The following is a 57671-nucleotide window of genomic DNA, read 5'->3' on the forward strand; positions in this document are numbered from 1 at the left end:
ATAAAAGCACCTACCTTTCTTATTAACTTATCATAGAAGATCTTAATTTACAGAAATTATTTCACACACTCCATTAAATTTATTCGTACCTTTTTTAGACAAGCACTATAAAGATAAGTATAGAATTCAAGGCAGGTCAATAAGTTTGAAATTTCTTCAGATAATACATTTCTGATTTCAGCATCCCCCAGAACGCTTCCATTGGCCCGTTATCAATGCATCTGGATACTCTTGTCATGCTTTGCGTCATTCCTGCTTTGTTAAGCTTTTTGCAGAAGGATTTTGAGGTGTATTGGTATCCGCGGTCTCTGTGGAATAAAGGCTTTGCATCTGGATGGTTTTCATGGGCAATGTCAAAGGTTTCAAAAACAAGGGCATTATTATTGGAATGTCCAATGACAAAGGAAACAATACTTTTATCTGCTAAGTCCAGAATGGCGCTTAGGTATGCCTTCCCACTGGCTCCATATTTCATTTCTGTTACATCCGTCAGCCATTTTTCTCCAAAACGCTCCGCATGGAACTCCCGGTTTAAGATGTTTTCGGCAGTAACCTCTGGCGTTGATTTTACATAGTTTCTTCTCCTGCGCCGACACACGGATTTCAGATGTAAAATCCGCATAAGGCGCAGGATTCTCTTTGCGTTGACTAGAAATTCATTTTCACGGTTCAATTTAACCGTCATCTGCCTGTAACCCATAATCCTGCTTTTTTCCTCGTACGCATCCCTGATAAGGATGCATAATTTCTGGTTGAATTTCTCATTTTCACTTGGTTTCCAGTTCAGCCATTTATAATAAGCAGAACGCGAAATTCCCGCAAATCTGCAGAGTTCCGATATAGGGCATCCCTGCTCGTCATATATTTCCTGTATTGCCAGATAAAGCGTCTCATTTTGTGTCTGACTTAAAACCGTCTCCTTTCGATCTCATCGAGTTTTTTAAGAAAGCAGCCTCCAGCTGGGCTCTGCGCTTTTCCGCTTGAAGAAGCTTATTTTCCACACGCTGCTTCTCCAGTTACGACATTTCCGTTTCAGATTTTCTTTTCCCTCTTTTGTCAATAAGCCCTTCTGCGCCGTTTGACTGGTATTTCCTTGTCCATTGGTAAATCTGTTGGTAGGATACCTGGTATTTTTCTGCTGCCTGGGCATAATCCATCCCATGCTCTATACAGTATGTTACAATTTCCATCCGTTCCTCATATGAGGTTTTTCTTCCTTTGGCCATGATACTGTTTCCTCCTGTGAAAGAAGTTTTTTGATTTTCATGACCATTATACTTCATAATCCAGTTGCGAAGCTGTTTATCTGAGCGGATTCCATACTTTTTCTGGATTTCCCTTAATGTCCCTTTGCCGGAAAGGTAATCACAGACGGCATTGTGTTTTGTTTCGGCAGAATAGGCGCTGAGTTTGGGGGATGTTTTTAACCCATCTGCTCCCAGTGCCTGATACAAGGTCACCCACTCGATGATGCGTGTCCCATTTGTTCCCAGGCTTCGGGCAATACTTTCTGTTGAACAGCTTCCCTCCAGATACTTTGTGACAGCAGCCAGTTTCATCTCAAAAGAGTATTTTGAATGTTGTCCCATGAAATATGCTCCTCCTTACAGTGACAGTTTTATTATTTTGTCTGTCTACTATAAGGGGAGCATATCATAGTTTGAAATCACAAATCGTTGGCTCTGTTTTGTATTCCGCAATTTTTTACAATTCAAATAACAAGCCTGTTGGTATGATGTAAGCAGGCAAGAGAATTGTCAAAAAATTGAAAGGAAGTGTTGAAAATGGATTACAAAAATCTGTTTGAAAAATTCAATGAGGGAGGAAAGCTGCTGTTACCAGATGCCACAGTTACATTTGATGCTATCCCGTGGTCGAAACATCCTGCTTCCCCGGGTGTGGAGCTGAAGCACATTATCACATCCGAAAGGACAGACGGAGAATTTAGTTACCATCTTGTGAGGATAGCCCCTAATAAAAAGATTGGCAATCATATCCACGAGAATCAACTGGAAACGCATGAAGTAATCTCTGGCACAGGCGTGTGCGTTAATGACGGTGTGGAATTGCCCTATGAAGCGGGTATAATATCCATATTTCCCGTAGGCGTACCGCATGAAGTGATTGCAGGGGATGACGGGCTTTGCCTGTTCGCAAAGTTTATGCCCGCCCTCTGCTAATAGCTCTATCTGGTTATATCTCTTTCGTATCGCTGAATGACACGAGTGTCCCAGAGGGTATAGAGGTATTTTGGGGGATAATTCCAGAAGAATATTTATAAGTTAAAGGCGGCAAGCCTACCTGTTTTTCAAATTGCTTTATGAAGTGGCTTTGGTCGCAGAAACCCGTGGTCAAAGCTACTTCGGTTATTGTATCGGTTTCATGGATTAGGCGTTGCGCCTTGCGGATGCGGTTCTGGATTTGGAACTGGTGCGGTGCAAGCCCTACCTCTGCCTTGAAGCTTCTGATAAAGTGGTATTTGCTTAGAAAAGCGTTTTGTGCCATTTCCTCGACAGAAAGTTTGCATTCTGGGTATAACTCCAACTGTCTTTTTAAGTCATGGATATACGGGGGATGGATTTTAAGCTGCCAGTTGGAAGAATCCGAGGTTTTGTCCAGACAGTTTAATAGCTGTAATATCTGATAGTGACTAATTTTTCCCATATTCAGAGCCTGCATCAGAAGAAGTCCGATATGTTTTTGTATGGTGATAACATCTGTGTTGTTTACAGCATTCTTATCAATGCACAGGGTAAGCATGGAATAGCTGTCATGTGCCGAAATGCTATGCGGTTCATACGGAAATATTGTAAATGTTTCGTTTTGCTTATAAGTCCTTGCTTCCTTATTCGTTGTAAGGACTACGGAGCCGTCCAGTATGATACCGATTGTCAGTACGGAAACGTGGTTATGTAGCGGGTAGGATATAGTTGAATTTTTGCAGAAAATCAGCTCAATGCCTGTTTCTGCATGATATAAATATCGGATATTGTTTGTAGTCATAGGTTTTCCTCACGGTCTGTTATCCATTTCATGGACTTGTGTTATATGTTGGCATTGCAGCTTTCAAGTAAACGGTTTGTCCCTGTTATTTCAGCATCTACGAGGTCAATCATTCTTTTTACATTTGCAGAATGGGCAGAAGAAACTTCATTTTCCCATAACGGATTGATTTGTTTTTCAATCCCGGCACGGTACTTTTGCAGAATATTAAGCCGCTCCTGCAAAAGTTCCTGCTGTTCATCAGGGGTAAATGTACTTAGAAAAAAAGCGGCAATAGAAAAGATGTTTGTATCGTAGTTGAATTGCAGGATGGATGCTTTTAAAGTGTTTACAAATTCGCTTTTCCCCTTATCAGAAAGTTTGTAAACGGTGCGGTCTGGCATATTTCCGACTTTCTCGGTAGTGCCAGATATAAATTCCTTTTTCTCAAGGGTTTTTAAGGTCGAATATACCGTTGAATCAGCGATATTAAACCACCATTTCACATTCATGTAGTTTAAGAGTTTTATTATCTCGTATGCGTTAAGCGGTTTTTCGTATATGAAACCTAAAAGCATTGTGGCAGGTTTGGACAGCATATTTTTTCCTCCTTTATTGCCCGTTCTTTGGCATACAGGTATACCCGGAGGGTATTTCCTCCTTGACATTGGGTTGTATTCGCATTACTTTATATATAAAGTGGTTTTTATAGATATTACTATTATAACATATCAATGTAGAAAAAGGAATACTGGAAAAGGAGGTTTTTTATGCCGCAGCTCAATAAAGGGGGTAAATTTGTATTTGGTCTTTCCATTATAAACCCCGATTTAACAATATACATCCCGCCACAGGCATTGTTGGAATATGATGCACTGCGGGATGGAAAAGTGATAATTTTTACGGGAAGCAAAATAACAGGCGGCTTTTGCGTGACGACATATCCGCTGCTGTCAAATTCAAAACTCCGTCATATCTTGAGAGAATGTCCTGCATTAAGGGATTGTCAGCTTTCCGAGGGTGAGTTTACCCGATATAAAGGGCGCAAATATGCGTGGATTAACATTGATAAGGACGGAGCTGTTAAATTGCCGCAAAATACGTTGGACGTTTTAGAATTACAGTCTGGAATGGAGCTGTTGTCAATCCGCAGCAGTGATATTGCCTTTACAATGGGAGCAAAAGGACCGCTACTTGAAAAAGCACATAATTTTCATGGAGAAATTAAGAGATATTAGGAGTGATTGGAAAATGGGAAATATAATAAACAGTAAGTTGTTTCATTCAATTTTACTCTTTACAGTCATTGGCGAGTTTTTCCTTCCGTGGATATTGTGTCGGTATTATGATGGGTACAACAGTAAGACAATGGCTATGAGTGCGTTGGGAAGTCTGCAAAGCCCCGTTCGTGTTATTTATAATGCATGGTTAATATGGCTTGGATGTTTTCTGGCATTTGCAGCGATTGCATATTTTTTTGCTACGAAAAAAGATTTTCCAATCCTATCGGTTTTACTTTTGTTTTCACTGGGGACATTTGCTGTCGGAGCAGGATTGGTTTCGGGAATATTCCATGTGAATGAAAACAAAGACATTGTCTCTGCGGCTTCAAAAGTACACGGAATAAGTGCAGCAATCGGATTTATGGCATTATTGTTTTTTCCATTGATAAATGGGATTTTAGCATTCAAACAGAACAATGTTATTTTCGGCATTATATGTGTTATTTCTTTTATCCTGGCATTAATTTTTTTTGTCTGTTTTATCATGGGAGATAAAGAGCAGTTTCAAAATACCATGTTGAAATATGAGGGATTGTGGGAACGGTTGTCTTTACTTTGTATGTATATTCCTCTTACTTACAAGGCAGTCCATAATCTGCTGTCCTAAAGATAGCGGTTAAATGGAAAAGGTTTATTTAAAATGTTTGCCAAATCACATATGAGCAAAAAGTACCCAACAGAGGGGTTTACGGTAGAATGGAAAAGACATGATAATAGAGAAATTCATTTTGATATAGTCCGTTGCCTTTACAAAGAAATGTGTGAGAAATATTCCTGCCCAGAACTTTGTACGGTTTTCTGCCAAAGTGATATAATTGCTTTTTCGGGATATGAACCTAAGATTAGATTTGAACGCATGGGAACAATAGGAGGAGGTGCTAATTGTTGTGATTTTCATTTTATTCATGGAAAATAGATATTCAAGTAAAATCATTGAATGTGAGGAAACGGTATCGGTATAGTTGATTTAGAATACGTTGACTGGAAAGTGGGGGTATTATCATTTAGTGATTTAAAAACATAGCAAGAATGATGAAAAGATAAAAAACTCCTTGTGCTACAATATTTTATTGGAATACCGTACAGGCATATCATAATGCTTAAAAGTGCGGGAAAAAGGAAAGGAGGGAGCAAAATGCAAGGTCAGGCAGTACGCATTGTTTCACAGGCTATCCGCTATATCGAAGAACATCTGCATGAAAAGATGGATTTAGATATGGTGGCATCGGCACTGCACTATTCCAAATACCATCTGCATCGGATTTTTACAAAGACCATCAGCTTGACTATCCATGACTACGCAAAACGGCGGCAGCTTACAGAAGCAGCAAAAATTCTGGTGTTTTCTGCAAAACCGATTATCGAGATTGCCCTTATGAGCGGGTATGAAAGCCAGCAGGCATTTACGGATATTTTTAAGGCGATGTATAAGACTTCCCCTGCCCAATTTCGGGAAACGGAAAACTTCTACCCGTTACAGCTTGAAATTTATCTGAAGGAGGAACTTATAAAAATGGATTTGACAAAAGACAATATAAAATTTGCCACGCCCGAGGATGCGGATGACTGGATGGAACTGGTAAGCCTCACGATTGACGGCTATCCATGTCTGGATACGGGAGATTACACCGCAAACCTACATCAGTATATTGCGGATAAAAAGGCTCTGATATTGCGGGATGACGATATGGCTATTGGAGTGATGGGATTTTCGCCCGACACAGGCAGCATAGACTTTCTGGCTGTCCATCCGCAGTATCGGCATCTCGGCATTACAAAGCTGTTCCTTGATAAGTTGGCAGACGAGTTGCTTTATGGGAAAGAGATTACGTTGACGACATACCGTGCAGGCGATAAGGCAGATACGGGCTGGCGGGAAGAATACCGCCGTCTTGGATTTGCAGAACGGGAACTGCTTGTGGAATATGGCTATCCGACACAGCGTTTCGTGCTTCCACCGAAAAACAAGGAGGAAACAAGGAATGACCGAAACACAGAAAAACCCGTTAGCAGAGAGCTTTAACGCCCTATCCCTTGTCAGATTTGCTTTCCCAAGCATGGTGATGATGCTGTTTATGGGATTATACACCATTGTAGACACGATTTTCATCGCACGGTTTGTAGACACGAACGCTTTGTCGTCCATCAATATCGTCTGCCCCGTCATCAATCTGATTGTCGGGCTGGGGACGATGCTTGCGACAGGAGGAAGTGCGGTCGTTGCGAAGAAAATGGGGAATGGAAACACAGAAGAAGCCCGAAGCAATTTCACATTGATTGTTGTGGCAGGAGCGGTTATCGGTCTGCTGATTACAGCGGCAGGGCTTCTTTTTTTGGATAAAATCATCTGGGGATTGGGGGCGAATGAAATATTGTTCCCATATTGCAGGGATTATCTGACGATACAGCTCATTTTCATCGCTTTTAACATGATGCAGGTGCTATATCAGAATCTTTTTGTGACGGCGGGGAAACCAACATTAGGCTTAGTGCTTGCTGTTTTGTCGGGGATTGCCAATATTGTTTTTGATTATGTCTTTATCGTTTTACTGCAAATGGGAATCAAGGGAGCAGCTATTGGGACAGGCATCGGATATATGATACCGTCAATTATCGGTACAATATTTTTTCTGATGAAAAGAAGTGAGCTGCACTTTTGCAAGCCTAATATGGACGCATCTGTTCTGCTGAAAAGCTGTTCCAACGGTGCATCGGAAATGGTAAGTCAGTGTTCGACTGCCGTAACGACATTTCTGTTTAATGTAACGATGATGAAGCTATTAGGCGAGGACGGCGTGGCGGCGATTACAGTTATTATATATTCGCAGTTCCTCTTAACAACGCTTTATATTGGCTTTTCTATGGGAACAGCCCCCGTTGTAAGCTATAACTATGGGAGCGGAAATGTAAAACAGCTAAAAAAGACCGTCCGTATCTGTTTTAGATTTATAGCGGGGATTTCCATATTTGCATTTTTATTTTCCATGTTTGGCGGGGAAAGCATTGCAAAGGTATTTGCTGAAAATAACAGGAATGTTTTTGAGATTACAAAGAATGGATTTAGCATTTTTTCATTCAGCTTTCTGTTCTCTGGATGCAATATTTTTTCATCCGCTTTATTTACGGCGTTATCGAATGGAAAGGCATCGGCAACCATATCTTTCCTGCGGACATTTGGATTTATTACGGTGTCCCTTTTGGTATTGCCGAGATTTTTAGAGGTAACGGGCGTATGGCTTGCAGTACCGTTTGCGGAACTCTTCACGCTTATGCTGACAGTATATCTGCTATGCAGGCATCGGAAACAATACAATTATTTTTGAAAGAAAGGCAGGCAGGAAATTGAAACAGACAGAATGGATATTATGCCCTGTCTACGGGAGCAAAACCCGCAGCAGAATTAGGGAGGATACTATTCTGATAAATTATCCTCTCTACTGCCCGAAATGCAGGCAGGAAAGATTGATAGAAGTGAAAAATCTGCATGTGACAGTGGTTGGGAATGAATGGAAAAACGATATTTAGGAGAAAGAAATGATACGACCATTAGGAGAAAAGGACTTTGATACGGTATGTGGTATTGTAAATGAGAACTGGAAAAATGTTTATTCTGGATATGTCAATCCGCTGCTGCTAAATTCAGATGGATGTGCAGCAAGGACACGCCGATTAAAGACAGATTTTGTTGCTGGCAGACTGTCAGAGTATGTGTGGGAGGAAGAAAACCGAGTGTCGGCAATGTTGTCTTTTGGAGATACGGCAGATGCGGATATGGCAGGGGCATTTGAAATCTGGCGTATTTATGTTGCTTCCCAATTTCAAGGGAAAGGAATTGGGAAAATGTTGATGGATTTTGCCGAGCAAGAGGCGGAGGAACAAGGGTATAAAGAAATTGTGATATGGGCGTTTAAAAATAACCATCATGCGGTTTCCTTTTATAAAAAAAGAGGATACAGCATCGACAAAGAAGAATATTTAAGTGAGCCGTATTTTTCAATGGGAATACGGTTAAAGAAGAATATAGGATAGAGCCAGACACATAGATGCAGAGCCAATGAACGTGTGGAAAACCATAGTCTGTTGGCTCTGTTTTTATACAAGCGTAACATCTAATTTAATTATGCAATACCTCTTATATAAGATATAAAATTTCCTATTATGAGAGATAAAAACTGAAAATTTCATAAAAATAGGATTTGACAAACTGCTGGTTTTCATGCTAAAATAATTTGAACTAATTTTAAAGGAGAATAGTTTCATGAGCTTTTACATTACAAACGAACTTCCGCCTAAAAAGAAAATCAGCTCTGTACAATCAAATCCGATGAAACATTGTACAGAGTATAGCGTAATATAACACGTTAGGATTTCATCGGGAAATACAGCAGTACATGAGAGGGATTTTATATCTTTTTCATATATTGTTTCTTTTCCCGTACAAATTTGTGTTCAGCAGGCTATGGACAGTGTTTTGTCCGTAGCCTTTTGTTGTATATGGGCTGTTTCCTAAAAGCGGTTTGTGATGGAACGGATATAGCAGAAGGCATGATACCAAGAGTATCTGACTTCTGCTATTTTTTTGCCCATTTTGGAAAATCAGACAGGCAAAAGAGAGGACAATGATTATGAGTTTATTAGAAGTTACGGGATTAACACATTCTTTTGGAGAAAATTATCTGTTTAAAAATGCGGATTTTACATTGAACAAAGGGGAGCATATCGGAATTGTCGGTCAGAACGGGGCGGGAAAAAGCACGTTCATAAAGATTTGCACAGAGCAGCTTATCCCCGACTCTGGCAGGATAGTATGGCAGCCGAACACAAAAATAGGGTATCTCGACCAATACGCCCAAATTGAAAAAAGCGTGGCGATGAGGGAGTTCCTGCAATCCGCATTTTCTGGGCTGTATGAGATAGAAAACAGGATGAATGAGCTGTACTGCCAGTCTGCGGATGGGGATATGGCGAAGCTAAGCACGGCGGCAAGGTATCAGGAAGAATTGGAGCGTAAGGAGTTTTATTTGATTGACACAAAGATAGAACAGGTGGCAACAGGTCTGGGCTTGACGGCAGTCGGGTTAGACAGACCGATTGAACAGATGAGCGGCGGGCAGAGGGCAAAGGTCATACTGGCAAAATTACTGCTTGAGAAGCCAGATATTTTGCTTTTGGACGAGCCGACAAACTTCTTGGACAAGGAACATGTTACATGGCTTGCCGAATATCTTTCCAGCCTGCCAAACGCTTTTCTGGTAGTATCGCATGACTATGACTTTTTAGAGAAAATATCCACAAGAATATGCGATATTGACAACGAGAAAATCACGAAATATTTTGGCACTTATTCAGAGTTCACGAGAAAAAAGGCACTGCTCCGTGAGGATTATATCAGACAGTATGCCGCACAGCAGAAAACAATCAAAAAGACGGAAGAATTTATCCGCAGGAATATTGCAGGGAGAAAGTCAAAAATGGCTCGTGGCAGACACAAACAGCTTGACCGAATGGATAAGATGGAAGCTCTGGAACAGAAAGAAATCAAGCCGCATTTTCGGTTTGCAGCTCTCCCGCTGACTACGACAGAGCATCTAAAAGTAAAACATCTGGATGTAGGCTACCACTATCCTGTTTTGTCAGATATCAGTTTTTCCATAAAAGGGGGAGAAAAAATTATTATGACGGGATTTAACGGCATCGGCAAATCCACCCTGCTAAAAACACTTATCAGCCAAATACCCTCATTAAGTGGGAGTTTCCGTTTTTCGGAGCAGGTAAAGATTGGGTATTTTGAGCAGGAGCTGGCATGGGCAGATATAGAAAAAACGCCCATTCAGATTGTTTCCGATACTTACCCGTTGCTTACGATAAAAGACGTGAGAAAGCGTCTTGCAGGCTGCGGCATCTCAAGCAAACACGCCATGCAGGAAATCGGGACTTTGAGCGGAGGAGAACAGGCAAAGGTTAAAATGTGCCTGCTTATGATGAAGCCGTGCAATTTCCTTATCATGGATGAGCCGACAAACCACCTTGATGCGCTTGCGAAAGAATCGTTGAAAACCGCATTGGAGGAATTTGAGGGAACAGTGCTATTGGTGTCACATGAAGAAGCGTTTTACTGTGAGTGGACGCAGAAAGTGATAAATATAGAGAAGAAAATATAGGTCAAAAGCACATTTTGTAAATAGTGCCAGAGGTAAGGGGAAGCCCGCCAAATAAAAAACAGCGTTTGGTGGGCTGCTTTGCCATGCCAAAAATAAAAGTCCTTCCAAACCTGCCTTAGTTTGGAGGGATTTTTATTGGTGTGCCCACCGGGCACACCAAACAGGTGAAGGGGTTTAAAAATCCTTTCACCTGTTTTCCTTTATGGCAAAAATGGGACGGCTCTTTGACAACCGAATAGTCATTCACCAAATACATTCTCTTTGTGGTTTGAACAAAGCGTGTGCAGCGGTACGCCATGACCCGCCGAAAGACGGCAAACGGAAAATACCGACTGAAAATATCGGGCAGCTCCCGATTTCGCCAAGACCCACAAAGAAGATAATGATACTCCTGTCCAGCCACAGTCCGAGCGGTAACCAGTCCGCCGCAGGCAATGGGGACGGCTCTGTCAGACCGACAGTTGGGGGTGCAACTTCCGTGGCGTCAGTTCGCTGCTGACCGTTTGGTGATTTTCCTTGCGTAATCACGCATCAGCATTTTCGGGATGTCGGGGACAAATAGAAAATGCTTTTTATCATAAAGCCAGATGCAGGGCGGTCATTGAAAATAGGGCTTGTTTTATGCTCTCCCGGCCTTAAATACTTCCTTGCGTCTGGCTGTTACATAGGCAGGGTATTCCTGCCTAAATCCAGATAGGAGGTTCTAAAGAATATGGAAAGAACAATTAGACGTGGCGACATCTACTACGCAGAGCTTAATCCCGTTGTCGGTTCGGAGCAGGGCGGCATACGACCCGTACTTATCATTTCTAATGATATAGGAAATAGCCACAGCCCAACAGTCATTATCGCTGCCATAACAGGTAAAACACAGACAAAGGCAAAATTACCGACACATATCGAAGTAAAGGATGTTGAGGGGCTTGACAGGGACTCTATCATCCTGCTTGAACAGATACGGACGATTGATAAACGATGTTTGCGGGAGTATATGGGAACTCTTGACAAGCGTTTTCTTCCTGCAATGGACAAAGCATTGGCAATCAGTATTGGATTAAACGGATATTTGCACTGCCCGATGAAGCAGGGCAGACTCTCGGATTCTTTGCCTGCTCATGAATGTTGTCCGCTGCATGATGACAGCGTTCAAAAAAAGGATTAGCCCCTCGTTATATGGTACAATCATTCGCTCATATATTGAGAATGAGGGAGGTGCTGCCTATTGAAGCATAGAGAATTTAGGTATGTTGGCGAGCCTGTTCCAGAATTGAATGAGCAGGAACATGCAGTATTTCTTATGAATTTTCAAAGGTCAATCCTTTTATCATTAGAAAAACGGAATCTGTTGACCGCATCACAGCGGGAACGCTGTTTGCTTGAGCTTGAAAAACAATATCGTCTAAATTAGAAAAAAGCAACGTCAGGCATAACCGCTTGACGTTTTTACATAGTCAAGTGTGAGAAAACAGAGGATATTCGCAATGCCCGATAAAGCGGGGCAGGCTCTCCACTTTCGTTACTTGCTCATGAATACAGTTGTAATTTATGTTCTGTATTCAAATTTGCACATTCGACATACTATTTTCAATTAACTATACTGAAAATACGGCAAGGGATTGTCGGGAAAGGAGATATTCTTATGTCAATAGATAAATACGAAACACTAAATCAAGAAAGGAAGATACAGCACACAAAGAGAAAGGTTGCCGCATACTGCCGTGTATCTACGGACAACGAAGACCAGGCAAATTCATTTGAAAGCCAGCAGCGTTATTTCAGACAGTATATAGAGCGTAATCCCGATTGGGAGCTTTATGAAGTGTTCGCAGATGAAGGAATCTCTGGTACGAATACGAAAAAACGGAAAGAATTTAACCGCATGATTGCGTGTGCAAAGAACGGTGATTTTGATTTGATTGTAACAAAAGAAATCTCCCGTTTTGCGAGAAATACCCTTGATAGTATATTCTATACCCGTGACCTCAAAAAGCACGGCGTGGGTGTTATCTTTATGAATGATAACATCAACACTTTAGACGGCGATGCAGAGCTTCGCCTTGCCATTATGTCCTCGATTGCACAGGAGGAAAGCCGTAAGACTTCCGAGCGTGTGAAATGGGGGCAGAAACGCCAGATGGAGCAGGGAGTTGTGTTTGGGCGGAGTATGCTTGGCTACGATGTGAAAGATGGCAAAATGTATATTAATGAGGATGGGGCAAAAGTTGTCCGTCTTATCTTCCATAAGTTTGTAAATGAGGGGAAAGGAACTCATGTGATTGCCCGTGAGCTTCGGGAGGATGGCATTAAGCCCATGCGTGTAAAGGAATGGCAGAACACAGTCATTCTCCGAGTTATCCGCAATGAAAAATACTGCGGTGATTTGGTGCAGAAGAAAACCTATACGCCAGACTTTTTATCCCATGAAAAGAAGTATAACCGAGGGCAAGAGGAATTTGTGATTATCAAAGACCATCATGAGCCGATTATCTCCCGTGAGCTTTTCGATAAGGCAAACCGCATTTTGGATGAAAAGTCGCTTTCACAGGAGGGCAAAGCGAAACACAGCAACCGTTATCCATTTTCTGGGAAAATCAAATGCGGATGCTGCGGTTCAAGTTATGTGGCGAGATATAAAACCCGAAAAAATGGAAACCGCTATAAGGCGTGGCGGTGTCTTGAAGCTGCAAGACATGGAAGCCCTCATGTGGACAAAGCAGGGAATCAAGTTGGATGCAGTGGACTTAGCATACGCAACGAAGATGCAACCCACATCATGTACCTTGTCACGAGCTGCTTAAAGTATAATAAGGAGAAAATCACTAATAATTTGCTTGCTATTATCAAGTCTATTATCGCAATGGATACCGCAGGTACAGACAGTGAGAAACTAAAATCACAGATAAAAGCCATTGAACAAAAACGCACAAACCTCATTGACCTTTATACATCTGGCGATATTACCAGAGATGAATTTTCAGCAGCAAGAGCAAAGTGCGAGAATGAGATTGCCGAACTGCAATCCGTGATAGATAGCATGCCTAAGTATCCAGGCAAATGCTCCGGTGGAGCATTTGATCGGATAGACAAACAAAGGGAGATGATAGAAAAACAGCAAGAGCTTGTTGCTGAAATTACAGAAGCCATGAATGGGCTTATAAATGGTGTGGAATATGAAGATGATTTTTACAAAGAAATCTTAGATAAAATGGTTGTGAATGACAAAGACCATATTGATGTGTATTTGAACCTGCTCCCCCTCAAATGGAGCTACACGGTTGCAAAAAGCGTAAACTGTCCGCAGGGTAGACCGCTAAAATAAGCGCAAGCCTCTGAGATGGAACATTTCAGGGGCTTCTCTACCGATATCAGTCAAAATAGCAGCTACTTCATTATAAGGCATGGAATAACGCTGTGAGATATAGCGCATAGATGCCCCAAGCTCCCCATCAGGCCCGCCATACTGCGACATAATAACCTGCGCAATTTTAGCGTTGGGTTCCTTGATATTAACGGGATACTGTAATCTTTTCTCATAACTCCACATAAATTAGCATCCTCCTTCCCAAGGCCAGGGCTGTGTAGCCCATTTCCATTCATTCTGCTTACAGCCGTGTGCATCGGAAATCCTAAGGGGGCCGTATTTTACGGCATATTCCCGCATAGCCTGATTTTGCATGTGTACATAGTGGCTTAGATATTCCATTGCATCTCTGTCGGTGGGATGCGTATCCAGATATTCATTCATCTCTACAACTACAAAGCTGATTACACCGATATCATGAAGAAGTCTGCTTCTTTCACTGTTATTGTTGTTTTCGCTCATCATTTTTCACATCTCCTTCCTGTAAAGGGTTTTTCCAGTTCAGGGAAAATGGTGCCTGTATTGTAGGCTTCATCTAAATTTTCAAAAACATTTGTTAAATGCTGCCAAGGAACATATGCCATTGCCAGTGGAAAACGGTCAAAATATTCATTAAAACTGTAATCCTGCATAATTCTCCTCTCATAAAATCTAAAGTAATTTAATACTATAGTATGATGGGGAAAATCTCTGGTTCCAAAAAACTCATATTTTCACTATTGATTACTATTCACGGCCTGGGAGTCGCTCATAGTAATATTCGGGGCGATATTCCAAGTTTCGCTTCGCAAAAATCGCCCCTCACACCTGAATCACGTTCTCACGGAATGCGCAGTAAATGTGCATTCCTGACCCGTGAAAAGTAACCACTATTTTCTTCAACCCATCCAAAGATTGAATATTACTTGCAAACAAAGGGTGGTTATGCTTTAATGTTACTGGAAATATTTTTTGGCAAAAGAGGGAAAAGAGATGTCATTATTTGAGGGCATAAAAGGAAAGATATATGAAATCAAGGGCCTGTACGTGGAGGAGGGAATCACCCGCCGCCTACAGGCTCTTGGTCTGAATGACGGGACAGTCGTTACCGTCCTTAATAGAAAGAAAGATGGGGCATTAATTATAAGGGTGCGTGGGACAAGGCTTGCCATTGGCAGGCATATCAGTCAGGGGATTGACGTGGAGGAAAGAGCGCTATGAGAATGAAAGAAACTGTCCATGTGGCATTTGTAGGCAATCCTAATTGCGGTAAGACCACCCTGTTTAATGCAATTACAGGCGCCCGGCTTAAGGTGGCTAATTGGCCCGGTGTTACAGTGGAAAAAATTGAAGGAGAAGCGGAATATGAGGATGTCCATATGACGCTTGTAGATACGCCGGGAATTTATTCTCTTACCTGTTATACCATAGAAGAAAAGGTGACAAGAAATTGTGTAATGGATGATGATATTGAGGTAATTGTCAATGTGGTTGACGCATCTTCGCTTGAGAGAAATTTATATTTGACGTTACAACTTTTAGAGCTGGGAAAGCCCGTAGTTCTTGCACTGAATATGATGGATATGGTGGAGGAGAGGGGGATGGAAATCGACCTGCACAGGCTGCCGGAGCTTTTAGGGGATATCCCGGTGGTGCCGGTTTCCGCCGCCAAGCGAAAGGGATTGGATATTTTGCTTCATGCTGTGATACATCACTATGAGGAAGATTCAAAACGGGAAGTCTTGCATTACAGCCAGGAAATAGAAGAAAAGATAGACAAGCTCTCCCAGCGGATGGAGACCTTTTATCCTACCCATTCCTCTATCCGGTGGCATGCCATTAAGCTTCTTGAATATGATGGGGATGTAAGGAAAGAGCATCCCATCGAAACCGCAGATGTGATTACCCACAGCTATGAAAAGGAAATCATTCAAACAAAATATGCATATATTGAAGGGATTATAAAAGAAGTCCTGTTTTATAAGGCGAAAAAGACAGATCGTACGGACCGCATAGACAGGCTGCTGACCCATCCTGTGTGGGGCGTTCCCATCTTTTTGAGTATTATGGCCTTTGTATTTTTTCTTACATTTACGATAGGAGACTGGCTGAAAGGCTATTTTGAGGTTTTTCTGGATTTGTTTTCCGGAAGAATGTCAGAATTACTGATGCATATAGGTACGGCTGATTGGCTTACGTCCTTAATTGTAGATGGCATTATTGCAGGAGTAGGCGGGATTCTCACTTTTATCCCCAATATTGCAATCTTGTTTTTGGCGCTGGCAATTTTGGAAGACAGCGGTTATATGTCCAGAGTGGCCTATGTGATGGATGGCATTATGGGGAAAGCAGGGCTTTCCGGCAAGGCATTCCTTCCCATGGTACTTGGTTTTGGATGCACGGTTCCGGCGATTATGGCCTCCCGTGCCCTTGAAACGGAAAAAGACCGCAGAAGGACCATGATTATTACGCCGTTTATGTCCTGTTCGGCGCGGCTTCCGGTTTATGTGCTTTTTTCAGGAATGTTTTTTGGTAAATATGCCCATGTGGCCGCTTTTTCTATGTATGTGATTGGTATGCTGTGCGCAATCCTTGTGGCAAGGGCGCTCCATGTCTGTGAAAAGGAAAAGGAAAACGATAGTCTTTTGATCGAATTGCCGGAATACAAAAGACCAAACGGAAGAACCATTCGCATCTATGTATGGAACAAGCTCAAGGATTATCTTTCTAAGGCGGGAACTACTATTTTTATTGCATCTATTATCATTTGGGCGGTACTTAATTTTGGGTTTTCCGGTATGGTAACGGATCCGGCAGACAGCTTTGGTGCAGCAATCGGCAGAGGGTTAGAGCCGGTTATGCGTCCAGCAGGTCTTGGTATGTGGCAGATTGTTGTTTCATTGATTGCCGGAATATCCGCAAAAGAAGTGGTGGTTTCAAGCTTTTCCGTCCTTTTTGGCGTGGGAAATGCCCAAACAGCGGCAGGACTTAGCACAGTGGCTACAAATTTAAAAAATATTGACCCTTCTTTTGGACCTTTGAACGCTTACTGTATGATGCTGTTTGTACTTTTGTACGTTCCCTGCGCGGCAGCGGTGGCAACCATTCGAAAAGAAAGTGGTTCCACATCCTTTACCGTAAAGCTCTCTATTTTTCAGATTGTTTTTGCCTGGCTTATGGCCACGATTGTTTTTCAAGTGGGCAGCTTTCTATTATAATTTATGGGAATGTTAGTTGTTGACTTCCTTCAAGGTATGTGCAAAAATAAATAGGAAAATATAGTTTACAAAATATTTACGGTATGCGAAGGGAATAGATTGAGAAAGCGAAGGTTTTTCAATCTGGTTGTCGGAAGGCGGAGGTAATTATGAGAGGAATAGATACACAGGTTCGTAAAATCAGGAGACGAATTTTTAAAGAAGTGGCAAATCTTGCCTACACATCCACAAATTTAAAAGATGATGTGGAAGCGTTACCTTATAAGATTGTTAATTACGAAGAATCGGAATATGAAAATGTATATCGGGAGCGTGCTATTGTGAGAGAACGGATACGGCTTGCAATGGGATTATCCCTGCGTCCTGAAAATGCGCCTGTCCATGTGACTCAGGGGTTGGAGGAGAGTAATATTGATGAAAAATATTATGAGCCTCCTTTGATGCAGGTGATTCCTTCCGCCTGCAATGCATGTCCTGAAAATAAATATGAAGTGACGGATAAATGTATGGGCTGCGTGGCGCACCCCTGCCGGGAAGTATGCCCGAAGGGCGCTATCAGCATGAAAAACGGAAAATCCGTCATTGACCAGGAAAAATGTATCAGATGCGGAAAGTGTAAGTCAATTTGTCCCTACGATGCCATTTCCCACCAGGTCCGCCCCTGTCTTGGACACTGTGGCGTCAATGCAATCAAAAATGACAAAAAAGGCCGCGCCTATATAGATACGGATTTATGCGTATCCTGCGGACAGTGTATGGTAAGCTGTCCTTTTGGGGCAATTGCGGATAAATCCCAGATTTTCCAGTTGATTCGTGCCATGCAGTCGGGCCGGAAGATCATAGCCCAGGTGGCGCCGGCTTTTGTAGGACAGTTTGGGAAGGATGCCACACCGGATAAGATCAAGTCAGCTCTCAAGGAATTGGGCTTTTATGATGTATATGAGACGGCAATCGGCGCGGATATGGGCGCCATGACAGAAGCGGAGCACTATGTGGAGGAGGTTGTTACAGGCAAACTGCCCTTCCTTCTTACTTCCTGCTGTCCCTCCTGGTCTATGCTTGCCAAGAAGTTTTTCCCGGAAACCATAGACAAGATTTCCAATGCACTAACGCCTATGGTAGCCACCGCCCGCAAAATCAAAGAAGACCATCCGGACGCCAGCGTGGTATTTATCGGGCCATGCGCTTCTAAAAAGTTAGAGGCTTCCCGCCGGACGATCCGCTCTGATGTGGATTTTGTCATTACCTTTGAGGAACTGGCCGGAATGTTTGAAGCAAAGGGGCTTTTGCCCGCACAGGAGGAAAAAGTTGAGCCTATGAATGACGCCACGGGAGCAGGCAGGGGTTATGGTGTGGCCGGCGGTGTGGCAAGTGCAATCGAAGAATGTATCCGGGAATACCATCCTGATGTGGAAGTAAATATAGAACATGCGGAGAGCCTTACGGAATGTAAAAAAATGCTGATGCTTGCCAAGGCAGGGAAAAAGAACGGCTGTCTCATTGAGGGGATGGCATGCCCCGGAGGCTGCGTTGCAGGGGCAGGTACCAATATTGCAATTCCACAGGCAATGAAAGAGGTAGCCGGCTTTAAGGCCCAGGCTAAGAAAAAGATTCCCACCAGGGGATAACAAACGCCGTCATGCTTCGCAAGCCGGCTTATTGTAACAAACGCTGCCATGTTTTGCAAGGTGGATTATTGTAACAACGGATACCGCACTTCGCCAGATAGTTTATTGTAATGAAAGTCTGCCGCGCTTCGCAGGCCAGCTTATGGATCAGGAAAACCAACCGGAAAGAAAGGAACGGCCAGATAATGACAAAGATAAGAACAAGATATGCACCAAGTCCAACAGGAAGGATGCATGTGGGCAATTTAAGGACAGCTCTTTACGCTTATTTGATTGCAAAGCATGAGAATGGAGATTTTATTTTAAGAATTGAAGATACCGACCAGGAACGCTTTGTGGAGGGGGCGGTGGATATTATTTACCGTACGCTGGAAAAAACAGGTCTTATCCATGACGAAGGACCTGATAAGGACGGCGGCGTTGGCCCCTATGTACAGTCCGACAGGCACAGGACAGGGATTTATTTAACATACGCAAAAAAGTTGATTGAAAAAGGGGAGGCTTATTATTGCTTTTGCGATAAAGAACGGCTTTCCGGCTTAAAATCCCAGATTGTGGAGGGCAAGGAAATCACCGTATATGACAAGCACTGTCTTTCCCTGTCTAAGGAAGAAGTGGAAGATAAATTAAAGTCAGGTATTCCCTATGTCATCAGACAAAATAACCCTATGGAGGGAACAACTACTTTTCATGATGAAATATACGGGGATATTACGGTGGATAATTCCGAATTAGACGATATGATTTTGATTAAATCAGATGGATATCCCACCTACAATTTTGCAAACGTTGTGGACGACCATCTGATGGGTATCACTCACGTGGTAAGAGGAAATGAATACCTTTCCTCCTCTCCCAAATATAACAGATTATATGAAGCTTTTGGATGGGAGGTGCCGGTTTATGTCCATTGTCCTTTGATTACGGACGAGGAACATCACAAACTCAGCAAGCGTTGCGGCCATTCTTCCTATGAGGATTTGATAGAGCAGGGATTTTTGACGGAGGCGGTGGTAAATTTTGTGGCCCTTCTTGGCTGGAGTCCTACTGAGAGCAATGAAGAAATATTTTCCTTAAAACAGCTTGCCGAGATTTTTGATTACCGTCATATTTCAAAGTCCCCTGCCGTCTTTGATTATACCAAGCTAAAATGGATGAACGGCGAATATATTAAGGCGATGGATGAGAGCGCCTTTTATGAGATGGCAAAGCCCTATTTGAAACAGGCCATCAGCAGAGAGATAGATTTGCACAAGATTGCGTCTATGGTAAAGACAAGGATTGAAATTTTTCCGGATATCCCTGGAATGGTTGATTTCTTGGAGGAACTGTCGGCTTATGAGCCTTCCATGTATGCCCATAAGAAAATGAAAACCACCACGGAATCCTCCCTTGTGGTTTTAAAGGAACTTCTTCCTTTGCTGGAAAAGCAGGAGGACTATTCTAATGATGCCCTGTATCAGCTTTTGATATCTTATGTGTCCGAAAAAGGATACAAAAACGGTTATGTGCTCTGGCCCATCCGGACAGCCGTTTCCGGGAAACAAATGACACCTGCAGGGGCAACGGAAATCATGGAGCTTCTTGGAAAAGAAGAATCTATTGCCCGCATAAAGAAAGGAATCAAACTGCTTGAGAGCACCCAGTAAAGCACAGGAACAGGCGATCAAACATCTGTCAGGACCGGCTCAGATAATAGCCGGCCCGGGCAGTGGCAAAACCTTCACCATAATTCAAAGAATTCTATATCTAATCACACATTATCACATCCCGCCAGAGGAAATTCTCGTCATCACATATACCAAAGCGGCCGCCAATGAAATGAAAGAACGATATGAAGCAGCCTGCAGTTCCCATAGGAATAACGATGCATGGTGTGATGTCAATTTTGGTACTTTTCACAGCATCTGTTACAATATTTTGCGCCAATCGGGCGGCATTGGCTCTGCTTCCCTTATGAAAGAAAATGATAAAAGAAATCTTCTTGGTGTTTTGATGGGTAACAGGGGATTTGCATCCGCATGCGATTATGACAGCATCACGCGTCTGCAGAATATCATCAGCCGTATGAAAAACTTAGGGCAGGAGGCATGCGAAGAATTTATCCTGGAAAATACTGTTATCCTGAACACTGCCTGGTGTGACAAGCAAAATAACAGGGAATTTTCTTACGAGGATATTGTTTCCATCAAAGACGAGTATGATCAATATTTAAGGGAACAGGGATTTCTGGATTTTGATGATATGATTATCAGATGTCTTGCGCTTCTTCATGACAACAAGGCAGTGTGTCTGAAATATCAAGAAACATTTCGGTATATTCTTGCGGATGAATTTCAGGATATCAATTTTCCTCAATATGAGATTTTAAAGCTGCTTGCAGGACCTGCAGATAATTTATTTGTAGTGGGAGACGATGACCAGGCCATTTACGGATTCAGGGGAGCAAGTCCCGGAATCATGAGACAGTTTATGGTGGATTATCCGAACTGCAGGCAGATACTTCTAACGGATAATTACCGCTGCAAAGAGCAGATCGTTACGTTAGCCGGGGCTATGATATCCCGAAATACACATCGGTTTCAAAAGGAGTTTCATCCCGCACAAAAAGGAGGAAGGATAACGGCGCTTTGCTTTGATACCCGTAAAGAGGAGGAAATACGGCTTTTGTCCGCGCTATCTTCTCTAGGCCCAGACGCGCTGGAAAATACCGCGATTATTTTAAGGACCAATCTGGAAGTAATGCAGTATGGGGAGATGCTTCGTGAAGGAGGCATTGCGGTTAAAGGGAAAAAAATCAAGGACTCTGACTTGTTTCATGGTTTTATAATTGAAGATATCGTTTCCTTTTTGGCATATCTGTATGAGGGAAATAACCGAAATGATTTTATGAAGTTTATGAATAAACCAAATCGTTTTATCTCCCGGGCTGCGCTTATTTCAGAGAAAGTGGCGGAGAATACATTAAAACAATATTATACGCAAAATATTGCCATGCTTTCACAGCTTCACCTTCTGTTTGGACAGCTTAAGATAGCAGCAGGACTATCGCCCCATCTTGCGGTGGCTTTTTTCAGGAAAACTTTGGGCTATGATACATATCTACACCAAAAAACAACAGATGATAGAACCGCCAGAAGATGGATTTCACAGGCCAACGCAATTCAGGAATATTTTAAGCAGTATAAACAATCTGATACAGGAATATCTGTTAAAAACTTTGTCCGGCAGCTTTCTTTAAAGGAAACAGGCGGATGGACGCAAACGGAGGAACAAAGGGGTGTGCGTATTCTGACCATGCACAGCGCGAAAGGGCTGGAGTTTGACAGGGTATTTTTGCCTGATGTAAACCAGGGGATCATTCCAAGTAAAGAAGCAGGGGCCCCAAAAGCATTGGAAGAAGAAAGAAGGCTCCTGTATGTTGCCATAACAAGAGCCAAAGATGAACTATTTCTCTACTATACAAAAGAAAGGGGAAGAAGATTGTCCGTATTTTTGGAAGGCCTTATTCATCCTTCATAAATTCGTCAAATTCTGTACTGTCCAAATATTCGTCAAAGGCATCGGAAACTATTTCGTATTCCTCATCCTCCTCAATATATTCCAGCACAGGTTCCTCGTTTGGGTCGTCCTTATTTTCATAATAGCGATAAAACCATACTTCCCCATCGTTGTTTTCTCCGTTTTCATTTAAAGGAAGAAGTACGATATAATCCTGTTTGCTGACTGTAAGTATGGTAACAATAGCACAGGTAACAGATGTGCCATCCATCAAATCAAGGGTAACTGTCATTTCTTCATCCTTATCCTCAGGCTGAGAATGTAAGAAATTATTTAAGCTTTCTGTTTTTTTAGTCATACTCTTAAGTCCTCCTTCGCGTTTTAATATAGCTATTTTACTAATAGATTTGTTTCCATGCAACATAAGTTTCAATTTTTTTACACAGATTGTTTGATTTATGTTATGATATATTATAGCGCATTTAGACTTTATAACATAAGGATGACTCGCACCGCGCAGCATCCGCTACTTCTTGCAGGAGGGCGCATGGGAAAAAAATGGGAAATTACGTATTTTGAACCGGAACAGCCGGGTATTTTGATTGAAGGAAATAAAGTAAAATTTGCAGCAAATCTGTTAACAGATAAAGAATGTGGTGTGGTTTTATATGATCGCAGGGGAAACCAGAAGCGTTTTCCATTTCATGAAAAAGGAAAACGCGGAACACTTTATGGCCTTGCGATAGAAGGGGAAGGACTGAGCGCCTGCACCTATAATTTTTACGTGGAAAATCAGATTATAACGGATCCCTATGCCAGAGAAATACATGGCCTTGAAAAATGGGGAAGCGGCAGAACAAAAAAGCGAAGAACCAGCGGTGTTTTAGCCAGACATGAGTTTGACTGGCAAGGCGATCAGCCGCTTATGATCCCTTTGGAGGATAGTATATTTTATGGACTTAATGTGCGTGCCTTTACCATGCACAAAAGCTCAGGTGTAAAGCACAGAGGTACTTTTGAAGGAATTATTGAAAAAATTCCTTATTTTAAGGAGCTTGGTATTTTGGCTGTAGAACTGATGCCCTGCTATGAGTACGATGAATGTATGGTGCCGGAAAAACCGGAAACCCAGCCTTTCCCAACGCCTGATTTAGAAGCGGGGACACATCCTTTTGGAGCTGATTCTGATAAGTTCGATATGGGTATGGCTCATGCTGCTTTACCTTTATCCCCGGAAAACACTGCCTTTACCGAAACAAATTTAAACTGTAAGGACAAGCCGGAAATGGTGCGGTTAAATTGCTGGGGATTCCAAAAGGGATTCTATTTTTCGCCTAAAGCAGCCTACAGTGCAGCAGGATCCCCTGTCCTTTCCTTTAAAAATATGGTATATGCGCTTCACAAAAATGGAATAGAAGTTATCATGCAGTTTTATTTTCCGGTAGAAATCGGGCAGCTTTACATGCTTGATGTAATTAAATACTGGGTTTTGGAATATCATATTGACGGAGTGCGTATAAATGGCTTTCATATTCCGGCTGCCCTGCTTGCAGAGGAACCGGTTCTTAAAAATACAAAAATCTGGTGCGATGGCTATGGAGATGAAGCTTTGCCTGCGATTGCCAATCCACTTTTTAAAAACTTTATAGCAAATAACGGGAATTTTAGAAATGATATGAGGCGTTTTTTGAAAGGTGATGCAAACCTGATGAATCAGGTGGCATTTTACCAGCGCCGCAATCCTGCCGCTTATGGTGTTGTAAATTATCTGGCAGATTATGACGGTTTTTCTTTATATGACAGCGTTTCTTATGGGAACAAACATAATGAAGCAAATGGGGAAGACAACAGAGACGGAACAAACGATAATTTTAGTTGGAACTGTGGTGTAGAAGGCCATACGCGCAAAAGGGCAGTTTTGGCGCTTCGCCAAAAACAAATAAAAAATGCCCTTTCCTTTGTACTGCTTGCGCAGGGTGTACCTTTTATCTTTAGCGGAGATGAATTTGGGGCCAGCCGCAACGGAAATAATAACTGCTATTGCCAGGATAATGAAACCGGCTGGATTCATTGGAAAAATAACAGTTTTTCCAGAGAGATTTTTGCATATGCCAGGTTTTTAATCAACCTTCGGCGCAAGCATCCGATTCTTCATATGAAGGAAGAACTAAAAATAATGGATTATAAGGGATGCGGTTTCCCTGATTTGTCTTACCATGGAACGGAAGCCTGGCGCCCGGATTTTAGCTATATCAGCCAGATGATTGGCATTGTCCTGTGCGGCCAGTATGCGCCAAATAAGGAGGATGATTCCTTTTATATCGCCTGCAATATGCACTGGAATGCCCACAAATTGGCCTTGCCAAAGCTCAGTAAAAATAAAAAGTGGATAAAAATTGCAGACACCTCCTTACCATGTGAACAGGATTATAGTGAAGAAAATGATGCCCAAGAAAATTCCGTTATAACATTAAGCGGAAGGACAATGGCTATTTTTAAGGCGCAGGTGTCCAAAGAAACGGAGGGCAGGCTCCAAAAGGCGTCTGGCAGGAATAAAAGAGAAAGACAACGGAAATGATGAAAGTCTGGAAGCATTTTAAAACCATAACATATCATAAATATCTGGTAATGAAAGGATGTTTTAAGGTTGGCCTGTATAAACAGGGCTTGTTACACGACCTGTCAAAATACAATCCTAGTGAGTTTGGGATAGGTGTAAAATATTATCAGGGTACGCGAAGCCCCAACGCCGCTGAAAGAGAGGCTATTGGGTACTCCAGTGCCTGGCTCCACCATAAGGGCAGAAACAGGCATCATTATGAATATTGGATTGACTACGGCGCCAAGGATATCTCTGGCGGTGTGGCGCCGGTTCCCATGCCGGTGAAATATATTGTGGAAATGCTGATGGATCGTATTGCCGCCTGCAAAGTCTATAACGGGGACAAATATACGGACAGCTCTCCTTTGGAATACTATAATATGGGAAAAGAAAAAGCCCCCATGCATCCGCAAACAAGAGCGCTACTAGAAAAGCTTCTTTATATGTTAGCTGATGAAGGAGAAGAAATTACCTTTTCTTATATAAAAAAAGAACTTTTGCATTCATTCCGACAGCGAAATCCTTCTTGAACTATAACCTTTTTCATGGCTCCTGCATATGATAAAGCATATGAAAAAGGAGAGATGAATGCATGAATTGTTTAATTTTACTGTTATTACTTTTGTGCTGTGGGAATAATGGAGATTGTTTTAATCTTAATTCTGACAGTAACAACAATTGCTGCCGCCGTGACAGGGATGAACGCCGTGAATGCGGTAATGGGAACAGCAATCGCGGGCGCGACCGCGACAATGAAGGCTGTGGTTGTGGCAGTGAGCGTCCTGACAATAATGACTGCGGCTGCAGAAATGATTTCCGTCCGGAGCCACGCTTTGAATCAAGGCCATTTACCTTTAATCAAAATAATGTATGCGGTTGTGAGGAACATCAGAACAATAACGATGACAGGCAGTAAAAAATTAAGAGCTGTCATACGTGCAACTGGCTGGTTGATAAAATGTGCGGGTATAACCCGCACATTTTATTCTCACGGTCTGTGCAGTAAATGCACAGACCTGGCTGAACCGTTCCTACCCTTATACTTCCTTTTTACTTCATGAAAAATTTAATTTTCAAAATTTGAATTGTCATGTTATAATGTTTTATGTCTGCATTTTTGTTGGACAAGTCAGGATGATTTTTAACAATGTTCCTTGTGCTTTTGATAAACAGCTTTCGCCCAAATTTGAGGACATTGGCAAGAATGGGGGATTAATATGAAAAATTTATTGAATCAGATTTTACGCTTCGGAGTTGTAGGATTGTTTTGTTTTTTGATTGATTATGGAATAACCACCGGATTTACCAATCAGCTTGGTGTGCACTATCTGATTTCAAAACTATTGGGCTTTGTGGTATCGGCAGTTGTCAATTATATTTTGAGTATTAAATTTGTGTTCACCCACAAGAAAGAAATGGGGAAAGGAAAAGAATTTAGTGTTTTCCTTATCCTATCCGTGATTGGGCTTGTGATTAATGAAATTGTTATGTTCATATGCATAGATGGCATATATGGACATAGTGCGGATTTGCAGGAGATTATTTCAGATTCTCTTATAGTTTCCTTAAGTACCGTTGTGGCAACTGGTGTGGTTATGGTATATAATTTTATTTCAAGAAAACTGTTTCTGGAAAGAAAATAGACTATGGATTCAGAACGTTTTGACGAAATGAAAAACAAAATTGTCTGTTCTGAGAGAGAAAGCGGCGGTATTGGAACATTAAAAGAAAAAACGGTACATGCCGTCTTGAAAGATTACTATGCGGCTGATAGGGAAATGCAGGAAATATCCCTGGATGGATATGTGGCGGATATTTATACTGGTACAGAAATTATAGAAATCCAAACCGCCAATTTTAACCGAATGAGAAATAAACTGGAGAGATTTCTTCCAAAATATCCTGTGACGATTGTATATCCCATCCCTAAAATCAAATATTTAATCTGGATAGATGAGGAAACCGGAGAATGCTCAAAACCCCGGAAAAGCACTGTGAAAGGCTCTGTTTACAGGGCTTTTTATGAGTTATATAAAATAAAGCCGTATCTGGCAGATCCTAATCTGCATCTGTGCTTTCCACTTTTAGAGCTGGAGGAATACCGTCTTTTAAACGGATGGAGCCGGGACAAAAAAAGAGGCTCCTGCCGTTATGACAGGATCCCTAAAAGGCTCTTAGATGAAGTACGGCTTGATCGGTTAAAGGATTATGCACAGCTGATTCCTTCTGACCTTATGGAACTGTTTACGGTTGTAGAATTTGGAAAAGCAATCAAAGAGCGGAAGGAAACAGCTGGTAGGGTTTTACATATTTTAAATTATCTGCATATCATAGAGCGATGTGAAAACCGGGGAAGATTCTACACATACAGGCTGAATCCTTTATATGACGAAAGTAAGTGAACTTTCGGGCTGCTGGGAACACAATCTGGGGATTGCTGTCACTGTTCGCTTCTTTCTGCAGCAGTGCCCTTTGGTTATCAGATGAATGCCGTATCCGAGAATATTCCAAGAGGACAGGCATATAAACGAATCTAAGAAATCCAGGAGGTGGTTCCGGAACCGAATGAAATAGAAGCAATTTGGGAAGGAAGAAAAGGCAGGGCAAAAAACGGGACAGTTTCCCATGATGCAATCAATTGGGATTAAGAAAGTAATAAACAATAGATAGAAGGATGAAACATGGATTCTTATATTAATTTAAATCATATTTCCACAGAAGAATTAAAGCATGTAGACTTGAATGGGGTTAATGTGAATTGTAATCCGCCTGATGTTGAACCACAGCGTCAATATTACTTTATGGCCAAGTGCAGGCACATTGTGAAGTCGGAAAGCGAACGTCTTGGACGACCGCTATATGCGTGCATTCAGGTTTTCGGCTGTCAGATGAATGCCAGAGATTCTGAAAAGCTGGCGGGTATCTTAAGGGAAGTGGGCTATGAGCTTACTGAAAATGAAGATGCCGATTTTGTGATCTATAATACCTGTACTGTCAGGGACAATGCAAATCAAAGGGTCTATGGGCGGCTGGGACACTTAAATAGCCTGAAAAAGAAAAAAAAGCATATGAAGATTGCCCTCTGCGGCTGTATGATGCAGGAGCCCTCTGCCGTAGAAAAAATAAAGCAGAGTTATCGATTTGTGGATTTAATCTTTGGAACCCATAATATTTATAAATTTGCAGAACTTTTGGTAACTATGTTTGAATCTGACAGGATGGTGGTGGACATCTGGCAGGAAACAGACCAAATTGTAGAAAGCCTGCCTGTGGAGCGGAAATATCCTTTTAAATCCGGTATTAACATTATGTTTGGCTGTAACAATTTTTGCAGCTACTGTATTGTGCCTTATGTAAGAGGGCGGGAGAGAAGCCGCAGGCCGGAAGAAATTATTCACGAGATAGAAATGCTGGTATCGGAAGGCGTTGTGGAGGTTATGCTGTTAGGACAAAATGTCAATTCCTACGGCAGGAATCTGGAGGAATCCATAACCTTTGCCCAGCTTCTTCGTCAGGTTGAACAGATTGAAGGGCTAAAAAGAATTCGCTTTATGACCTCCCATCCCAAGGATTTGTCAGACGAACTCATTCAGGTGATGAAGGAATCCAAAAAGATATGCCGGCACCTTCACCTCCCATTGCAGTCTGGCTCCACCAGAATTTTAAAAGCAATGAACAGACGATATACCAAGGAACAGTACCTTGTGCTGGTGGAAAAAATCAGGAAGGAAATACCGGATTTGGCCATCACAACAGATATTATTGTAGGCTTTCCCGGCGAGGCGCCATGTGATGTGGATGAAACCATAGATGTGGTGCGCAAGGTAAAATATGATAATGCCTTTACCTTTATTTACTCCAAACGGACCGGAACACCTGCCGCCACAATGGAAAATCAGGTACCAGAAGCTGTTGTTAAGGAAGGATTTGACCGTCTTTTAAAGGTGGTACAGGACACCGCAAGGGAAAGAGCTGGTCTTCTTGAGGGAAAGACTATGGACGCGCTGGTGGAGGAAGTAAATGAACAGGATGCAAGCCTTGTTACAGGGCGGCTTTCCAACAATACAATGGTGCATTTTAAAGGGGATGCAAGCTTGATTGGACAGATTGTTCCGGTTTACCTAAAGGAATGCCATGGTTTTTATTACCTGGGTGAAAAAGACGAAAAGACTTTCTAAGGAGTCAAAGGACGCCTCCTGAGAAAATCTAAGTTTCGTCTTAAAGAATCGCCTCAGGGCGATTTTTCTGGAATGATTTATGTATTGTTTGTGCCGCAAGACGGCAGGAATGGAGGGATAGTAGATTGAAAATCAAAGATTTTTAATCTACAAATTTGTGCTTACGCCCAAATTTGAGGGCTGTTGGAAGCATGGAGGATTAGAATGGCAGAATTAACACCAATGATGCAGCAGTACCTGGAAACAAAAAAAGAGTATCCGGATTGTATTCTTTTTTACAGGCTGGGGGATTTTTATGAAATGTTTTTCGAGGATGCAATCACTGCATCCAAGGCATTAGAAATCACCTTAACAGGAAAAAATTGCGGCCTTGAGGAGAGGGCCCCCATGTGCGGTATTCCTTACCACGCTGTGGAAGGCTATTTAAATAAGCTGATTGCAAAGGGATATAAGGTAGCAATCTGCGAACAGATGGAAGACCCCAAGCAGGCCAAGGGGCTTGTGAAAAGGGACGTGACCAGAATCGTCACGCCTGGTACCAATTTAAATGTACAGGGAATGGATGAAGGACGTAATAACTTTCTTATGAGTATTGCCTACTTTCAGGGGAAAACCGGTATATCGATTGCGGACGTTACAACAGGAGATTACTATCTGACAGAGGCGGAGGATGACAGAAAACTGCTGGATGAAATTAACAAATACTGTCCTAGCGAAATTATCTGTAATGATGCTTTTCTTATGAGCGGCATTGACCTGGAGGATTTAAAGGGACGGCTTCATATTACGGTATATACCCTTGGACCGCATTTTTTTGACGAAGACAGGTGTAGAAACAGTTTATTAAAACATTTTCATGTGAATAATCTCCAAGGCATGGGAATTGAAGATTTCCCTTCAGGTCTGATTGCGGCAGGATCCCTTATGCTTTACTTAACGGACACGCAAAAAATTGATCTGGCGCATTTTACCCATTTGTATCCATACCTTACCAGCAAATATATGCTCCTTGACAGTTCCACCCGGCGTAACTTAGAGCTTGTGGAGACACTTCGTGAAAAGCAAAAGAGAGGTTCCCTTTTATGGGTTTTGGATAAGACAAGGACTGCTATGGGGGCTAGATGCCTGCGGCAATATTTAGAGCAGCCACTGATTGACAAAATGCAAATCGAAAAGCGCCTTGATGGTGTGGATGCTTTATCAAAGCAGGCCATCAACAGAGATGAGATCAGGGAATATTTAAATCCGGTTTATGACCTTGAACGCCTTCTTTCTAAGGTCAGTTATAAAACGGCCAACCCCAGAGATTTGATTGCCTTTCGCAGTTCCCTGCAAATGCTTCCCCATATTAAAACCCTTTTAGGTGATTTCAGGGAAGAATTGTTATGCGAAATACAAGAGGAAATAGATGATTTATCGGATATTTGCACCTTGATTGAAAACGCAATTAATGAAGAACCGCCCATAACAGTTCGGGAAGGCGGCATTATCCGGGAAGGCTTTGATGAAACTATTGACAATTTGCGCCATGCCAAGACAGAAGGGAAAGACTGGCTGGCAAAGTTAGAGGAAGAAGACAGGGAACGGACGGGCATTAAAAATCTTAAAATTCGTTATAACAAGGTCTTTGGTTATTATTACGAGGTAACCAATTCCTACAAGAATCTTGTCCCGGAGGATTATATCAGGAAGCAGACCCTTGCCAATGCAGAGCGCTATACCAATACCCGTTTAAAGGAGCTGGAGGATGCGATTTTAAATGCGGAGGACAAGCTCTATACGCTGGAATACGACTTGTTCTGCCAGATTCGGGATGCCATTGCAAGTGAGATGGAGCGTATACAGAAAACAGCAAAGGCTGTTGCAAAGTTAGATGTGCTATCTTCCCTTTCCTTTGTGGCGGAGCGGAATCATTTTGTCCGTCCGGTTATCAACGAAAAAGGTGTTATAGACATTAAGGAGGGCAGACATCCGGTGGTGGAGCAGATGCTTTCAGATGACATGTTTATTTCCAACGACACGCATCTGGATAATCATAAATATTGCGTGTCTGTCATTACCGGGCCAAATATGGCCGGAAAATCTACCTATATGCGCCAGGTAGCTTTGATTGTGCTTATGGCGCAAATCGGCAGCTTTGTCCCTGCCACCAGCGCCAATATCGGTTTGGTAGACCGTATTTTCACCCGTGTAGGGGCGTCAGATGACTTAGCCAGCGGACAAAGTACGTTTATGGTGGAGATGAATGAGGTTGCCAATATTTTAAGAAATGCCACCCAAAACAGCCTTCTTATTTTAGATGAAATCGGCAGGGGCACTTCTACCTTTGACGGTTTAAGCATTGCATGGGCAGTAATTGAACATATCAGCAACAAAAAGCTGCTGGGCGCTAAGACACTGTTTGCCACCCATTACCATGAGCTTACAGAGTTAGAAGGTAAAATGAACAATGTAAATAATTACTGTATTGCCGTCAAGGAAAAGGGAGATGATATTGTTTTTCTGCGGAAGATTATTAAGGGCGGCGCGGATAAAAGCTATGGGATACAGGTTGCGAAACTGGCCGGCGTACCGGATATGGTCATTGATCGGGCAAAGGAAATTGCAGCAAAATTAAGTGATAACGATATTCTGGAAAAGGTCCAGAGCATAGCCGTTGACCAGAAAGACAGTAAACATAAGCCAGTCAAATATGATGAGGTGGATTTAAGTCAAATGTCTTTATTTGATACGGTAACAGATGAAGATGTCCTCAATGAATTAAAAGAGATTGATGTTACGAATCTCACCCCATTAGATGCATTAAATACCTTATACCGTCTTCAGAACAAATTAAAAAATAGATGGTGAGAGCAGAGGATATCTTGCCTTACAGGTTTAGGTTATATATTTTGTTTCCATACAAAGCAGGAGGAATTATGCCGGTTATAAAGTTACTCAGCCAAAGCACAATTGATAAAATTGCCGCCGGAGAGGTGGTGGAACGTCCTTTAAGTGTTGTAAAAGAACTGACAGAAAATGCCATAGATGCAAAAGCAAACGCTATCACCGTAGAAATAAAAGAGGGAGGAATTTCCCTCATCCGTGTGACAGACAATGGATGCGGCATTCCCAAAAATCAGGTGAAAAAGGCTTTTTTGCGTCATGCAACCAGTAAAATCACTTCTATTGAAGATTTAAATTACGTGGAAAGTCTTGGTTTTCGTGGAGAAGCCTTATCCAGCATTGCGGCGGTGGCACAGGTAGAGGTCCTTACCAAAACCGCAGACGATTTGACTGGCGTTCGTTATCGTATTGCCGGGGGCAGGGAGGAAGAACCTGAGGAGATAGGAGTCCCCGCAGGTACCACATTCCTGGTACGGAATCTCTTTTTCAACACACCTGTCCGGAAGAAGTTCCTAAAGCAGCCCCAGACAGAGGGCGGTTATGTGGCGGACATGATGGAGCACCTTGCCTTATCCCACCCCGATATTTCCATTAAATTTATCCAAAATGGACAGGTGAAATTCCATACCTCCGGAAATGGGAATTTAAAAGAGGTTATTTACCGGATTTACGGCAAGGATATAACAGATGCCCTGATTCCCTTTGAAAAATCAGAGGATGGCTTTTGTGTCAGTGGTTTTTTGGGAAAGCCTGAAATAAATCGCTCTAATCGGAACTTTGAGGTTTACTTTGTAAACGGCCGATATGTAAAAAATGATGTGATCACCAAGGCAGTGGAGGAGGGTTACAGGGCTTATGTTATGCAGCATAAATTTCCATTTTTTGTGCTCCATTTCACCATGGCACCTGAGACCATCGATGTAAATGTCCATCCCGCAAAAATGGAAATTCGTTTCAATCAGGGAAATGAATTTTATGAAAAAATCAGCAGATGGATTGGGGAAGGCCTGCACGCTGTGGAGCTTATACCGGATGTGCGCCTTATGGAGGAGGAGCGCAAGCCGTCACCTGTACTGAAAACCCCTGAACCCTTTGAGGTAAGACGGACGGCTATGCTCATGGAGGATCCCTTGGAATATAAAACAGTTGCGTCAGATAATAAAACGATTCCGGCGTCTAAAACAGCTGCAGAAAATAGTGGATTCCCCAAAGAACCTAAGGTGCAGGATTTTTTACATAAAATTGTGCAAAATAAAATAATTGGGAATGAAAATGCCGGCAAATTCAGTGGACCTGGTATTGAAAAAGAAGATTTGCGGGCAAATGTCATCAAAGCAGATAAACACATTCTTGTGGAAAAACCCACTCAAATGGGACTTTTCGAAGAAAATTTTCTGAAAAAGGACGCAAGGGAAGAACATCAGATTTTAGGACAGATTTTTGGTACTTACTGGCTGGTAGCTTTTCAGGATAAGCTGTTTATCATTGACCAACATGCCGCCCATGAAAAAGTAAAATATGAGAGACTTGTTCAGGAACTTGAAAAGAAAGAACTTTCTTCCCAGATGCTGAATCCGCCGGTTATTGTGAATCTCACAGGAAAAGAGGAAGCACTTTTGAAGGAGTATCTTCCTTACTTTATAGAGATGGGATTTGAACTGGAGGAGTTCGGAGGCGAAGCCTGGGCCATACGTTCCATGCCGGTTGATTTATATGGGAATAGTGAAAAGGAGCTTTTTATGGATATTTTGGATGAGCTTGCAGAAAAGGAAGTCGCAGGCACACCGGAGATTATTTTGCAAAAACTGGCTTCTATGGCCTGCAAGGCGGCTGTTAAGGGCAATCATCAAATGAGCCTTAGGGAGATGGAGGCCCTTATTGAGGAATTGCTTACACTTGAAAATCCTTATCATTGTCCTCACGGGAGACCTACCATTATTGCTATGAGTAAATATGAAATTGAAAAGAAGTTTAAGAGAATTGTATAAGGGTCATGGAAGATAGGCGGCATCCGGCCTGGGCTGAAATGTATCGGAATTTTCCGATGTAAATATGGAGGGATGATGGATCAGAAAGGAAAAATGATTGTGCTTACAGGACCTACGGCGGTGGGGAAGACGGCGCTGTCGATTGCACTTGCAAAAGAAATTGGAGGGGAAATTATTTCAGCTGATTCTATGCAGGTTTATAAGTATATGGACATTGGTTCTGCAAAAATTACAAAAGATGAAATGCAGGGAGTCAAACATTATTTGATAGATGTGCTGGAACCATCGGAAGAATTTAATGTCTACCGCTTCCAGCAGATGGCAAAGGAGGCCGTAAAGGAAATTTATCAAAAAGGCCATATCCCCATTGTTGTTGGCGGAACAGGCTTTTATATTCAGGCTCTTTTGTATGATATTGATTTTTCCACAGAAGAAGACCACAACGCATTTCGCATAGAACTTGAAAGACTCGCAGCCGAAAAGGGATCCGCTTACCTTCACGCGCAGTTAGAGGAGGTAGACTCCGTTTCCGCAAAAGAAATTCATCCCAACAATCAAAAACGCATCATCAGAGCCCTTGAATTTTACCAGCTAAACGGTGAAAAAATTTCCGACCACAACCAAAAGGAACGCCAAAAAGAAGCTGCCTACGATTTTAGCTATTTTGTCCTAACCGATGACAGAAAACGCCTCTATCAGAGGATTGATGAGAGAGTGGACGCCATGCTGGAAAAAGGACTCTTAGAAGAAGTCAGACACCTAAAAGAAATGGGCTATCAAAGAAACATGGTATCCATGCAAGGCCTGGGCTACAAAGAACTTCTCTCATACCTGTCAGGCGAATGCACACTGGATGAAGCAATATACCTTATCAAACGCAGCACACGCCGTTTTGCCAAACGCCAACTCACCTGGTTTCGCCGGGAGCGAGATGTCATCTGGCTAGAGAGAGCGCGCTTTGACAATAATCTGCAAAATATCTTAAATTTTATATTAAAGAATATAAAAATTTAAGAGATGAAAATAAACGCATTATTTCAAAGGCTTGCAAAAAGCAGTCTTTTTTATGCAGGAGGTGCAAAATGAATCATTTATCCCCCAAAATGTATCAAGATATGGGAATTACCCCAGAAGTATATGCTTATGGAGAAAAAATTTGGAACTCCTTAAAGGAGCGTTGGCTGGAAATTGACGCCATCTCCGAGTACAACCAGCTGAAAGTAATACAGTCCATGCAAAAAAACAAAGTCAGTGAGGCCTGCCTGATCGGAACCACCGGCTACGGTTACAATGACCTGGGCAGAGAAACCCTGGAAAAAGTATACGCAGATATTTTCCACACCGAAGACGCACTGGTGCGTCCACAAATCACCTGTGGCACCCATGCCCTTGCACTTGCTCTTATGAGTAATTTAAGGCCTGGCGATGAACTGCTCTCCCCGGTGGGAAAACCCTATGACACCTTAGAAGAAGTCATCGGCATCCGGCCTTCAAAAGGCTCTCTAAAAGAATACGGCATCAGCTATCGCCAAGTAAATTTACTCCCTGACGGCAGCTTCGATTTTGAAAACATAAAAAATGCCATAAATGAGAAAACAAAGCTGGTAACCATCCAGCGTTCTAAAGGCTATCAGACGAGACCTACCTTTTCGGTTGAGCAAATCGGCCGGCTGATTTCTTTGATAAAAAGCATTAAGCCAGATGTAATCTGCATGGTAGACAACTGCTATGGAGAATTTACACAGACCCAAGAACCCTCTGATGCAGGAGCTGACCTGGTGGTTGGATCTTTGATCAAAAATCCGGGAGGCGGCCTTGCGCCCATAGGCGGTTATCTTGCCGGCAAAAAGGAATGTATTGAAAACGCAGCCTACCGGCTCACTTCCCCTGGCCTTGGCAAAGAGGTAGGCGCTTCCCTCCATGCCCTGGGTGCCTTTTATCAGGGACTGTTTTTAGCGCCTTCCGTGACAGCAAATGCGTTAAAAGCAGCTATTTTTGCAGCAAATATTTATGAAGACCTGGGATTCCATGTGGTGCCAGATGGCCGGGAGCCCAGATACGATATTATTCAGGCTGTAACTTTCAAAAATCCTGAAGGCGTGATTGCCTTTTGCCAGGGGATCCAGCAGGCAGCACCGGTAGATGGCTATGTAACCCCGGAGCCTTGGGATATGCCGGGTTATGACAGTCCGGTTATCATGGCGGCAGGCGCTTTTGTGTCAGGTTCTTCCATCGAATTAAGCGCTGACGGCCCTATCCGTCCCCCTTATACCGTGTATTTCCAGGGGGGTCTTACATGGCAGCATGGAAAGTTTGGAATTATGAAAACCCTACAGAAATTAGTGGAAAAAGGAATTATTATAAAAGATTTTGACAAACGAAACTTATAAAAAATCCATGAAATTGGTATACATAAATTTCCAACTGTGTTAATATTATGTTGGTTATAGGTAAATTTCCTACCTTACAAAAGAGAGGGGAGGTACGTAAATGCATAAAAATAACTGGGCCTGTTTTTTACTGATTTTAGCAGGCATTGTTATTGGCGGCTTTATAGGGAACTTGTTTCCCAGCACATGGCTAAACTATGGGCAGACATTTGGACTTTCTTCCCCCATTGTTTTTGATTTAGGCATTATGTGCATCACCTTTGGCCTTACAATTAAAGTGACAGTGGCAAGTATTATCGGTATTGTGCTTGCGCTGGTCATATATCGTTTCCTTTAAAAGTTTTTCTTTTCATTTCCGATTGAGAGAAGGGATTGGAAAGGACAGGAATGGTAACAGATACAAACAAAGCAGAGCTTCCCTATGAAAAATTTTTAAGCCTGGGTGCAAATGCCCTGACGGAAGCGGAGCTTCTTGCAATCATCCTAAGGACAGGTACTAAGAATTGTCCTGCTTTGGAATTGGCACAGAAGGTTCTTTCACTTGCCGGCGGAAAGGGAGATAAGCTCAACTGCCTCCATCATTTAACCCTCCGGGAGCTTCAGGATATACCAGGTATTGGAGAGGTAAAGGCGGTTAAAATCAAATGCCTTTCCGAACTGGCAATGCGGATGGCACGGGAAAAGGCGGCTAATGTGTTACATTTTGACATGCCTAATACAGTGGCCGATTATTATATGGAAAGGATGCGCCATCAGGAAAAAGAAATTATCCTGTTGCTATTATTGGATAATAAATTAAAATTAATTGAAGAATATATGATATCCTTAGGAACAGTGCGGGCATCCCTGTTGTCTGCCCGCGAGGTTTTTCTGGAAGCTTTCAAGTGCAGGGCCAGTAATCTGATACTTTTGCATAACCATCCAAGCGGAGAGCCTAAGCCCAGTCCTCTGGATATTGACGTCACTCGAAAGATAAAAGACGCCGGAGAGCTGATGGACATCCCTTTAATTGACCACATTATATTGGGGGATGGCTGCTATATCAGCATGAAGGAAGAAGATTTATTATAGAAAGGGGTATTCATTTTGTCCAACAATGTATATGGTATTGACCTAGGAACCAGCAACATAAAAATTTACAGCCGTTCTGACGACACAATTTTGGTTGAAAAGAACATGATCGCCATTGAAAACAAAAATACCTTGTTTGCCTATGGTGATTCCGCCTTTGAAATGTATGAAAAGGCTCCCGGGAACATCCACATTTCCTATCCGCTTTCCAATGGCGTTATTGCGGATATTAAAAATATGGAACTTTTAATTAAATATTTTATCAATGATTTGTCTAAAAGTAATCTAAAATCCGGCGACTACTATATTGCTGTCCCTACGGATGTGACTGAGGTGGAAAAGAGGGCCTTTTATGATCTCATCAGAGATGCAGGCGTAAAGGCAAGAAAAATACTGGTAGTTGAAAAGGCAGTGGCTGATGGTCTTGGCCTTGAAATTGATGTAAAAAACTCACAGGGCGTTTTAATTGTAAATGTAGGCTTTGATACAACGGAAATCTCGATTCTTTCGCTTGGCGGAATTGTGCTTAGCCGCCTAATCAAAGTAGGCGGTCAGAAATTTGACGATGCGGTTCGTTCAGCGGTAAGGCGGGAATTTGGCCTTATCATTGGTGGTAAGACAGCGGAAAATGTGAAAATGTCCTTAACGGAGCTTGAGAAGGCGGGAAAAGGAGCCGTGGTTTATGGCCGTGACATTGTCACAGGGCTTCCAGTAGAGCGTGAGCTTCCGACCCAGCTGATCAATGAATCGTTAATTGAACATTTTTATACGATTATCGATAATATAAAAGTTATTTTGGAGCGGACACCCCCGGAATTGGCAGCGGACATTTACCGCCACGGTATTTATTTAACCGGAGGCGCCTCACAGGTAAACTGTCTGGCAGAGCTGATTCAAAAGGGAACGGGGCTTAATGTAAACAAATCTGAAAATCCGGTAACCAGTGTGGCGCTGGGGCTTTCTAAGATCATTAAGGATGACAATTATAAATCGGTTGCCTATGCAATTGAAGGAATGAGCAAATGAGTCCAATCTTAAAGAAAAAAGGAGAAAAGTTTACGTTACCCGGTAAATATCTCCTTTTTATTTTAACATTATTATGTACGGGTTTAATTGTTGTAACATTTAACACTAATTTTTTAAGCGCCCCCATCAGTGCAGTGGGAGGCTCTGCCATCATACCCTTACAGGAGGGAATCAGCAAAGCCGGGAGCTGGCTTTCCACCCGCTCTGAGGAGCTTGTACAGATTCGCTTCCTTCTTCAGGAAAACGAAGATTTAAGGGCACAGGTAGACGAATTGACGATGGAGAACATCCGCCTCCAACAGGATCGGTATGAGCTTACGAACCTGCGGGAGCTTTATGCGCTGGATTCTCAGTACGATGAGTATAATAAAATCGGTGCCCGCATTATCGCGAAGGATTCCGGGAACTGGTTTCATTCTTTTGTAATTAATAAGGGTTCTGAAGATGGGCTGCAGATTGATATGAATGTCATGGCAGGAAGCGGCCTTGTGGGGCGTATTGTGGATGTGGGACCAAATTGGTCAAAGGTTATGTCCATTATTGATGACAGTTCCAATACCAGCAGTATGGTGCTTTCCACCTCTGAAAACTTAATTGTATGTGGCGACTTAGAGCTTTATGCAGATGGGGTGATCCGGTTTGAGAAGCTCATTGACAGCGCTGACAGAGTAGTTGAGGGGGATAAAATAGTCACCTCTAATATCAGCGATAAATATCTGCCGGGAATCTTAATCGGTTATATTTCGACTATCAATATGGATTCCAATAACCTTACAAAATCAGGTCTTATCACACCGGCAGTTGATTTTGAGCATTTAGAGGAAGTTTTAATCATTACCCAGCTAAAGCAGACGGTAGATGATTGACAATTTATAGGGAGGTTAAAGTGAAGCGGTTTATCGTGTCCGTACTTTTAATTATGATATGCTTTTTGTTCCAGACCACGGTCTTTAAAGAAGTGGCTCCTGGAGGAATTGTGCCGAATCTGATGATTATTTTAACCGCTTCCTTTGGGTTTATGCGAGGGGAAAAGACAGGCCTTATCATTGGTTTTTTTTGCGGATTTCTGGCTGACATCTTCTTTGGAAATGTGCTTGGGCTAAATGCCATGATTTATATGTACATAGGCTATACCAACGGAAAATTTAATCGCATTTTTTTCCCGGAGGATATCAAGCTTCCGCTTGCCCTGATTTTAGTAAGTGATTTGGCATATGGATTTTTGTACTATATTACGTTATTTTTGCTGAGAGGACGTTTTCATATTAAATACTATTTCCTTCATATTATATTTCCGGAAGTAGTTTACACAATTTTAATCACTTTACTTTTGTATCCTTTTGTTTTGTGGCTTAATAAAAAATTAGAGGAATCCGAGAAAAGGAGTGCACGGAAGTTTGTTTGAGAATTTGAAAGAAAACTTTATTAATATGATAACCTCCAGGGTTTTTGTCCTGATGATTGTTCTTGTAGCAATCACCGCCGTGATGATCAATCGGATTTTTGATTTACAGATTGTGCATGGGGAAGAATATCTGGATTCCTTTCAGATGCGGATTATGAGGGAACAGACCATTAAGGGAAGCCGGGGCTGCATTTATGACAGAAATGGTAAACTTCTGGCCTATAATGAATTGGCCCATTCGGTTATTATAGAGGATGTTTATGAAAGCGGACGGTTTAAAAACTTAAATTTAAATAACACCATATACCAGTTGATTGACATCATAGAAGGCAATGGGGATTCCATTGTAAGCGATTTTAAAATTGTGCTGGATAAAAACGGGCGCTATATGTTTACCGTGGAAGGGACCCAGCTTTACCGCTTTTTAGCGGATGTATACGGCCGCCTTACCATTGAAGATCTGGAGGAAAAGGAGCGTACGGCTACCGCCCAGGAGGTAGTGGATTATCTTTGTGGCTGGGAGCGGTTTCGGATTGGCAACTACACGGAGGATGACGACAAAAATACTTTTGTACCTGGAAATGGTTACACAAAGGATGAAGTGTTAAAAATTCTCACAATCCGTTATGATATGAACAACAACAGCTACCAGAAATTTATCCCCACCACAGTTGCAACAGATGTCAGTGAGGAAACGGTTGCTGTGGTAATGGAAAATTCCATAGAGCTTGAAGGTGTTTCTATCATGGAGGATACCATACGCAAATATGTGGATAGCCTTTATTTTTCCCATATTCTTGGATATACAGGTAAGATTTCCCAGGAGGAGCTTACCGCCTTGCAGGAAGAAAACGGAGAGGATTCCTATGATTTAAACGATACGGTTGGAAAACTGGGAATTGAAAAATCTATGGAAGCTGAATTACAGGGAATTAAGGGAAGCCGGGTTATATTTGTAAACAGCATGGGAAAGGTGATAGAAACCGCCGATTATGTAGAACCGGTTGCCGGCAACAATGTATATCTTACCATTGACCACGATTTACAGATTGCTGCTTATCGAATTTTGGAGGAAAAACTTGCCAGTATTCTTTACACCAATATTATAAATGCCAAAGAATTTAATACAAATGATGTCAGCAGCAGTAATATCAAGATTCCCATTTATGATGTTTATTTTGCATTGATTAATAACAACGTAATCAATACGGAGCACTTCAATGAAACAGATGCAGGTGAAACTGAAAAGGCTGTCTATCACAGTTATGTGGAACGAAAAGCAGGTGTTTTTGAAAATCTGCGTATGGAGCTTACCGATACCCTTACTTCCTACGACCAGCTTCCCATGGAATATCAGATTTACGAAAGCTATATTGCCGAAATGCTTTACGATAATGGGATTATTGTACGCGAACGCGTAGATATGGAAGATGAGACCTATGTGGCATGGACGAAAGATGAGGTCATCAGTTTAAACGAATATTTAAACTATTGTATTGCCATGAACTGGATTGATGTAACCAGACTGAATCTGGGAAGCCAATACTCTGATTCTGAAAAGATATATGACGGAATTGTAGATTATATATTTGAACAGTTGGACGGTGATTTAGACTTCACCAAAAGAATTTATCGTTTTATGATTAAGAATGATGTAATATCCGGCGTACAAATCTGTCAGATTTTATTGGAGCAGAAGTTGGTGGAAATTCCGACAGAGGAACAGGAACAATTCGAAAGAGGGGCAGAGAGCGCCTATACCTTTATAATGAACCGCATCCAGAATCTGGATATCACGCCTGCCCAGCTAGCCCTTGACCCACATTCAGCCTCCATGGTTATTACAGATGTAAAAACTGGAGATGTGCTTGCGCTGGTATCTTATCCGGGCTATGATAATAATAAGATGGCCAATGGTGTAAATGCAGAGTATTATTCACAGCTTTTAAATGATTTATCTACTCCGCTTATCAACTACGCCACAAGGCAGATGACCGCGCCTGGTTCTACCTTTAAGATGGTTTCGTCTACGGCCGGGCTTATGGAGGAAACAATTACGCCTTTCACAACTTTTACCTGTACTGGAATTTTTGATAAAATTAAGCCGCCGCCTACCTGCTGGATTTATCCAAGGGGAAGTCATGGTTCTTTAAATGTAACCGGCGGTATCCGGAATTCCTGTAACATGTTCTTCTATGAGCTTGGTTACCGCCTTGGGCTTACGGGAGATAATTATTCCTCTGAAACCGCCCTTAAAAAGCTGGAAACCTATGTGGATATGTACGGGCTTACGGAAACCTCCGGTATTGAAATTGAGGAAACCGCCCCTCAGCTGGCCACAGACGATGCAGTCCGTGCCGCTATCGGTCAGGACAACCAAAGCTATTCCACAGTGGGACTTGCAAGGTACGTAACCGCAGTGGCTAACAGCGGTACCTGCTATAACCTGACATTGGTTGACAGAATCACAGACAGGAGCGGCACCTTAATTGATGACAATAGCGCTGAGGTGAGAAATATCATTGATATGGAGCCTGCTTACTGGGATGCAATTCAGCTAGGAATGCGCCAAATGATAGAAAATAATGCCTACTACAAGGACATGCCTATTCATGTAGCAGGGAAAACCGGTACAGCGGAGGAAAATCAAAACAGGGCAAACCATGCTTTATTTGTGTGCTATGCCCCTTACGAGGAGCCTGAAATTGCCATAGCGACAAGAATCGCTTATGGTTACACCTCAAGCTATGCAGCGCGAACCACCAAGGAGGTTCTTAGGTATTATTTTGATTTGGCAAGCGAGGAGGAAATTATTACCGGAACCGCATCGCAAATGAGCGGCAGCACGGCCGTTACGGATTAGGAAGGGAAAGGAGAAATATTATTTTGAAAAACTCAGTTATCATTAAAAGTTTTCCCAGCGGAATTGTGCTGCACTTAGATCCGGAAATTGACTTTAACGAGCTGCTTATAGATATTGCAGATAAATTCCGGGAGTCAAATAGTTTTTTTAAGGATGCAAGGATGGCGCTGTCTATTAAGGGCAGGCGCTTGACGCAGCAGGAGGAAGAACAGATTTTATCCGCTATTTCCGAAAATTCCCAACTCAATATCATATGTCTTGTGAGCGAGGATGAGGAGACCAATCAAAATTTTGTAAAGGCCTTGCAACAGGTTGATTTTTCTGATGAGACTGGTCTTTGCAGCGGAGGGCAGTTTTACCGTGGAACTCTAAAAAATGGACAAGTCCTTGAAACGGAATCAAGCATTGTGGTTTTAGGAGATATATATCCGGGAGCAACTATAATCTCTACCGGAGATATCATAATTCTTGGAGGATTGTACGGAAAAGCTTACGCCGGAGAAGATCGAAATGAGGGAAGATATGTAGTAGCGCTTGAAATGTCACCTGAAAGACTTAAAATTGGTGATTTCAAATATAGGAGCAAAGGAAAAGGTTCAAAATGGCCCATACGGCCGAAGGTACAGCCGAAAATTGCTTACATCAAAGATAAAGAAGTAGTAATGGAGCCTCTTACAAAAGAATTACTGAGTGAGTTGCCAACATAACACATATTTCTAAACCTGTAAAGAATGCAGATTTAGAAATGCTGCAGGTTGCAGGCAAGCCGGTCTTTATATAGGAAGAATTCCCTAAAAAGTGGCATTCTTTCCCAAAGTATAAGGCTTTCACAGGCAGGTTTCTCAGGGGACGATAAATTATTTTATTAACATGAGGATGCGAAGCGTGGCATCCGTTGTTTACACAGTCGCTTATGCGGTGAAATGGAGGTAAGTATGAGTGAAGTAATTGTCGTCACATCAGGGAAAGGCGGTGTGGGAAAGACCACCACATCTGCAAATGTAGGAACAGGTCTTGCAGCAATGGGTAAGAGGGTTGTGCTGATTGATACGGATATCGGTCTGCGTAATCTGGACGTGGTTATGGGATTGGAAAACAGGATTGTATACAATCTGGTAGATGTGGTGGAGGGAAAATGCCGTTTAAAACAGGCACTTATAAAGGATAAACGCCATCCCAATCTGTATCTCATGCCATCCGCCCAGACAAAGGATAAAACAGCGGTAAATCCGGAACAGATGGTTCTTATGGTGAATCAGTTAAGAGAGCAGTTTGATTATATTATACTGGATTGTCCGGCCGGTATCGAACAGGGCTTTAAAAATGCCATAGCCGGTGCAGACAGAGCTTTGGTGGTAACGACCCCAGAGGTATCTGCTATCAGGGATGCCGACCGTATTATCGGCATTTTGGAAGCGAACCATTTCAGTAAAATAGACTTAATTATTAACAGATTACGATATGATATGGTAAAGCGCGGTGACATGATGAGCGCAGCGGATGTGGTTGATATTTTAGCAATTGGTCTTATTGGGATTGTACCGGATGATGAAAATGTGGTGATTGCGACCAATCAAGGCGAACCTCTTGTGGGAAATAGTACACTGGCAGGAAAAGCATATCAGAATATATGCTATCGGGTGACCGGAAAAGAAATTCCCTTTATGGAATTTGAAAAAGGCGTTTCTTTCTGGACCAGAGTGTCGGGCATTTTCCACAAAAATTAGGAGGTGGCATATGAGAATCAAGAATTTTTTTATCAGGAGAAAATCCAGGGAAGTAGCAAAAGACCGGCTAAAAATACTGCTTATTTCCGACCGGGTCAACTGCTCGCCGGAAATGATGGAAATGATTAAAACGGACATCGCCAAGGTCATTTCAAAATACATGAAAATTGATGCGGAAAGTATGGAAATCCAAATCAGCAAGACGGACAGCAAGGGGCGGGAGAAAACACCTACCTTATACGCTAATATCCCTATTTTGGATTTACATAAGAATATAAACTGACAAACTGCTATGAGGTTCCATGCGGTTTAATGGAAGGTGAATGGAAGAATGCTCAAACACTATAAAATACGTTACTATGACTTTAAGCTGGCAATCCTGACAATTGCCCTGGCCGTGATTGGAATTGTGGCCGTGGGCAGTGCGGAGCCAACCCTTCAGGCAAGACAGATTGCCGGGTTTGCTTTCGGCGTATTTCTAATGCTGGTGATTTCATTGTTTGATTATTCTGTACTTTTAAATTTATATTGGATTATGTATATATTTAATGTGGTTTTGCTGGTTTTGGTTATTGTAATGGGAAAGGATGCCGGCGGAGCCCAAAGATGGCTGCGGATAGCCGGTATACAGTTTCAGCCTTCCGAGCTGGCAAAAATACTGCTTGTTTTGTTTTTTGCCCAGTTTATTAATAAACATAGAGAAAAACTGAATACCTTTCAATATATTAGTCTGTGCTGTCTTTTATTTGCGCTGCCTGCATTTCTTGTTTATAAACAGCCTGATTTATCTACTACCATTGTCATATGTCTGATTTTCTGTGTGATCATGTTTACAGGCGGAATCAGCTGGAAGGTAATTGGCGGTGTGCTGGCGGTGGGAATTCCTGCTTTTGTCATTTTTATGTATTTAATTATGCAGCCGGATCAGAAAATCATAAGTGAGGAACACATATATCAGCTTAACAGAATTATTTCCTTTTTCAATAAAGAAGAATTTGCCAATTCCTTAGGGTATCAGCAGGAATATTCTGTTATGGCCATTGGTTCCGGACAATTAACAGGAAAAGGTTACAAAAATAACGAAATCAGTTCCGTTAAAAACGCGGACTTTATTGCAGAGCAGCAGACTGATTTTATCTTTGCAGTGATTGGCGAAGAATTTGGGTTCGTAGGCGCCTGCACGGTGATAGTTCTTGTGCTCTTAATCAGCATGGAATGCATGATGATTGCATGGCGAGCCAGAGACACAGCCGGAACCATTATAGCGGCAGGCATTGGGGCTATGATAGGCTTTCAAGCCTTTATCAATATAGGTGTGGTTACTTATCTGCTCCCGAATACCGGACTTCCGCTTCCTTTTGTCAGCTATGGACTTACTTCCTTAGTAAGTTCTTTTATCGGAATTGGATTTGTTTTAAATGTGGGGTTACAATGTCAGCAAAAATGATGTATAATAAAATCATTATACCAATATAAGGGTTTCGCTATATTACGCGTCAGGAGGGGTGTATAAATGAATATAGCATTGATAGCGCATGATGCCAAAAAGAAGCTCATGCAGAATTTTTGTATTGCTTACAGGGGGATTTTGAGCAAACATGAATTGTACGCAACAGGCACTACCGGAAGGCTTGTTGAAGAGGTTACAAATTTAAATATCCACAAATTTCTTGCTGGGCACTTAGGAGGGGAGCAACAGATTGGTGCACAGATTGAACATAATCAAGTGGATTTAGTAATTTTTTTACGTGACCCGTTGACTTCCAAAACCAATGAGCCAGATGTCAACAATGTTGTAAAGCTCTGTGATATGTATAATATTCCAATGGCAACCAATCTTGCCACCGCAGAGCTGTTAATCAAGTCCCTTGACAGAGGAGATTTAGAGTGGCGTGAAATGTACAGATAGAAAAACCAGGGTTTTTACAAAAAAAATATCCTGTATGCGACTTTGCCATCGGCTTTGTTGTCGACTTTGCTGTATCCTGTTTTGCCTGATTCCATTGTTCCTTACCGGATGTGGGCAGGCAGGGTATGCCATGCCTTATAAGGCTGACAGTGAGGTAAGCTGCTTTCGGGTGGTGAATATAGAGCAGGAGAGCGAGATAGCGGTTCCCTTTGCCAGTGAGCTTTGCGTGGTAAATTCTAACATGGGTTCTTCGGCTGTTGATATGTCTAATGCTGCCGGAGCCGGGCTTTTTGATGTGAATAAACGAAATACGCTTTACGCCAAAAATGTCCATGAAAAACTATATCCGGCCAGCCTCACAAAGGTAATGACAGCACTTGTTGCCTTAAAGCATAACTCCGGCGATCTGATGCTTACCGCATCTGCAAACGTAAGAAACCTGGAAGCCGGCGCCCAGGTCTGCGGCATCCGGGAAGGGGATCAGATGACCTTGGATCAGGCATTACATCTTTTGCTGATTAACTCCGCCAACGATGCCGCTGTTATGATAGCGGAGGGAATTGCCGGATCTGTGGAGGCTTTTGCAGATATGATGAATGAGGAGGCTTTACTCCTTGGCGCCACCAATACTCATTTTACCAATCCACATGGCCTTTCTGATGAGGAGCATTATACCACTGTCTATGACATGTATCTGATTATGAACGCCGCAATTAATTATTCTGCATTTACGGAAATCATTCATATGGATTCCTATACCACTGTTTATACGGACAAAAATGGTGCTTCCAAGGAGATTTCCGTATCAAGTACCAACCGTTACATGCAGGGAACGGCAGAAATACCAGGAGGCATTACAATTATAGGGGGAAAAACCGGTACTACAAGTGCTGCCGGTCACTGTCTGATTCTTTTATCACGGGATTCGGCAAGTAATCCTTATATATCTGTGATTATGCGTGCGGACGATGGAGATTTTCTATATTCTCAAATGACAGATTTATTAAGCCAAATAAGTAATTAACAGTTGTTTTTTACCTGGCAATCACTTATAATTAATTTATGCATAGCCTGAGTTTATAGAACATGGGTTTATGTGCAAGCCAATATACTTCAGGAGGTATTACCAATGGTTCAATTAATAGTTGGAAATAAAGGAAAAGGCAAGACCAAACATTTGTTAGATCAGGTAAATGCACAGGTACAGAGTGCATCCGGTAATCTTGTGTATCTGGATAAAAGTACAAAGCATATGTATGAACTGAATAATAAAATCAGATTGATTGATGTATCTTCCTATCTGCTCACAGATTCAGATGAATTCGTTGGATTTATTAGTGGTATTATTTCACAGGATCATGATTTGGAACAGGTTTATGTTGACAACTTCTTAAAAATAGCGCACTTGGAAAAGGAAGGCAGCGATATAGAGCCTGTTATCCAAAAGTTGGATAAATTAAGTGATGCATTCAATATAAACTTTTATGTAAGTATTTCGCTAGATGATGCGGATATTCCCGCTTCGCTTAAAGATAAAATTGCTGTTTCCTTATAAATTACATACCCCCCGGAGGCATCCGGGGGATTTTTCTGCAAAAGGAGTCATTGTTGGGAGATAATAGAAATAACAAAATCATAAATATAAAAGAAGGAAGACCTTTCCGCATTAATATAGGCATTGTTATTTTTCTGGTTATTCTTGTTTACACTATCATCTGTATCTTTATGTATTTTACCCAAAAGCACATAGAGGGACATCAGGTAAAAATCGGCGCTCTTTCTTCAAACAATATCTACAAGGGAATTGCTCTCCGGGATGAAGAAATTGTAACTGCAAATAAGGCCGGATATGTGAATTATTATGCCCGGGAGGGTGAGAGAGTAGGGGTAGGAAATCTGGTCTACACACTAGATGAATCAGGAAGATTGGCAGATTATATCAATGCAGAGACAGATAGCATTACGTTAACCACCAGAGACTTAAATGAATTAAGAACAGAAATTCTTGGCTTTCGGAACAGCTTTGACCCTAAATATTTTTCTTCTGTTTATGATTTTAAGTATAACGTAAAGGGAACCGTATTAAAGCTTGCCAATGCAAATATTCTGGAAAATGTTGATAAAATAAACAGTTCTGGCTTATCTGAACTGATTTCCTTCTGTAATGCTCCTTCCACTGGTATTTTGATTTACTCGGTAGATGGATATGAGAGCCTTACGTTGGAGGAATTTACATCAGATTTATTTGATATGAAAAATTATGAAAAAACGCAGCTAATCAGCAATGAGTTGGTAGAAGCAGGGCAGCCTGTCTACAAAATATCAACCAATGAGGATTGGTCTATTGTTATACAAACCGATCAGGAAAAGGCGGACGAGCTTTTAAAAGCAGAGTTTGTGAAAGTAAAATTCCTGAAAAATCAGGATACCTCCTGGGGAGAAGTCTCCACCTATACCAATGTGGAGGGCGAGATTTTTGTAAAGCTTACCTTTACAAATTCTATGGTAACCTTCTGCACAGACCGTTTTATTGATATTGAGTTGATTTTGGAGGAAGAAACTGGTCTGAAGATTCCCAATTCTGCCATTGTAGAAAAAGAATTTTTCATTGTTCCCAAAGAATATGTCACACAGGGCGGCAACAATTATGGCTATGGTGTCATGCGTGAAATCTACGGTGAGGATGGGGTTGCTACCACTGAATTTGTGGAAACCACCATTTATGGCGAAACCGAAAAAGAATACTATCTAGATGATATGGTTCTTCGGATTGGAGATTATATTGTCAAGCCGCAGACAAGTGAAAAAGAGGCTTTAAGCAAGCGAGGAAGCCTTACAGGAGTGTATAATATTAATAAGGGATATGCGGATTTTAAACAAATCAATGTTTTGTACAAAAATGATGAATATTCTATCGTGAAATCGAATACCCAGTATGGTCTTAATGTTTATGATTATATTGTATTAGATGCCACTACTGTAGTAGATGATGAATTTATCTATTAATTTTAAGGTTAACGCTTATCCATATATAGTTGCAATATATTTTTTCATAGGGTTAACTTTGGGCGGAGGACGATTGTGGAAGAATTGAAAAACGCAGAAATATCTAATATTGGAAAAAAACAGGACTTTATCAGCCAAAATCTTGATTTTGTCAACCAAAATATTACAAAAGCATGTGAGAAGGCAGGCAGAGGGGCAGAGGATGTAACACTGATTGCTGTCAGCAAGACCAAGCCTGTATCCATGCTCAAGGAGGCCTACAAGCATGGCTGTAGAGCGTTTGGGGAAAATAAGGTGCAGGAACTGGTAGAAAAGTATGAGGAGATGCCAAAGGACATTCAGTGGCATATGATCGGACATCTGCAGAGAAATAAGGTAAAATATGTTGTGGGAAAAGCGGCATTGATCCATAGTGTGGATACGCTGAAGCTTGCGGAAGAAATAAGCCGCGAGGCGGTTAAGAAGCAGACGGAAGTTTCTATACTGATTGAAGTAAATATTGCTGGTGAAGAAAGCAAATATGGCGTTGCGATGGCTGAAACGGAGAAACTGGTACGTGAAGCTGCCTTGCTTCCGGGCATTCACATAAAAGGACTTATGACAATTGCCCCTTATGTGGAGGAACCGGAAGAAAATCGGCAATATTTTGCACTATTGAGACAATTATCTGTTGACATAAAACAGAAAAACATTGATAATGTTAATATGAATGTCCTGTCGATGGGTATGACGGGGGATTACATGGTTGCCATAGAGGAGGGTGCCACTTATGTTCGTGTTGGAACAGGCATTTTCGGCGAAAGGCAATATCCTGCTCAGCGGGAATAAGAGAATACTGTGAAAATAAATTTTTCGCAGATAAATTTATGCTTACGTCCAAATTTACGGACTATTGAGAGCATGGAGGAATTATTATGAGTGTAATGGATAAGTTTCTCAATTACATGAAGCTAAATGAGGATGATGACGATTTCTATGATGATGAATACTATGAAGATACCGTTATTGAAGAAAAAAATAAAAAGCCGGCTGTTATAAAAGAGGAACCTGTTTACGAGGAAGAAAAACCAATTAAGAAAGCTAATCCAAAGGTTACCCCTATGCGTCAGACCAGGAAGTCCGGAAATGGCATGGAGGTATGTGTGATTAAACCTACTTCTATTGAGGATGCCAGGGAAATTACCGAAACCTTGCTCGCCAACAGGACTGTGGTCCTTAATTTAGAGGGGTTAGATGTGGATATTGCCCAGAGAATTATTGATTTTACATCCGGTTCCTGTTTTGCCATCAGTGGTAATCTGCAGAAAATTTCCAATTACATATTTATTATTACACCAGCCATCGTAGATATATCAGGCGATTTTCAGGAAATTTTATCAGGCTCCTTTGATGTACCAATTAATAATGGCCTGTAAGGCTTAAAGCTTCCTGCCTTAGCGGGAAGCTTTTTTAGGTCAATAGACACTTCACAGCGTGAAAGCTTTGATAGTGATAAACTTGATTTACCAGGCGCGGCAGCGCTTAACAAATGACTCATAAAATTTCGAAAGGATAAAAAGATGGACAGCAGACTCAATATTTTATACAATAAAAAACCCTGTTATGACATTGTATTTTCTACTGATTTTCAGGGGTTGGTTTCCGAATTAAAAGGATTGGAAATAGAAAACAGGCGTGTATGTATTGTGACAGATTCACATGTTGCTGCTCTGTACGGTGATGAAATTTTGGGGCTTCTTGAAGGTCAATGTAAGGAGAAAACATTATTTTCTTTCCCGGTAGGAGAAGAAAATAAGACACTTGAAACCGTAAAGAATATCTATACTTTCCTGATAGAAAAGAAATTTGACCGAAAGGATCTTTTGCTTGCTTTAGGCGGCGGAGTTGTTGGGGATATTACCGGCTTTACTGCAGCTACCTACTTAAGAGGAATTGATTTCGTACAGGTGCCTACCACACTTCTTGCTCAGGCTGATTCAGGTATTGGCGGCAAAACAGGGGTTGACTTTGACGGCTACAAAAATATGGTTGGAGCTTTTTATATGCCCAGACTGGTTTATATGAATGTAAGCGTCTTAAAAACCTTAGATGAACGCCAGTTTTTCAGCGGCTTCGCGGAAATTATGAAGCACGGGCTTATTAAAGACAGCATATTTTATGAATGGCTTCTGGACAAGATGTACGAAATTTGTGACCGGGATGTTAGTACGTTACAGGAGATGGTGGAGAGAAGCTGTAAGATAAAAAAACTTGTAGTCGAAAAAGACCCCACTGAGAAAGGGGAGAGGGCGCTTTTAAATTTTGGACACACCATTGGTCATGCCATTGAAAAAAGTAAGAACTTTACCTTGACGCACGGAGAATGCGTAGCGCTTGGTGCGGTTGCAGCTGCCTTTATTTCATGGAAGCACGAATGGATTTCTATGGATGAATATTATGAAATACGAGATATGTTTGTTCCCTTTCAGCTGCCAATTTCTGTTGAAAATATAGATCCACAGGAAATTTTAAGCCTCACAAAATCCGATAAAAAAATGGAAAATGGCAGTATTAAGTTCATTCTTCTCAAAAAGATTGGCAAGGCTGTAATTGACAGGACTGTTACCGATGAAGATATTTTGAATGCGCTTTCTGAAATTCATTATGTGGAAGATGGTGAGTAGCAAAATGCTGCCACAAACTTTCAGGTTGTAGCAACATGGAGGGAAAATGTGAGCAAATATAAATTTAAATTACTTATTTTCGATTTATTTTTTCTGGTTTTACTTGTTGCCACTGATCAGTTTACCAAGTATATAGCGGTATTAAAACTTAAATCGCAGCCGGCCTTCAGCATCATTGATGGCGTACTGGAATTTAATTATCTAGAAAACCGTGGCGCTGCCTTTGGCATGCTGCAGAATCAAAAATTTTTTTTCATCGTTGTAGCCTCAGCCTTTTTATGTGTGATTGCCTATGTCCTTTTCAAATCACCGGATGAAAAAAAGTACACAAAGCTTCATGTACTGCTTGTTATGATTGCTAGTGGGGCAATAGGAAATATGATAGACAGGCTGCGCTTTGATTATGTGGTAGATTTCATTTATATTGTTCTGATCAATTTTCCAATTTTTAATGTGGCAGATATGTATGTTACCTTTTCTACTGCAATCATGATTTTTCAGGTGTTTTTTGTTTACCAGGAAAATGATTTTGATTTTTTAAAATTGGGGAAATAAATGTGAATAAATTTTATTTTGTGATAACTGAGGATTTAGAGGAGGAACGGCTTGATAAATGCTTAAATCTTTTGATGGAGGATTTATCCCGTTCTTACCTGCAAAAGCTCCTAAGCAGTGGAAATATCACGGTAAACGGAAAGCAAATGAAGTCCAGTTACCGCGTCAAAACAGATGATCAAATACAACTCATTCTTCCGCCGGTCAGTCTTCCCGACATTACGCCGGAGAATATTCCCCTTGAAGTTTTATATGAGGATAAGTCTGTAATCGTAGTCAATAAGCCTAAGGGCATGGTCGTACACCCAGCGCCAGGACATTATAGTGGAACCCTTGTAAATGCCCTTTTATTTCATTGCAGCGGCGAATTAAGCGGTATCAATGGTATACTAAGACCTGGTATCGTACATCGAATTGACAGGGATACCACTGGTTCTGTGATAGCCTGCAAAAATGACAAAGCACATGCCTGTATTGCTGAGCAATTAAAGCAGCACACCATTGTAAGAAGATACCACGCAATTGTACATGGAAGACTAAAAGAGGAGCAGGGTACCATACATACAAAAATTGGCAGACACCCTACAGACCGCAAACGGATGTCCGTACTTACAAACGGTGGAAAAGATGCGATTACCCATTATAAAGTTTTAAGACAGCTTGGTAATTATTCTTATATAGAATGTAAGCTTGAGACAGGCCGAACACATCAAATACGTGTACACATGGCCCATCTTGGCCACCCTCTGCTTGGCGATGCTGTCTATGGGCCTAAAAACCGTCCTTTTCATTTAGAAGGGCAAACCCTTCATGCCAAAATTCTAGGGTTTTCCCATCCGGAAACAGGGGCCTATATTGAGACAGACGCTCCTTTGCCACAATACTTTCAAGATCTCCTTTCTAAATTTTGTAACAGTGAGTAACGATTCAGCCAGGTCTGTACATTTACTGCACAGACCGTGAGATGATTAGGGAGGGCAAAATCCCATTGCCGAAGGTGATTTTAAATGGATTTTGTATGCAACAGTGAATCCGAATGCTGAACTGTTTTACAGAGTATTTGAAAATTTTCTGACAATAGATTGAATTTCTTTTTTATTTTGTGTATAATATTTCTATCAAGGATGTGTCATTGACTGTTTGATAGCAGCATTGAGCTTAACACATTAAAGATAGGAGGTTTATATATGAATACTGTAATTACAATCGGCCGTCAGTTTGGCTCCGGAGGCCGTGAAATCGGAGAAAAAGTAGCAGAATATTTTGGAATTAAATGTTATGATAACGAGCTTTTAAGCAGAGCAGCAAAGGAAAGCGGATTTTGTGAAGAAATGCTCGAAAATCACGATGAGAGACCCACTAATTCATTTCTTTATAATCTAGTCATGGATACCTATTCTTTCGGCTATAACGCATCACATTTTGTAGATATGCCAATCAGCCACAAAGTTTTTTTAACTCAATTTGATACCATTAAAAAAATCGCCAAAGAAGAACCCTGCATTATAGTGGGCCGCTGTGCTGACTATGCATTAAGTGATATGAAAAACTGTGTGCATATCTTTATCTATGGAAACGAAGAATGCAAAATAAAAAGAATCATGAAAAAATATGATTTGGATGCAGTAAAGGCAAAGGATATGTGCATTAAAAAAGACAAACAACGCCAAAGTTACTACAATTATTATTCCTCAAAAAAATGGGGGCGTGCTGACAGTTATGATTTGTGCATCAACAGCAGTGTACTTGGCGTTGATGGTACGGTAAAACTTCTGATCCAGTATATTGAAGATTTTGAAACTAAAAACAATTAAGCAAAACGTTTAAGCATTTTAATACAATATATTATTTCATATAATTTGCCTTGGCGAATAAAATGCATATAAATTGTAAATATCAATCTTATGTTATTTATATCAGCTTTTTTGATAAATAACTTTCAATATCATACGTTATATATGCACTGTTTACAATACCCCGATTTTTTGTTATCAAAAATTGGGGTATTTCAATGTGATAAATCCAGATTAGTTATTTCACAATTTAATATTACACGTGTTTTTGTTTATAATGGGCTATATTTTGATTGTTATTTAATTTTCTAGTTTATATCAAAAATTAATTTATATATCTATGTTTGGAATGTCTTTATGGATATTTGACGATTATATTGTGAGTCTTTTCATGGTATGCTTCTGGTTCAGAAAGGTGAATGTGGTAGTGGCGATGGACAATGGTATTATTAAGATGCATCTGAAAATTTCAAATATATGTTTGATATGTTTGAATTACAGAGATGATACCCCACCAACTATTCGCAAAACACAAGTTTAACGAATAGTTGGTGGGGTATCATATTTGCCGCAATTTTTATCTTCCTGATTGTGAATCAGACGTCTCCTTTAGAAAAGCATCTTTTTCAATATAGTCTATGGAGCTGTTATATTTTGTAATATAATTCCCGGCTTTATTGGCGTCCTGATTTTCATTAGATACATTTTTTTTCAGGTATTTTCTTCTGAATTCATCAACTGTATTGATATTATTTTTTTTATTTTTTTTATACCTTTTATAAGTATACACGTACATTATAACCAAAAAAACAAATATACTTATGACTAGAAGTTTCATATGTCTGCCTTTTCCAACCTTTCATTTATTTGCATATTTCATCAGAATCAAGAACAATCGTAAATGGTCCATCATTCACAAGTGAAATTTCCATATGGGCTCCAAAAATGCCATGTGCCACATGCGGAATTTCTTTCGAACATTCTTTTAAGATGTATTCATACATCTCATTTGCAAATTCTGGCTTCCCTGCTTTGGTGAAAGACGGTCTATTTCCTTTCCGACAGTCGGCATATAGTGTAAATTGGGAAATAATAAGCAGCTCTCCGTTTACATTTTTCAAGTCTAAATTGGTTTTACCATTTTCGTCTGAAAAAATTCTTAAATTCAAAAGCTTACCAATCATTTTGTCTGCAATTTCGTAGGTGTCTAAATCGCATAACCCTACAAAAACTAAAAAGCCATTTCCAATCTCACCAACCACCTTTTGGTCTACAGATACACTGGCATTACTTACCCGTTGTATGATAAATTTCACTTTTACTTCTCTCCTTCTTTTGAATCATTATCCTTTTTGGGCTGGACGCTTCCTTTTCTTTTGCCAAGCTTCAAAAAAGTGTTCTTTATGCTTTCAATGGGTATATCTTCTTTAGGTATAAACACATCGCCTTCGTCAATGTACTTAACATTTAAATATTGATTGGTTTCTAAGGGTAATCCTCTCTTTTTGAGTAAATGATTTGCAAAGCGGCGTATAAAAGCATAAAATACTGCGAAAAGCGGAACCCCGATAATCATACCAAACACACCCATAAAACCGCCAAATATCGTAATAGAAAAAATAACCCAAAAGCCTGACAAGCCGGTTGACTGCCCTAAAATCTTAGGGCCGATTAAATTCCCGTCTACTTGCTGTAAAATCAATATGAATATAATAAAATAAACACATTTTAAAGGATTAACCATTAAAATAAGTATTGCACTGGGTACAGCTCCTAAATATGGTCCGAAGAAAGGAATTATATTGGTAACGCCTACAATAACACTTACAAGCAAAGCATATGGCATATTTAAAATGCTGGTACCAGCAAAGCAGATAAAACCTATAATAATTGAATCAATTATCTTGCCGCCAATAAATCCTATAAATGTATCACTTATAAATCGAACATCCTTAATAAGCTGGTTGGCCGTTTTGGTATTGAACAGTGCAAATGTCAGTTTTTTTGCCTGCCCCGCAAAATTTTCCTTATTAAACAATACATAAATAGAAATAACCACACCTATTATAAAGTTCCACAATACCTTAAGAACACTAATAAGGCTCAATGATACATGTTTTACCAGGGTTTCCATTTGCGGAACGATACTGTTATTCAAATAATTTGTAAATTCTTCAGAATAAGTATCAAGAAAGTTGATAACCATTTTTTCAATATCCGGATTGTCAGCCAGAAATTTGGTTGACCAGCTGGTCAGATTCTGTACATAGTAAGGAAATTGATAAGAAATACTTCTAATACTTTTCATGATATTAGGTATTAATATGGAAAAGAAACCATATATGAGATAGCCCACAATCAATATTGTAAGTAGTATAGAAAGCATACGCATATATTTTTTCTGCTTACTCGTAATATTTTTCCCATCCCTATATTCATATGGTATTTTCCAGTTGATAATAGGGATCAAAAGATGTCTTTCTATTCCGTTGACTAAAGGAGTCATGAGATATGCAAAAATAATGCCATACATGACAGGACTAACTATCCTAAAAAATGCATCCACTTGTGCAGAAAAACGGTCCCCATGAAAAACCAAATAATAAAAACAAATTGAGGCCGCAATCACTGTAAAGGCAGTGAAACCGATATGTAGATATCTCTTATTGAATTTTATTTTCATATATACCAGACAGCTAGAATTTCCAGCGCCTTCCCCTCCTTATAACATGTTCACAGCAGTGCAGAATAGTTGAATGCCTGTTGCTATGAATCCAGTATATCATTTTTTTTGAAAAGATACTATGGCTTAAGTACAAAATGTGCTAAAATAAGTAACAGTTCGTTACTTTTCACGGCTCAGGAATGCGTATTTACTGCCATTCCGTGAGAACGTGATTCAGGTGTTAGGGGCATATTTCTACGAATTATTTGTGTGAAAAGGATAAGGAAAACATTATGACTTTACAGAGAGTACTCAGTTATATCCGGCGTGCTGTAGATGATTATCATATGATAGAGCCTGGCGATAAGATTGCAGTAGGTATTTCTGGAGGTAAGGACAGTTTAACACTTCTGCATGGCCTGCATGGCCTTATGCGTTTTTATCCCAAGCCGTTTAAAATACATGCTGTAACCGTTGATTTAGGGTTTGATAATTTAAATTTAGATAAAATGAAAGAACTTTGCAATCAATTAAATGTCCCATATACTATCGTAAAAACAGATATTGCTCATATCATATTCCATGAGCGTAAAGAATCAAACCCCTGTTCGTTATGTGCAAAAATGCGAAAAGGCGCCTTAAATGAGGCAATAAAGGCTGCAGGCTGCAATAAGGTTGCATATGCCCATCACAAAGATGATGTCGTGGAAACAATGCTTATGTCTTTAATTTATGAAGGCAGATTTCATACCTTTAGTCCGGTGACTTATTTAGATCGCATGGGTTTAACGGTAATCAGACCATTAATGTACATGAACGAGGCCGATGTCA

At 41.2% G+C, this 57671-nt stretch carries 56 protein-coding genes and 1 pseudogene (1 of these 57 running past the window's edge); 47 read left to right on the top strand and 10 right to left on the bottom strand.

Annotation, left to right across the window (positions count from 1 at the left end):
- Positions 1-136: 136 nt before the first annotated feature.
- Together D5281_RS02000 and D5281_RS02005 are read right to left on the bottom strand one after the other, a co-directional pair.
- The gene (locus D5281_RS02000; RefSeq protein ID WP_160558684.1) at positions 137-880 is read right to left on the bottom strand and encodes an IS3 family transposase; all 744 of its coding nucleotides are present in this window, start codon (positions 878-880) and stop codon (positions 137-139) included.
- A gap of 136 nt (positions 881-1016) precedes the next feature.
- Complete coding sequence (locus tag D5281_RS02005; protein WP_160558484.1) at positions 1017-1589, bottom strand: helix-turn-helix domain-containing protein; 573 nt, start codon at positions 1587-1589, stop codon at positions 1017-1019.
- Between the two features lie 195 nt (positions 1590-1784).
- On the opposite strand from D5281_RS02005, the gene D5281_RS02010 reads away from it, so the two are divergent.
- Positions 1785-2180 carry a cupin domain-containing protein gene (locus tag D5281_RS02010; protein WP_160558485.1) on the top strand — a complete coding sequence of 132 codons (396 nt, stop codon included), beginning with the start codon at positions 1785-1787 and terminating at the stop codon, positions 2178-2180.
- A gap of 13 nt (positions 2181-2193) precedes the next feature.
- On the opposite strand, the gene D5281_RS02015 is transcribed toward D5281_RS02010, so the two are convergent.
- On the bottom strand, positions 2194-3003 hold the full coding sequence (locus tag D5281_RS02015; protein ID WP_160558486.1) for a helix-turn-helix domain-containing protein: 810 nt from the start codon (positions 3001-3003) through the stop codon (positions 2194-2196).
- Between the two features lie 41 nt (positions 3004-3044).
- A complete protein-coding gene (locus tag D5281_RS02020; protein WP_160558487.1) occupies positions 3045-3581 on the bottom strand; it encodes a PadR family transcriptional regulator in 537 nt (178 codons plus the stop codon).
- A 171-nt stretch (positions 3582-3752) separates the two neighbouring features.
- Here D5281_RS02020 and D5281_RS02025 point away from each other — a divergent pair, with 171 nt between their 5' ends.
- The 10 genes from D5281_RS02025 (at position 3753) to D5281_RS02070 (ending at position 13745) form a co-directional block, all read left to right on the top strand.
- Positions 3753-4220, top strand: a complete 468-nt coding sequence (locus D5281_RS02025; RefSeq protein WP_160558488.1) for a hypothetical protein — start codon at positions 3753-3755, stop codon at positions 4218-4220.
- A 13-nt stretch (positions 4221-4233) separates the two neighbouring features.
- Positions 4234-4872 (top strand): DUF998 domain-containing protein, encoded by a 639-nt coding sequence (locus D5281_RS02030; RefSeq protein WP_160558489.1) that lies wholly within the window; start codon positions 4234-4236, stop codon positions 4870-4872.
- Positions 4873-4923: 51 nt separating this feature from the next.
- Positions 4924-5181, top strand: coding sequence for an L-2-amino-thiazoline-4-carboxylic acid hydrolase (locus D5281_RS27140; RefSeq protein ID WP_408637257.1), 258 nt, complete (start codon positions 4924-4926; stop codon positions 5179-5181).
- Positions 5182-5400: 219 nt separating this feature from the next.
- Positions 5401-6288: a GNAT family N-acetyltransferase gene (locus D5281_RS02040; RefSeq protein ID WP_160558491.1), complete on the top strand. Its 888-nt coding sequence runs from the start codon at positions 5401-5403 to the stop codon at positions 6286-6288.
- A complete protein-coding gene (locus D5281_RS02045) occupies positions 6248-7588 on the top strand; it encodes an MATE family efflux transporter (protein ID WP_160558492.1) in 1341 nt (446 codons plus the stop codon). Before D5281_RS02040 ends, D5281_RS02045 begins: the two co-directional genes overlap by 41 nt.
- Positions 7589-7607: 19 nt before the next feature.
- Entirely contained in the window at positions 7608-7790 is a 183-nt protein-coding gene (locus D5281_RS02050; protein ID WP_160558493.1) for a cysteine-rich KTR domain-containing protein, read from the top strand.
- Between the two features lie 9 nt (positions 7791-7799).
- Positions 7800-8294: a GNAT family N-acetyltransferase gene (locus D5281_RS02055; RefSeq protein ID WP_160558494.1), complete on the top strand. Its 495-nt coding sequence runs from the start codon at positions 7800-7802 to the stop codon at positions 8292-8294.
- A 596-nt stretch (positions 8295-8890) separates the two neighbouring features.
- Entirely contained in the window at positions 8891-10426 is a 1536-nt protein-coding gene (locus tag D5281_RS02060; protein ID WP_160558495.1) for an ABC-F family ATP-binding cassette domain-containing protein, read from the top strand.
- Between the two features lie 712 nt (positions 10427-11138).
- The gene (locus D5281_RS02065; protein ID WP_160558496.1) at positions 11139-11588 is read left to right on the top strand and encodes a type II toxin-antitoxin system PemK/MazF family toxin; all 450 of its coding nucleotides are present in this window, start codon (positions 11139-11141) and stop codon (positions 11586-11588) included.
- Between the two features lie 477 nt (positions 11589-12065).
- Positions 12066-13745 (top strand): recombinase family protein, encoded by a 1680-nt coding sequence (locus tag D5281_RS02070; RefSeq protein WP_160558497.1) that lies wholly within the window; start codon positions 12066-12068, stop codon positions 13743-13745.
- A gap of 12 nt (positions 13746-13757) precedes the next feature.
- On the opposite strand, the pseudogene D5281_RS02075 reads toward D5281_RS02070, so the two are convergent.
- The 3 genes and pseudogenes from D5281_RS02075 to D5281_RS02085 form a co-directional block, all read right to left on the bottom strand.
- Positions 13758-13970 (bottom strand): annotated as a pseudogene (locus D5281_RS02075) (manganese catalase family protein); the annotation flags it as partial.
- Positions 13971-13973: 3 nt separating this feature from the next.
- Complete coding sequence (locus D5281_RS02080) at positions 13974-14252, bottom strand: spore coat protein CotJB (protein WP_277935127.1); 279 nt, start codon at positions 14250-14252, stop codon at positions 13974-13976.
- Entirely contained in the window at positions 14249-14419 is a 171-nt protein-coding gene (locus D5281_RS02085) for a spore coat associated protein CotJA (RefSeq protein ID WP_160558499.1), read from the bottom strand. Before D5281_RS02085 ends, D5281_RS02080 begins: the two co-directional genes overlap by 4 nt.
- Positions 14420-14759: 340 nt before the next feature.
- Between D5281_RS02085 and D5281_RS02090 the strand changes: the two genes are divergently transcribed.
- From D5281_RS02090 to D5281_RS02110, 5 genes are all read left to right on the top strand, one after another.
- Positions 14760-14987 (top strand): FeoA family protein, encoded by a 228-nt coding sequence (locus D5281_RS02090; protein WP_160558500.1) that lies wholly within the window; start codon positions 14760-14762, stop codon positions 14985-14987.
- A complete protein-coding gene (gene feoB, locus D5281_RS02095; RefSeq protein ID WP_330584754.1) occupies positions 14984-16984 on the top strand; it encodes a ferrous iron transport protein B in 2001 nt (666 codons plus the stop codon). The genes D5281_RS02090 and feoB overlap by 4 nt, the downstream gene beginning before the upstream one ends.
- A gap of 149 nt (positions 16985-17133) precedes the next feature.
- Positions 17134-18612: a 4Fe-4S dicluster domain-containing protein gene (locus D5281_RS02100; protein WP_160558501.1), complete on the top strand. Its 1479-nt coding sequence runs from the start codon at positions 17134-17136 to the stop codon at positions 18610-18612.
- Positions 18613-18797: 185 nt separating this feature from the next.
- Positions 18798-20261 carry a glutamate--tRNA ligase gene (gltX, locus tag D5281_RS02105; RefSeq protein ID WP_160558502.1) on the top strand — a complete coding sequence of 488 codons (1464 nt, stop codon included), beginning with the start codon at positions 18798-18800 and terminating at the stop codon, positions 20259-20261.
- Positions 20245-22134 carry an ATP-dependent helicase gene (locus D5281_RS02110; RefSeq protein WP_160558503.1) on the top strand — a complete coding sequence of 630 codons (1890 nt, stop codon included), beginning with the start codon at positions 20245-20247 and terminating at the stop codon, positions 22132-22134. The genes gltX and D5281_RS02110 overlap by 17 nt, the downstream gene beginning before the upstream one ends.
- Here the strand turns inward: D5281_RS02110 and D5281_RS02115 are convergent.
- Positions 22118-22471: a DUF1292 domain-containing protein gene (locus D5281_RS02115; protein ID WP_160558504.1), complete on the bottom strand. Its 354-nt coding sequence runs from the start codon at positions 22469-22471 to the stop codon at positions 22118-22120. The genes D5281_RS02110 and D5281_RS02115 overlap by 17 nt on opposite strands.
- Before the next feature lie 189 nt (positions 22472-22660).
- Here D5281_RS02115 and D5281_RS02120 point away from each other — a divergent pair, with 189 nt between their 5' ends.
- The 30 genes from D5281_RS02120 (at position 22661) to D5281_RS02265 (ending at position 54196) form a co-directional block, all read left to right on the top strand.
- Entirely contained in the window at positions 22661-24691 is a 2031-nt protein-coding gene (locus D5281_RS02120) for a hypothetical protein (RefSeq protein WP_160558505.1), read from the top strand.
- Entirely contained in the window at positions 24691-25245 is a 555-nt protein-coding gene (locus D5281_RS02125; protein WP_160558687.1) for a DUF5662 family protein, read from the top strand. Before D5281_RS02120 ends, D5281_RS02125 begins: the two co-directional genes overlap by 1 nt.
- 62 nt (positions 25246-25307) lie before the next feature.
- Complete coding sequence (locus tag D5281_RS02130; protein WP_160558506.1) at positions 25308-25631, top strand: hypothetical protein; 324 nt, start codon at positions 25308-25310, stop codon at positions 25629-25631.
- Positions 25632-25932: 301 nt separating this feature from the next.
- Positions 25933-26358, top strand: coding sequence for a GtrA family protein (locus D5281_RS02135; RefSeq protein WP_160558507.1), 426 nt, complete (start codon positions 25933-25935; stop codon positions 26356-26358).
- Positions 26359-26361: 3 nt separating this feature from the next.
- The gene (locus tag D5281_RS02140) at positions 26362-27117 is read left to right on the top strand and encodes a hypothetical protein (protein WP_160558508.1); all 756 of its coding nucleotides are present in this window, start codon (positions 26362-26364) and stop codon (positions 27115-27117) included.
- A gap of 279 nt (positions 27118-27396) precedes the next feature.
- Positions 27397-28893: a tRNA (N6-isopentenyl adenosine(37)-C2)-methylthiotransferase MiaB gene (miaB, locus tag D5281_RS02145; RefSeq protein WP_160558509.1), complete on the top strand. Its 1497-nt coding sequence runs from the start codon at positions 27397-27399 to the stop codon at positions 28891-28893.
- Between the two features lie 204 nt (positions 28894-29097).
- Entirely contained in the window at positions 29098-31743 is a 2646-nt protein-coding gene (gene mutS, locus D5281_RS02150) for a DNA mismatch repair protein MutS (protein WP_160558510.1), read from the top strand.
- Positions 31744-31811: 68 nt separating this feature from the next.
- On the top strand, positions 31812-33767 hold the full coding sequence (mutL, locus tag D5281_RS02155; protein WP_160558511.1) for a DNA mismatch repair endonuclease MutL: 1956 nt from the start codon (positions 31812-31814) through the stop codon (positions 33765-33767).
- A 72-nt stretch (positions 33768-33839) separates the two neighbouring features.
- Positions 33840-34781, top strand: coding sequence for a tRNA (adenosine(37)-N6)-dimethylallyltransferase MiaA (gene miaA / locus D5281_RS02160; protein ID WP_160558512.1), 942 nt, complete (start codon positions 33840-33842; stop codon positions 34779-34781).
- A 68-nt stretch (positions 34782-34849) separates the two neighbouring features.
- Positions 34850-36157: a methionine gamma-lyase family protein gene (locus tag D5281_RS02165; protein ID WP_160558513.1), complete on the top strand. Its 1308-nt coding sequence runs from the start codon at positions 34850-34852 to the stop codon at positions 36155-36157.
- 100 nt (positions 36158-36257) lie between these two features.
- Complete coding sequence (locus tag D5281_RS02170) at positions 36258-36494, top strand: DUF4321 domain-containing protein (RefSeq protein WP_160558514.1); 237 nt, start codon at positions 36258-36260, stop codon at positions 36492-36494.
- Between the two features lie 50 nt (positions 36495-36544).
- Positions 36545-37228: a RadC family protein gene (gene radC / locus D5281_RS02175; protein ID WP_160558515.1), complete on the top strand. Its 684-nt coding sequence runs from the start codon at positions 36545-36547 to the stop codon at positions 37226-37228.
- Positions 37229-37243: 15 nt separating this feature from the next.
- Entirely contained in the window at positions 37244-38254 is a 1011-nt protein-coding gene (mreB, locus tag D5281_RS02180; protein ID WP_160558516.1) for a rod shape-determining protein MreB, read from the top strand.
- Positions 38251-39120, top strand: coding sequence for a rod shape-determining protein MreC (mreC, locus tag D5281_RS02185; protein ID WP_160558517.1), 870 nt, complete (start codon positions 38251-38253; stop codon positions 39118-39120). The genes mreB and mreC overlap by 4 nt, the downstream gene beginning before the upstream one ends.
- A 20-nt stretch (positions 39121-39140) precedes the next feature.
- Complete coding sequence (gene mreD, locus D5281_RS02190; protein WP_330584756.1) at positions 39141-39659, top strand: rod shape-determining protein MreD; 519 nt, start codon at positions 39141-39143, stop codon at positions 39657-39659.
- On the top strand, positions 39652-42522 hold the full coding sequence (locus D5281_RS02195; protein WP_160558518.1) for a penicillin-binding transpeptidase domain-containing protein: 2871 nt from the start codon (positions 39652-39654) through the stop codon (positions 42520-42522). Before mreD ends, D5281_RS02195 begins: the two co-directional genes overlap by 8 nt.
- 23 nt (positions 42523-42545) lie before the next feature.
- Positions 42546-43229: a septum site-determining protein MinC gene (locus tag D5281_RS02200; RefSeq protein ID WP_160558519.1), complete on the top strand. Its 684-nt coding sequence runs from the start codon at positions 42546-42548 to the stop codon at positions 43227-43229.
- A gap of 228 nt (positions 43230-43457) precedes the next feature.
- Entirely contained in the window at positions 43458-44249 is a 792-nt protein-coding gene (gene minD, locus D5281_RS02205; protein ID WP_160558520.1) for a septum site-determining protein MinD, read from the top strand.
- Between the two features lie 10 nt (positions 44250-44259).
- Entirely contained in the window at positions 44260-44532 is a 273-nt protein-coding gene (gene minE / locus D5281_RS02210; RefSeq protein WP_160558521.1) for a cell division topological specificity factor MinE, read from the top strand.
- Between the two features lie 48 nt (positions 44533-44580).
- Positions 44581-45696, top strand: a complete 1116-nt coding sequence (locus D5281_RS02215; RefSeq protein ID WP_160558522.1) for an FtsW/RodA/SpoVE family cell cycle protein — start codon at positions 44581-44583, stop codon at positions 45694-45696.
- A gap of 66 nt (positions 45697-45762) precedes the next feature.
- The gene (mgsA, locus tag D5281_RS02220) at positions 45763-46158 is read left to right on the top strand and encodes a methylglyoxal synthase (protein WP_160558523.1); all 396 of its coding nucleotides are present in this window, start codon (positions 45763-45765) and stop codon (positions 46156-46158) included.
- Between the two features lie 130 nt (positions 46159-46288).
- Complete coding sequence (locus tag D5281_RS02225) at positions 46289-47182, top strand: D-alanyl-D-alanine carboxypeptidase family protein (RefSeq protein ID WP_277935129.1); 894 nt, start codon at positions 46289-46291, stop codon at positions 47180-47182.
- Between the two features lie 105 nt (positions 47183-47287).
- A complete protein-coding gene (locus D5281_RS02230) occupies positions 47288-47713 on the top strand; it encodes a twitching motility protein PilT (RefSeq protein WP_160558524.1) in 426 nt (141 codons plus the stop codon).
- 53 nt (positions 47714-47766) lie between these two features.
- Positions 47767-49164: an HlyD family efflux transporter periplasmic adaptor subunit gene (locus tag D5281_RS02235; RefSeq protein ID WP_277935130.1), complete on the top strand. Its 1398-nt coding sequence runs from the start codon at positions 47767-47769 to the stop codon at positions 49162-49164.
- A gap of 84 nt (positions 49165-49248) precedes the next feature.
- Positions 49249-49992 (top strand): YggS family pyridoxal phosphate-dependent enzyme, encoded by a 744-nt coding sequence (locus D5281_RS02240; RefSeq protein ID WP_160558690.1) that lies wholly within the window; start codon positions 49249-49251, stop codon positions 49990-49992.
- Positions 49993-50078: 86 nt separating this feature from the next.
- Positions 50079-50579, top strand: a complete 501-nt coding sequence (locus D5281_RS02245; protein WP_160558525.1) for a cell division protein SepF — start codon at positions 50079-50081, stop codon at positions 50577-50579.
- A gap of 144 nt (positions 50580-50723) precedes the next feature.
- Complete coding sequence (gene aroB / locus D5281_RS02250) at positions 50724-51827, top strand: 3-dehydroquinate synthase (RefSeq protein WP_160558526.1); 1104 nt, start codon at positions 50724-50726, stop codon at positions 51825-51827.
- A 48-nt stretch (positions 51828-51875) separates the two neighbouring features.
- The gene (lspA, locus tag D5281_RS02255; protein WP_330584759.1) at positions 51876-52382 is read left to right on the top strand and encodes a signal peptidase II; all 507 of its coding nucleotides are present in this window, start codon (positions 51876-51878) and stop codon (positions 52380-52382) included.
- A gap of 2 nt (positions 52383-52384) precedes the next feature.
- Positions 52385-53305 (top strand): RluA family pseudouridine synthase, encoded by a 921-nt coding sequence (locus D5281_RS02260; RefSeq protein ID WP_330584760.1) that lies wholly within the window; start codon positions 52385-52387, stop codon positions 53303-53305.
- Positions 53306-53569: 264 nt separating this feature from the next.
- Positions 53570-54196, top strand: a complete 627-nt coding sequence (locus tag D5281_RS02265; protein WP_160558527.1) for a cytidylate kinase-like family protein — start codon at positions 53570-53572, stop codon at positions 54194-54196.
- 842 nt (positions 54197-55038) lie between these two features.
- Here D5281_RS02265 and dtd read toward each other — a convergent pair.
- Entirely contained in the window at positions 55039-55491 is a 453-nt protein-coding gene (dtd, locus tag D5281_RS02270) for a D-aminoacyl-tRNA deacylase (RefSeq protein WP_330584761.1), read from the bottom strand.
- A 2-nt stretch (positions 55492-55493) separates the two neighbouring features.
- Positions 55494-56858 carry an AI-2E family transporter gene (locus tag D5281_RS02275; protein WP_160558528.1) on the bottom strand — a complete coding sequence of 455 codons (1365 nt, stop codon included), beginning with the start codon at positions 56856-56858 and terminating at the stop codon, positions 55494-55496.
- A 275-nt stretch (positions 56859-57133) separates the two neighbouring features.
- On the opposite strand from D5281_RS02275, the gene D5281_RS02280 reads away from it, so the two are divergent.
- A protein-coding gene (locus tag D5281_RS02280) for a tRNA lysidine(34) synthetase (RefSeq protein WP_160558529.1) crosses the window boundary here: on the top strand, positions 57134-57671 show its 5' portion. 191 nt of this gene lie beyond the right edge of the window; only the first 538 of its 729 coding nucleotides appear in the window; it begins with the start codon at positions 57134-57136; its stop codon lies beyond the right edge, outside the window.

This window comes from Parablautia muri (assembly GCF_009917485.1).
In the GTDB taxonomy this organism is placed as follows: Bacteria; Bacillota; Clostridia; order Lachnospirales; family Lachnospiraceae; genus Suilimivivens; species Suilimivivens muri.

Bases quoted from the DNA above. Each gene is read 5' to 3' on its own strand.
- D5281_RS02005 (WP_160558484.1), bottom strand. From the start codon at position 1,589: ATGGGACAACATTCAAAATACTCTTTTGAGATGAAACTGGCTGCTGTC.
- D5281_RS02010 (WP_160558485.1), top strand. From the start codon at position 1,785: ATGGATTACAAAAATCTGTTTGAAAAATTCAATGAGGGAGGAAAGCTG.
- D5281_RS02015 (WP_160558486.1), bottom strand. From the start codon at position 3,003: ATGACTACAAACAATATCCGATATTTATATCATGCAGAAACAGGCATT.
- D5281_RS02020 (WP_160558487.1), bottom strand. From the start codon at position 3,581: ATGCTGTCCAAACCTGCCACAATGCTTTTAGGTTTCATATACGAAAAA.
- D5281_RS02025 (WP_160558488.1), top strand. From the start codon at position 3,753: ATGCCGCAGCTCAATAAAGGGGGTAAATTTGTATTTGGTCTTTCCATT.
- D5281_RS02030 (WP_160558489.1), top strand. From the start codon at position 4,234: ATGGGAAATATAATAAACAGTAAGTTGTTTCATTCAATTTTACTCTTT.
- D5281_RS27140 (WP_408637257.1), top strand. From the start codon at position 4,924: ATGAGCAAAAAGTACCCAACAGAGGGGTTTACGGTAGAATGGAAAAGA.
- D5281_RS02040 (WP_160558491.1), top strand. From the start codon at position 5,401: ATGCAAGGTCAGGCAGTACGCATTGTTTCACAGGCTATCCGCTATATC.
- D5281_RS02045 (WP_160558492.1), top strand. From the start codon at position 6,248: ATGACCGAAACACAGAAAAACCCGTTAGCAGAGAGCTTTAACGCCCTA.
- D5281_RS02055 (WP_160558494.1), top strand. From the start codon at position 7,800: ATGATACGACCATTAGGAGAAAAGGACTTTGATACGGTATGTGGTATT.
- D5281_RS02060 (WP_160558495.1), top strand. From the start codon at position 8,891: ATGAGTTTATTAGAAGTTACGGGATTAACACATTCTTTTGGAGAAAAT.
- D5281_RS02065 (WP_160558496.1), top strand. From the start codon at position 11,139: ATGGAAAGAACAATTAGACGTGGCGACATCTACTACGCAGAGCTTAAT.
- D5281_RS02070 (WP_160558497.1), top strand. From the start codon at position 12,066: ATGTCAATAGATAAATACGAAACACTAAATCAAGAAAGGAAGATACAG.
- D5281_RS02080 (WP_277935127.1), bottom strand. From the start codon at position 14,252: ATGATGAGCGAAAACAACAATAACAGTGAAAGAAGCAGACTTCTTCAT.
- D5281_RS02085 (WP_160558499.1), bottom strand. From the start codon at position 14,419: ATGCAGGATTACAGTTTTAATGAATATTTTGACCGTTTTCCACTGGCA.
- D5281_RS02090 (WP_160558500.1), top strand. From the start codon at position 14,760: ATGTCATTATTTGAGGGCATAAAAGGAAAGATATATGAAATCAAGGGC.
- feoB (WP_330584754.1), top strand. From the start codon at position 14,984: ATGAGAATGAAAGAAACTGTCCATGTGGCATTTGTAGGCAATCCTAAT.
- D5281_RS02100 (WP_160558501.1), top strand. From the start codon at position 17,134: ATGAGAGGAATAGATACACAGGTTCGTAAAATCAGGAGACGAATTTTT.
- gltX (WP_160558502.1), top strand. From the start codon at position 18,798: ATGACAAAGATAAGAACAAGATATGCACCAAGTCCAACAGGAAGGATG.
- D5281_RS02115 (WP_160558504.1), bottom strand. From the start codon at position 22,471: ATGACTAAAAAAACAGAAAGCTTAAATAATTTCTTACATTCTCAGCCT.
- D5281_RS02120 (WP_160558505.1), top strand. From the start codon at position 22,661: ATGGGAAAAAAATGGGAAATTACGTATTTTGAACCGGAACAGCCGGGT.
- D5281_RS02125 (WP_160558687.1), top strand. From the start codon at position 24,691: ATGAAAGTCTGGAAGCATTTTAAAACCATAACATATCATAAATATCTG.
- D5281_RS02130 (WP_160558506.1), top strand. From the start codon at position 25,308: ATGAATTGTTTAATTTTACTGTTATTACTTTTGTGCTGTGGGAATAAT.
- D5281_RS02135 (WP_160558507.1), top strand. From the start codon at position 25,933: ATGAAAAATTTATTGAATCAGATTTTACGCTTCGGAGTTGTAGGATTG.
- D5281_RS02140 (WP_160558508.1), top strand. From the start codon at position 26,362: ATGGATTCAGAACGTTTTGACGAAATGAAAAACAAAATTGTCTGTTCT.
- miaB (WP_160558509.1), top strand. From the start codon at position 27,397: ATGGATTCTTATATTAATTTAAATCATATTTCCACAGAAGAATTAAAG.
- mutS (WP_160558510.1), top strand. From the start codon at position 29,098: ATGGCAGAATTAACACCAATGATGCAGCAGTACCTGGAAACAAAAAAA.
- mutL (WP_160558511.1), top strand. From the start codon at position 31,812: ATGCCGGTTATAAAGTTACTCAGCCAAAGCACAATTGATAAAATTGCC.
- miaA (WP_160558512.1), top strand. From the start codon at position 33,840: ATGATGGATCAGAAAGGAAAAATGATTGTGCTTACAGGACCTACGGCG.
- D5281_RS02165 (WP_160558513.1), top strand. From the start codon at position 34,850: ATGAATCATTTATCCCCCAAAATGTATCAAGATATGGGAATTACCCCA.
- D5281_RS02170 (WP_160558514.1), top strand. From the start codon at position 36,258: ATGCATAAAAATAACTGGGCCTGTTTTTTACTGATTTTAGCAGGCATT.
- radC (WP_160558515.1), top strand. From the start codon at position 36,545: ATGGTAACAGATACAAACAAAGCAGAGCTTCCCTATGAAAAATTTTTA.
- mreC (WP_160558517.1), top strand. From the start codon at position 38,251: ATGAGTCCAATCTTAAAGAAAAAAGGAGAAAAGTTTACGTTACCCGGT.
- minD (WP_160558520.1), top strand. From the start codon at position 43,458: ATGAGTGAAGTAATTGTCGTCACATCAGGGAAAGGCGGTGTGGGAAAG.
- minE (WP_160558521.1), top strand. From the start codon at position 44,260: ATGAGAATCAAGAATTTTTTTATCAGGAGAAAATCCAGGGAAGTAGCA.
- D5281_RS02215 (WP_160558522.1), top strand. From the start codon at position 44,581: ATGCTCAAACACTATAAAATACGTTACTATGACTTTAAGCTGGCAATC.
- mgsA (WP_160558523.1), top strand. From the start codon at position 45,763: ATGAATATAGCATTGATAGCGCATGATGCCAAAAAGAAGCTCATGCAG.
- D5281_RS02225 (WP_277935129.1), top strand. From the start codon at position 46,289: ATGCCTTATAAGGCTGACAGTGAGGTAAGCTGCTTTCGGGTGGTGAAT.
- D5281_RS02230 (WP_160558524.1), top strand. From the start codon at position 47,288: ATGGTTCAATTAATAGTTGGAAATAAAGGAAAAGGCAAGACCAAACAT.
- D5281_RS02245 (WP_160558525.1), top strand. From the start codon at position 50,079: ATGAGTGTAATGGATAAGTTTCTCAATTACATGAAGCTAAATGAGGAT.
- aroB (WP_160558526.1), top strand. From the start codon at position 50,724: ATGGACAGCAGACTCAATATTTTATACAATAAAAAACCCTGTTATGAC.
- D5281_RS02265 (WP_160558527.1), top strand. From the start codon at position 53,570: ATGAATACTGTAATTACAATCGGCCGTCAGTTTGGCTCCGGAGGCCGT.
- D5281_RS02275 (WP_160558528.1), bottom strand. From the start codon at position 56,858: ATGAAAATAAAATTCAATAAGAGATATCTACATATCGGTTTCACTGCC.